The organism is Pseudomonas sp. DD1 (genome assembly GCF_044510355.1).
Taxonomy (GTDB): domain Bacteria; phylum Pseudomonadota; class Gammaproteobacteria; order Pseudomonadales; family Pseudomonadaceae; genus Aquipseudomonas; species Aquipseudomonas shahriarae.
This window is the reverse complement of the sequence record NZ_MSAJ01000003.1, coordinates 112,410-170,080: the sequence shown is the minus strand read 5'-3', so window position 1 is coordinate 170,080 and position 57,671 is coordinate 112,410. Positions and strand designations below refer to the sequence as shown.

The 57,671-nt window shown below is 61.3% G+C and carries 45 protein-coding genes, 1 tRNA gene and 1 pseudogene (2 of these 47 cut by a window edge); 22 read left to right on the top strand and 25 right to left on the bottom strand.

The annotated features are described in order from the left end of the window. The 3 genes from PSFL_RS02935 to PSFL_RS02925 form a co-directional block, all read left to right on the top strand. Positions 1-620, top strand: the 3' end of a protein-coding gene (locus PSFL_RS02935; RefSeq protein WP_170044038.1) for an O-antigen ligase. Its footprint begins 787 nt before the window's first position; 620 of the gene's 1,407 nt are visible here — the last part of the coding sequence; the start codon falls outside the window, past its left edge; the stop codon is at positions 618-620. Positions 621-659: 39 nt separating this feature from the next. Next, positions 660-732, top strand: a tRNA-Thr gene (locus PSFL_RS02930). A 137-nt stretch (positions 733-869) separates the two neighbouring features. Then, a complete protein-coding gene (locus PSFL_RS02925; protein ID WP_057444407.1) occupies positions 870-1,175 on the top strand; it encodes a DUF6388 family protein in 306 nt (101 codons plus the stop codon). Positions 1,176-1,241: 66 nt separating this feature from the next. On the opposite strand, the gene nadC is transcribed toward PSFL_RS02925, so the two are convergent. Next, complete coding sequence (nadC, locus tag PSFL_RS02920; RefSeq protein WP_057958406.1) at positions 1,242-2,090, bottom strand: carboxylating nicotinate-nucleotide diphosphorylase; 849 nt, start codon at positions 2,088-2,090, stop codon at positions 1,242-1,244. Positions 2,091-2,358: 268 nt separating this feature from the next. Between nadC and PSFL_RS02915 the strand changes: the two genes are divergently transcribed. The 6 genes and pseudogenes from PSFL_RS02915 (at position 2,359) to PSFL_RS02890 (ending at position 8,861) form a co-directional block, all read left to right on the top strand. Then, positions 2,359-4,518 carry a DUF1631 domain-containing protein gene (locus PSFL_RS02915; RefSeq protein WP_169989531.1) on the top strand — a complete coding sequence of 720 codons (2,160 nt, stop codon included), beginning with the start codon at positions 2,359-2,361 and terminating at the stop codon, positions 4,516-4,518. Positions 4,519-4,580: 62 nt separating this feature from the next. After that, complete coding sequence (ampD, locus tag PSFL_RS02910) at positions 4,581-5,144, top strand: 1,6-anhydro-N-acetylmuramyl-L-alanine amidase AmpD (RefSeq protein WP_128592790.1); 564 nt, start codon at positions 4,581-4,583, stop codon at positions 5,142-5,144. After that, positions 5,141-5,977, top strand: coding sequence for a regulatory signaling modulator protein AmpE (gene ampE, locus PSFL_RS02905; RefSeq protein WP_057441051.1), 837 nt, complete (start codon positions 5,141-5,143; stop codon positions 5,975-5,977). The genes ampD and ampE overlap by 4 nt, the downstream gene beginning before the upstream one ends. 318 nt (positions 5,978-6,295) lie before the next feature. After that, positions 6,296-7,387 (top strand): annotated as a pseudogene (locus PSFL_RS02900) (methyl-accepting chemotaxis protein); the annotation flags it as partial. Then, a complete protein-coding gene (locus tag PSFL_RS02895) occupies positions 7,364-8,293 on the top strand; it encodes a methyl-accepting chemotaxis protein (protein ID WP_370693753.1) in 930 nt (309 codons plus the stop codon). The pseudogene PSFL_RS02900 and the gene PSFL_RS02895, both read left to right, overlap by 24 nt. Positions 8,294-8,420: 127 nt before the next feature. Further along, complete coding sequence (locus tag PSFL_RS02890) at positions 8,421-8,861, top strand: hypothetical protein (RefSeq protein ID WP_057958408.1); 441 nt, start codon at positions 8,421-8,423, stop codon at positions 8,859-8,861. Here PSFL_RS02890 and PSFL_RS02885 read toward each other — a convergent pair. Both PSFL_RS02885 and cra read right to left on the bottom strand, forming a co-directional pair. Further along, positions 8,781-9,584 (bottom strand): TatD family hydrolase, encoded by an 804-nt coding sequence (locus PSFL_RS02885; RefSeq protein WP_057441044.1) that lies wholly within the window; start codon positions 9,582-9,584, stop codon positions 8,781-8,783. The genes PSFL_RS02890 and PSFL_RS02885 overlap by 81 nt on opposite strands. Before the next feature lie 2 nt (positions 9,585-9,586). After that, positions 9,587-10,582: a catabolite repressor/activator gene (cra, locus tag PSFL_RS02880; RefSeq protein WP_397469675.1), complete on the bottom strand. Its 996-nt coding sequence runs from the start codon at positions 10,580-10,582 to the stop codon at positions 9,587-9,589. Between the two features lie 283 nt (positions 10,583-10,865). Here cra and ptsP point away from each other — a divergent pair, with 283 nt between their 5' ends. The 4 genes from ptsP (at position 10,866) to PSFL_RS02860 (ending at position 17,992) form a co-directional block, all read left to right on the top strand. Further along, positions 10,866-13,724: a phosphoenolpyruvate--protein phosphotransferase gene (gene ptsP, locus PSFL_RS02875; RefSeq protein ID WP_315492094.1), complete on the top strand. Its 2,859-nt coding sequence runs from the start codon at positions 10,866-10,868 to the stop codon at positions 13,722-13,724. Beyond that, positions 13,725-14,666, top strand: a complete 942-nt coding sequence (gene pfkB, locus PSFL_RS02870) for a 1-phosphofructokinase (protein WP_057958412.1) — start codon at positions 13,725-13,727, stop codon at positions 14,664-14,666. It begins immediately after the preceding gene. 11 nt (positions 14,667-14,677) lie between these two features. Continuing rightward, positions 14,678-16,378 carry a PTS fructose-like transporter subunit IIB gene (locus tag PSFL_RS02865; RefSeq protein WP_170044042.1) on the top strand — a complete coding sequence of 567 codons (1,701 nt, stop codon included), beginning with the start codon at positions 14,678-14,680 and terminating at the stop codon, positions 16,376-16,378. 72 nt (positions 16,379-16,450) lie between these two features. Continuing rightward, a complete protein-coding gene (locus tag PSFL_RS02860; RefSeq protein WP_170044043.1) occupies positions 16,451-17,992 on the top strand; it encodes an alkaline phosphatase in 1,542 nt (513 codons plus the stop codon). Between the two features lie 124 nt (positions 17,993-18,116). Here the strand turns inward: PSFL_RS02860 and PSFL_RS02855 are convergent, their stop codons facing one another. Continuing rightward, positions 18,117-20,639, bottom strand: a complete 2,523-nt coding sequence (locus tag PSFL_RS02855; RefSeq protein WP_170044044.1) for a sulfite reductase flavoprotein subunit alpha — start codon at positions 20,637-20,639, stop codon at positions 18,117-18,119. A 136-nt stretch (positions 20,640-20,775) separates the two neighbouring features. Beyond that, entirely contained in the window at positions 20,776-23,061 is a 2,286-nt protein-coding gene (locus tag PSFL_RS02850) for a TonB-dependent siderophore receptor (RefSeq protein WP_057441035.1), read from the bottom strand. Positions 23,062-23,277: 216 nt separating this feature from the next. Between PSFL_RS02850 and PSFL_RS02845 the strand changes: the two genes are divergently transcribed. Then, on the top strand, positions 23,278-23,958 hold the full coding sequence (locus PSFL_RS02845; protein ID WP_057441033.1) for a Fe2+-dependent dioxygenase: 681 nt from the start codon (positions 23,278-23,280) through the stop codon (positions 23,956-23,958). A 2-nt stretch (positions 23,959-23,960) separates the two neighbouring features. After that, on the top strand, positions 23,961-24,743 hold the full coding sequence (locus tag PSFL_RS02840; RefSeq protein WP_170044045.1) for a tetratricopeptide repeat protein: 783 nt from the start codon (positions 23,961-23,963) through the stop codon (positions 24,741-24,743). On the opposite strand, the gene PSFL_RS02835 is transcribed toward PSFL_RS02840, so the two are convergent. The 5 genes from PSFL_RS02835 to PSFL_RS02815 form a co-directional block, all read right to left on the bottom strand. Further along, positions 24,734-25,897, bottom strand: coding sequence for a type III PLP-dependent enzyme (locus PSFL_RS02835; RefSeq protein ID WP_032861941.1), 1,164 nt, complete (start codon positions 25,895-25,897; stop codon positions 24,734-24,736). The two genes, PSFL_RS02840 and PSFL_RS02835, sit on opposite strands and share 10 nt — an antisense overlap. 467 nt (positions 25,898-26,364) lie before the next feature. After that, positions 26,365-27,522, bottom strand: coding sequence for a betaine/proline/choline family ABC transporter ATP-binding protein (locus PSFL_RS02830; RefSeq protein ID WP_029291958.1), 1,158 nt, complete (start codon positions 27,520-27,522; stop codon positions 26,365-26,367). Beyond that, positions 27,519-28,172: an ABC transporter permease gene (locus PSFL_RS02825; protein ID WP_027604864.1), complete on the bottom strand. Its 654-nt coding sequence runs from the start codon at positions 28,170-28,172 to the stop codon at positions 27,519-27,521. Before PSFL_RS02825 ends, PSFL_RS02830 begins: the two co-directional genes overlap by 4 nt. 13 nt (positions 28,173-28,185) lie before the next feature. After that, entirely contained in the window at positions 28,186-29,079 is an 894-nt protein-coding gene (locus PSFL_RS02820; RefSeq protein WP_057438044.1) for a glycine betaine ABC transporter substrate-binding protein, read from the bottom strand. 20 nt (positions 29,080-29,099) lie between these two features. Then, entirely contained in the window at positions 29,100-29,852 is a 753-nt protein-coding gene (locus PSFL_RS02815) for an ABC transporter permease (protein ID WP_233092015.1), read from the bottom strand. Between the two features lie 295 nt (positions 29,853-30,147). On the opposite strand from PSFL_RS02815, the gene PSFL_RS02810 reads away from it, so the two are divergent. Next, the gene (locus PSFL_RS02810) at positions 30,148-31,731 is read left to right on the top strand and encodes a peptide chain release factor 3 (protein ID WP_057438046.1); all 1,584 of its coding nucleotides are present in this window, start codon (positions 30,148-30,150) and stop codon (positions 31,729-31,731) included. A gap of 57 nt (positions 31,732-31,788) precedes the next feature. Here PSFL_RS02810 and PSFL_RS02805 read toward each other — a convergent pair whose 3' ends face one another. From PSFL_RS02805 to PSFL_RS02750, 12 genes are all read right to left on the bottom strand, one after another. Beyond that, positions 31,789-32,130: a hypothetical protein gene (locus PSFL_RS02805; protein WP_143110350.1), complete on the bottom strand. Its 342-nt coding sequence runs from the start codon at positions 32,128-32,130 to the stop codon at positions 31,789-31,791. A 288-nt stretch (positions 32,131-32,418) separates the two neighbouring features. Next, positions 32,419-34,677, bottom strand: a complete 2,259-nt coding sequence (locus PSFL_RS02800; RefSeq protein WP_057438048.1) for a TonB-dependent siderophore receptor — start codon at positions 34,675-34,677, stop codon at positions 32,419-32,421. Positions 34,678-34,939: 262 nt separating this feature from the next. Then, complete coding sequence (locus PSFL_RS02795) at positions 34,940-35,911, bottom strand: peptide ABC transporter ATP-binding protein (protein WP_057958423.1); 972 nt, start codon at positions 35,909-35,911, stop codon at positions 34,940-34,942. After that, positions 35,911-36,879: an ABC transporter ATP-binding protein gene (locus tag PSFL_RS02790; protein WP_057438051.1), complete on the bottom strand. Its 969-nt coding sequence runs from the start codon at positions 36,877-36,879 to the stop codon at positions 35,911-35,913. Before PSFL_RS02790 ends, PSFL_RS02795 begins: the two co-directional genes overlap by 1 nt. 10 nt (positions 36,880-36,889) lie before the next feature. Next, complete coding sequence (locus PSFL_RS02785) at positions 36,890-37,801, bottom strand: ABC transporter permease subunit (protein ID WP_029291943.1); 912 nt, start codon at positions 37,799-37,801, stop codon at positions 36,890-36,892. A 10-nt stretch (positions 37,802-37,811) separates the two neighbouring features. Then, on the bottom strand, positions 37,812-38,822 hold the full coding sequence (locus PSFL_RS02780) for an ABC transporter permease subunit (RefSeq protein WP_397469674.1): 1,011 nt from the start codon (positions 38,820-38,822) through the stop codon (positions 37,812-37,814). Positions 38,823-38,895: 73 nt separating this feature from the next. Next, positions 38,896-40,491: an ABC transporter substrate-binding protein gene (locus tag PSFL_RS02775; protein ID WP_115129010.1), complete on the bottom strand. Its 1,596-nt coding sequence runs from the start codon at positions 40,489-40,491 to the stop codon at positions 38,896-38,898. Positions 40,492-40,572: 81 nt separating this feature from the next. Continuing rightward, positions 40,573-41,976 (bottom strand): OprD family porin, encoded by a 1,404-nt coding sequence (locus PSFL_RS02770; RefSeq protein WP_057438053.1) that lies wholly within the window; start codon positions 41,974-41,976, stop codon positions 40,573-40,575. Between the two features lie 170 nt (positions 41,977-42,146). Continuing rightward, the gene (locus tag PSFL_RS02765) at positions 42,147-43,691 is read right to left on the bottom strand and encodes an ABC transporter substrate-binding protein (RefSeq protein WP_390897829.1); all 1,545 of its coding nucleotides are present in this window, start codon (positions 43,689-43,691) and stop codon (positions 42,147-42,149) included. 365 nt (positions 43,692-44,056) lie between these two features. After that, positions 44,057-45,682, bottom strand: coding sequence for an ABC transporter substrate-binding protein (locus tag PSFL_RS02760; protein WP_057438055.1), 1,626 nt, complete (start codon positions 45,680-45,682; stop codon positions 44,057-44,059). A 258-nt stretch (positions 45,683-45,940) separates the two neighbouring features. After that, the gene (locus tag PSFL_RS02755; RefSeq protein ID WP_397469673.1) at positions 45,941-47,542 is read right to left on the bottom strand and encodes an ABC transporter substrate-binding protein; all 1,602 of its coding nucleotides are present in this window, start codon (positions 47,540-47,542) and stop codon (positions 45,941-45,943) included. Between the two features lie 86 nt (positions 47,543-47,628). Next, complete coding sequence (locus PSFL_RS02750) at positions 47,629-48,345, bottom strand: SIMPL domain-containing protein (RefSeq protein ID WP_169959770.1); 717 nt, start codon at positions 48,343-48,345, stop codon at positions 47,629-47,631. 207 nt (positions 48,346-48,552) lie between these two features. Between PSFL_RS02750 and PSFL_RS02745 the strand changes: the two genes are divergently transcribed. Both PSFL_RS02745 and PSFL_RS02740 read left to right on the top strand, forming a co-directional pair. Further along, positions 48,553-49,815, top strand: a complete 1,263-nt coding sequence (locus tag PSFL_RS02745; RefSeq protein ID WP_057958430.1) for an ATP-binding protein — start codon at positions 48,553-48,555, stop codon at positions 49,813-49,815. Then, positions 49,808-50,368, top strand: a complete 561-nt coding sequence (locus PSFL_RS02740) for a response regulator transcription factor (RefSeq protein ID WP_057958431.1) — start codon at positions 49,808-49,810, stop codon at positions 50,366-50,368. The genes PSFL_RS02745 and PSFL_RS02740 overlap by 8 nt, the downstream gene beginning before the upstream one ends. A 198-nt stretch (positions 50,369-50,566) precedes the next feature. Here PSFL_RS02740 and PSFL_RS02735 read toward each other — a convergent pair whose 3' ends face one another. Further along, positions 50,567-51,004 carry a YhcB family protein gene (locus PSFL_RS02735; RefSeq protein ID WP_029291922.1) on the bottom strand — a complete coding sequence of 146 codons (438 nt, stop codon included), beginning with the start codon at positions 51,002-51,004 and terminating at the stop codon, positions 50,567-50,569. Between the two features lie 147 nt (positions 51,005-51,151). On the opposite strand from PSFL_RS02735, the gene PSFL_RS02730 reads away from it, so the two are divergent. From PSFL_RS02730 to zapE, 3 genes are all read left to right on the top strand, one after another. Next, positions 51,152-51,781: an alpha/beta hydrolase gene (locus PSFL_RS02730; RefSeq protein WP_057438061.1), complete on the top strand. Its 630-nt coding sequence runs from the start codon at positions 51,152-51,154 to the stop codon at positions 51,779-51,781. Positions 51,782-51,805: 24 nt separating this feature from the next. Beyond that, the gene (locus PSFL_RS02725; protein WP_170044048.1) at positions 51,806-53,161 is read left to right on the top strand and encodes a tryptophan--tRNA ligase; all 1,356 of its coding nucleotides are present in this window, start codon (positions 51,806-51,808) and stop codon (positions 53,159-53,161) included. A gap of 79 nt (positions 53,162-53,240) precedes the next feature. Further along, positions 53,241-54,335, top strand: coding sequence for a cell division protein ZapE (zapE, locus tag PSFL_RS02720; protein ID WP_057438065.1), 1,095 nt, complete (start codon positions 53,241-53,243; stop codon positions 54,333-54,335). 129 nt (positions 54,336-54,464) lie between these two features. Here zapE and PSFL_RS02715 read toward each other — a convergent pair whose 3' ends face one another. Beyond that, positions 54,465-55,385 (bottom strand): GlxA family transcriptional regulator, encoded by a 921-nt coding sequence (locus PSFL_RS02715; RefSeq protein ID WP_169866093.1) that lies wholly within the window; start codon positions 55,383-55,385, stop codon positions 54,465-54,467. A 220-nt stretch (positions 55,386-55,605) separates the two neighbouring features. Between PSFL_RS02715 and PSFL_RS02710 the strand changes: the two genes are divergently transcribed. Then, positions 55,606-56,742 carry an acyl-CoA dehydrogenase family protein gene (locus PSFL_RS02710; protein WP_057958436.1) on the top strand — a complete coding sequence of 379 codons (1,137 nt, stop codon included), beginning with the start codon at positions 55,606-55,608 and terminating at the stop codon, positions 56,740-56,742. 101 nt (positions 56,743-56,843) lie between these two features. Here PSFL_RS02710 and PSFL_RS02705 read toward each other — a convergent pair whose 3' ends face one another. Further along, a protein-coding gene (locus PSFL_RS02705) for an NADP(H)-dependent aldo-keto reductase (protein ID WP_115129002.1) crosses the window boundary here: on the bottom strand, positions 56,844-57,671 show its 3' portion. 213 nt of this gene lie beyond the right edge of the window; only the last 828 of its 1,041 coding nucleotides appear in the window; the start codon falls outside the window, past its right edge — the gene reads right to left on this strand; it ends in the stop codon at positions 56,844-56,846.

Sequence of the window (57,671 nt, the reverse complement as noted above, 5' to 3'; positions counted from 1 at the left end):
GTCTTTCCAAGGACCGCCTTACCACCAGCCTTTCGGGTCGTGAAGTGATCTGGTGGCAAGCCTGGGACATGATCCGCGAACGGCCGTGGCTCGGTTTCGGGCCGATGCACTTTGCCGATATCCCCAACCCGATTGCTGCCCATCCGCACCAGGCAATCCTGCAGTGGGCCAGTGAATGGGGTGTGCCCTCGGCCCTGTGCGTCGCGTTGCTGGCGCTGCGCGGCGGCTGGGCCACACTGAGGGTCATTCATCGGCAAGGGCCGTCAGGGGCACCGCAAGACCTGCTGCGCCTGTGTCTATTCGCCGCGCTGCTGGGCGCGACGGTGCAGGCGATGGTCGACGGGATTATCGTGATGCCCTATTCGCAACTGTGGTTGGCGCTGGTGGTGGGTTGGTTGATGGCATTGCATCCGTGGCGCACGCCGGTTGTCGAGCCGATGCCGCTGTTGCGCGGGGCGTGGCAGGTGTCGGCTGTGCTGTCGGTGGCGTTGCTGGTATTTGTCGTGTACCGCGACCTGCCAGGCGCCACCGAGCGTAGCCAGCACTATATCGACATTGCCAAAAGCCATCTGCAGCCGCGCTTCTGGGTCCAGGGAGTCATTGCGCCGCACATTCGGTAAGTTGCCGGGCGCCCATTGCAGTGCTAGCTTTAGCCCACAGCCCGTGTAGCTCAGTTGGTAGAGCAGCGCACTCGTAACGCGAAGGTCGCAGGTTCGATTCCTGTCTCGGGCAAAAAGGCACCACAGTTTTCAGATGATCCCAGAATGGTTCTGAAGGCCAGACGAACCGGTATTCGTGCCCGTTCTTTTGTATCTGCGCAACCTTGATGACCCAGATGCATCCCCATTCCTTCGATCTAAGAGAACGACATGACCACGACAGAAATGACCCAGGAAGTGCGGCACGCAGAAGCCCTCAAGAAATACCTCGAGGAGTCGGCGCAGCTTAAGGAAGAGATCAAGGACCTGAGCGCTGATGATCAGCGCGACCAGATCCAGTGGGCATTCGAGGACGAGGCCGAGAGCCAGGGCTTCCAGCCTTGGGAACTGACCCTCAAGTACACCTGCACAGCGGAAGAATTCGAAGCTGCGCGCCTGGCCCTGCACAAAGAGGCGGCCGAGGTGCTGGGTGTCGAGTGGGAAGAGTATTGCGAGATGAACAATCTGGTGGTTTAGAAGCTACGGCAGGTTTCAAGCTGCAAGTGTCGCCAGGCGCCCTTGCAGCTTGAAGTTTGCAGCGACTCAGATACTGAGCCGCATCGACAGATCCACCGCCTTCACATCCTTGGTCATCGCGCCGATAGAGATGTAGTCCACGCCGGTCTCGGCAATGGGCAGCAAAGTGCTTTCGTTGATCCCGCCACTGGCTTCCAGCTTGGCCTTGCCGCCGTTCAAGCGCACGGCTTCGCGCATGTCGTCCAGGCTCAACTCATCCAGCATGATGATGTCGGCACCTGCCGCCAGGGCCTCGCGTAACTCCTCCAGGCTTTCCACTTCGACTTCCACCGGCTTGCCCGGGGCGATCTTGTGGGCGGCAGTAATGGCCTGTGCAATCCCCCCGCAGGCGGCGATATGGTTTTCCTTGATCAGGAACGCGTCATACAGACCGATGCGGTGATTGTGGCAACCGCCGCAGGTCACCGCGTACTTTTGCGCCAGGCGCAGCCCCGGCAGAGTCTTGCGGGTGTCCAGCAGCTTGACCTGGGTGGTGGCGACAAAGTCCGCCAGGTACTGCGCGCGGGTGGCCACGCCTGACAACAGTTGCAGGAAATTCAGCGCGCTGCGTTCGCCGGTCAGCAATGAGCGGGCAGGGCCTTCGAGGTGGAACAGCGCCTGGTTGGGGCTGACGCGTTCACCGTCGCGTACCTGCCAATGCACGGCAACCCGTGGGTCCAACTGGCGGAACACGGCATCGACCCAGGCGGTGCCACTGATAACCGCAGCATCACGGGTGATGATCGTGGCCTTGGCCAGGCGTTCGGCCGGGATCAGTTGCGCGGTGATATCGCCGCTGCCGATATCTTCCAGCAGTGCGCGGCGCACGTTGGCTTCGATTTCGGCGGTGAGGTCGGCGAGGCGTAGATTCGGCATAGCGGGCTCCACATACAAAGTGCCTCGATTATAGGGGCATGGCAGCGCCGAACCCAAGGTATGCCGGCATAACCTGGCTGATTACAAAGCCCGTACAGAGTTTGCTGGCGCTACAGGGTCTATTTGCAAGATAATCTCGCGCCTTGCAATTGGCGTCATAGCTTTGACGTCTCGGTGATCTACAAATAATCGTGGTAGCCGCCGGTATTCCATCGGTGGTTGTGGCGATCGTTCACAAAACCGAACCCCGTCGCTCCAGGAGGCCAGCATGCACAATGACGCAAAGGTGGTGCCGATCAACAGGATCGCCGCACAAGCGATGCCGTCGCCGCTCGCCCGCCTGCCTGTGATTGTGCTGCAGGTGCGTGACAAGGCCACGCAGCAACTCGACCGGGGGCTGCAGGAGTTGTTCGATAACGCCGACGACACTCTGTTCGAGATGGCCGACAAAGCCCGCAGCAGCGCCGACCACAATATTTTTTTTGAAGCCATGCGCGACCTGCGCCTCAAGCGCAAGAACTTCGAGCGCATGTTCATGGAACAGCTCTTCGACGCATTTGCCAACCTGGGGCAGGCCGGGCAAGGCGAGTTGCTGCTGCCGACGGTCTCCTACGAAGCAGCGCCCGGCGCGTGCGCCGATGACCTGGAAAAAGCCGTGGCCCTGGAGGCCATGCTCGACAAGGTCATGCACCGTGACGGCCTGGCCCTGGGGCAACTGACCGCCCGCCTCGGTGCGCTGCTGGGCAAGCACCTCGACGATCGGGAAAACCCCCTGGGCCCGGCGATGCTCTGCGAGTACTTCCTGCGGGCCGGGCGCAGCCTGGGGGTGGAGATCCGGGTCAAGCTGATCATTTTGAAACTGTTTGAAAAATACGTGCTCAGCGATGCCGACCTGCTGTACGGCGAGGCCAATCAGTTACTGGTGGCCACGGGTGTGCTGCCCGAGCTCAAGGCCGTACCCTCACGACGTCCCGGCGAACGTGCCAGCCGGGTCCGCCCGCCGGCGGAGGTAGCTCCGGCTGCCGACGCCCAGGCCGACGAGGGTGAGCAGCAAGTGTTCGCGGCCCTGCAGGAACTGTTGCTGACAGTGCGCGGCAGCGTCGCCCCGACCCTGGAGGCCAGCGCCCAGGCCCAGCCTATTTCCACCCGCGACCTGCTGCGTCTGCTCTCCCACTTACAGCAATATGTGCCAGACCCTGCGGTCGAGGACGATTTTGACCTGCGCCGCCAGTTGGAAGAACTGCTGACCCGGGTCAGCGTCAAGAGTGGCAAGTCGCGGGTGGTGGAGGATGCCGACGAGGACGTGATCAACCTGATCGCCATGTTGTTCGAGTTCATTCTCGACGACCGTACCTTGCCCGACTCCCTCAAGGCGTTGATTGCGCGCCTGCAGATTCCCATGTTGAAAGTGGCCGTGCTGGACAAAAGTTTTTTCAGCCGTGGCAGCCACCCGGCGCGGCGCCTGCTCAATGAAATCGGCACGGCCGCCTTGGGCTGGGGCAAGCGTGATGACTATCAGCGTGACAGTCTTTATGTGCGCATCGAGCAGGTGGTGCAGCGCCTGTTGAACGACTTTGTCGATGACCCGGCGATTTTCGCCGTACTTCTGCAGGAGTTCACCGCGTTTACCCAGGACGAGCGCCGCCGCAGTGAGCTGCTCGAACAGCGTACCCGCGACGCCGAAGAAGGGCGCGCCCGCACCGAACAGGCGCGGCAGCGGGTCGCCGATGCGGTGAATCAACGGTTGCGGGGCAAGGTCTTGCCGCACTTCGTGGTGCAGTTCCTGCAGCAGGCCTGGAGCCAGGTGTTGTTGCTCGAATGCCTCAAGCACGAGCAACCCTCGCCGCAGTGGCAGGCGCGGCTGCGGGTCATGGACGAATTGATCTGGAGTGTCGGCCTGAGTGAAGACACCGAAGCCGGCCGCCGCCTGCTGGAACAATTGCCCGCGTTGCTCAAGGCCCTGCGTGAGGGGCTGAGCGAGGCGGCGTTTGATTCCTTTGTGACCCGTGAGTTTTTTATCCAGTTGCAGGCCCTGCATACCCAGGCGTTCCAGGGGGCGGCGCTTCCCAATGTGACGCTGATCGAAGTGCGCGAAAACTCAGGCGCTGCGCCGCCGGTGGAGGCGGTCAGGCTGGCAGAGGACGATCCCGATCTGCTCAAGGTCCGGCAATTGCGCATCGGCAGTTGGGTCGAGTTCCGTGAAGATGAGGAAAACACCCTGCGCTGCAAGCTGACGGCGATCATTGCCCCGGCCAACAGCTATATATTTGTCAATCGCACTGGCCTCAAGGTCCTGGAAAAAACCTGCACGGAGCTGGCCCTGGAGTTCAAGCGTGGCGGGGTCCGCACCCTGGATGATGCACTGCTGTTCGACCGCGCGCTGGCGTCGGTGATTGGCAGCTTGCGCCAACTCAATCGCGCCAAGTGATCGCAACCACCCTGCGGATCACGGCATACTGAGCGCTCCCAAGTCGTGCGCAAGGAACCTGTATGCAGTTGGACCCCGCCAGCGGTTGGTGCCAGGGCATTGCCCATTGCCCGTCGCCCAACTTCAATGAACGCCCAGGCGGCGAGATTTCCCTGTTGGTGGTGCACAACATCAGCTTGCCACCGGCCCAGTTCGCCACGGGCAAAGTGCAGGCGTTTTTCCAGAATCGTCTGGATGTCACGGAACATCCCTACTTTGCAGGCATCGCTGACCTACGGGTATCCGCGCATTTTCTGATTGAGCGTGATGGTACGGTGACGCAATTTGTCTCCTGCCGGGACCGTGCCTGGCATGCTGGCGTCTCCTGTTTCGAGGGGCGCGAGACCTGCAATGACTTTTCCCTGGGGATCGAGCTTGAAGGGACCGACGACCAACCCTTTACCGACGCCCAGTACCATTCCCTGATCGAACTGAGTCGCCAATTGCTGGCCGCCTACCCGGGCATCACGCACCAGCGCATTTGCGGTCATAGTGACATCGCCCCAGGACGCAAGACCGATCCTGGACCGGCTTTTGATTGGGCGCGTTTTCGCGGCGCCTTGCAGGATGGAGGACATGCACAATGAGTTTCCTGGTGTTGGTGCTGGCAGTGTGGATCGAGAAATTCTCGGCCTTGCGTCAGCGGGTACAGCGTGATGGCCGTTGGCTGCGCCAACTGGCCCGGCTTGAGTCGAGCGCGCGGCTGGGCAAACAACCCTGGCTGATCCTGGCGCTGCTGGTGTTGCTGCCGGTGGCATTGCTGGGGCTGTTACTGCTGGTCCTGGAGCCGCTGGCCTATGGTTTGCTGGCGCTGCCGGTGCACCTGTTGGTGGTGATCTACAGCCTGGGCCGCGGCGATTTGCTGGGCCAGTTGGGGCCGTTTCGCGATGCCTGGCGCCGGGGTGACTTGCAAGCCGCTGAACACGTTGCCGAACGTGACCTGGGCATTGGCGCCGACAGCGGCGAGCAACTGCTGGAGCGGGTCCAGGGCCATTTGCTGTGGCAGGCCTATCAGAGTTTTTTTGCGGTGATTTTCTGGTACTTCCTCCTCGGCCCGGTGGTGGCCCTGGCCTACCGCCTGTTGGCCCTGGCCAGTGAACACGGGCAGAACCCGCTGGTGGTCGAGCGCGCCGGGCAATTGCGCCATGCGTTCGACTGGTTGCCGGTGCGGTTGCTGGCGGCGAGCTTTGCCTTGGTCGGCAATTTTGTCGCGGTCAGCCGGGTAATGCTGCATGAACTGTTGAACTGGGATATCAGTGCGGCGCAGTTGGTGGAAAAGGTTGGCCTGGTGGCCGGCGAAATTCCTGCACCGGTGGTCGGTGCCGAAGGGATCAACAGCCTGGATCGGTTGTGGGAACTGCTGCTGCGCGCGGCCGTGTTGTGGTACGCCGGGTTTGCGATCTGGACCGTCCTGCCCTGAAAAACACCTCTTGTGGGAGCGGGCTTGTGTGGGAGCGGGCTTGCCCGCGATGCGGTGTAGCAGTCAAAAAATCCGGTACTGACACACCGCTCCCACACAAGCCCGCTCCCACAAAGAGCCCGTAGTGGCTTCAAAAATCGGTCGGCCGCCAGGCCCCGCCGATCGCGTTAACCTTAAGTTACAAAACTTCCCGCCGATTTAAGCTATACAGACAGCGCGCCCAATAGTGGCTTTCTGCCGCTGCCCTGCGCCTTCAATAAAAATAAAAGAAAAGGGAGTTCATCTGTGAAGAGCTTGCTCTATCCCGCCATCGCGCTGATGAATCGCCTGAGCTTCGGCATGAAGTTCAGCCTGATCAGTGTGTTGTTTTTCCTGCCCATGCTGGTGACCAACTATTACCTGGTCCGCGATTCCTGGCGTGAGTTCCAGGGCACGCAGGTTGAGTTGCAGAGCCTGGACCTGTTGGGCAGCAGCCTGATCCTGCGGCGCGACCTGGAAACCCTGAACAATCAGGTGCAGATCAACGCCACCCTTGGGCAGGCGGGCAAGGCGGGGGATATCGAAAGTCAAATCAGCGCTTTGGAGCAGCGCGTACTGGAGCGTCTGCAAGGTTTCCAGGCGATGACGACCGATCCCGAGCAGGTCGCGGTGTTCGAGGGCAAGCGCGATGAGATGATTGCGGCCTTCAAGGCCCAGCAAAGCGAGTCTTCACTGCTGAGCAAAAGTGCCTTGATCGGCAAGTTACTGAACAAGGCGCAGATGTTCAGCCAGATCATTGCCAGCCAGTCGGGGTTGAGTCGTGATGTCCAGGGCGACGTGCGCCAACTCAGCGAACTGATTACCAGCGTCACTCCGCAAGTCACCCAGACCCTGGGCGAAGGCCGGGCCATGGGCGCATATTCCCTGGGCCAGGGCTTTCTCAACTCATCGTCCAGCACGCGTTTTGACGAACTGCTGCAGCAACTGGAAAAACTCCAGGCGGAATACGGTTTGAAAGTGCAGGACGCCCTGGGCTCCAGCAAGGCCGCCCATGGTTCACTGGATGCCTTGGCCCAAGCCAGCCAGGCCAGCCTCAAGCAGGGCAGCGAGCTGTTTGAAGAGCAGGTGGTGATGGCCGAAACCCTGGAGGCGCCGTGGCAGACCTTCTATGACGAAGTGACGGCCTTGATGGCCAAGACCTATCAACTGGACGACGCGACCCTGTCCTTCCTCGACCAGCAACTGCAGCAGCGCCTGGCCCAGAACCGTACGCACATGGTGCTGCTGGTCACAGCGCTGGCGGCGGTGTTCTTGTTGATTTTCTATCTGTACGGCGGCTTCTACGCCTCGACCCGCACCACCCTGCGCCACCTGGGGGCGATGATGGATAAGGTCGCTGCCGGGGACATGACTGTCAGCTTCAAGTCCCAGAGTCGCGATGAGCTGGGTGAATTGGGCGAAGTGTTCAATGGCACCGTGGCGAAAATCCACGACCTGATCGAGCGGGTAGGGCAGACCGTCCAGGAGGTCGAGCATCAGGCCGGGCAGGTGGAGTCGGTGTCGGCGCGCAGCAATCAGGCGGTGTCGGGCCAGCGCAGCCAGATCGAGCAGGTGGCGACGGCCATGAACCAAATGTCGGCGACTGCACATGAAGTGGCGCGCAGTGCCGCGGCGGCTGTCAGCAGTGCCCATAGCGTCAACGATGAAACCCTTAACGGGCGTGGCCTGGTGCAATCCCAGCAGGGCAGCATCGCGCTACTGGCATCGGAGATCGACCAGTCAGTGCTGGTGATCAACCAACTGGCCATCGACAGTCAATCCATCAGCAGCGTGCTGGAAGTGATCAAGAGCATCGCCGAACAAACCAACCTGCTGGCCCTGAACGCGGCCATCGAGGCGGCGCGGGCGGGGGAGCAGGGGCGTGGGTTTGCCGTGGTGGCCGATGAGGTGCGCACCCTGGCCCGGCGCACCCAGCACTCCACCGAAGAAATCGAGCAGATGATCGCCAAGTTGCACCAAGGCGTCGGCGCGGCCGTGAAGGCCATGGGCAGCAGTCATAAAATGGCCAGCGGCACGGTCGGGCAGTCGGAACAGGTCCAGTTGGCCCTGGAAAATATCCTCGGTGCGGTGGGCATGATCGTCGATCAGAACCAGCAAATCGCGGCGGCGGTGGAGCAGCAGACGGCGGTGGCCCACGACATCGACCAGAACATCGTCGAGATCAATCGGGCTGGCGAGCACGCGGCCCAGGGCGCGCACCAGACCGAAGAGGCCAGCCGGCAATTGTCCTTGCAGGTGATTGAGTTGAAAAAGCTGATCGGTGCCTTCCGCGTGTAAGACTTGGTTGTAGGCTTTATCCCTTTGCTATGTGGTGCATGTCCTGTTTTCCCGCGTGAGCTTTTTTTGCGCTGGGATTGGGTGAGAATTTGTTTCACCCCATCCAGCGCTTCCGGGAGGCAGGGCCATGACCGCGACAACTCCAGGCGTGAAAGGGCATTGCGCCCATTGCGATATCACCTTTGTGCTCAAGCCCTGGCAGCTCAATGCCATTGCACTCAACGAGCCCTTTGATTGCCCGTATTGCCACAAAGTCCTGCTGCTCAATTGCCCCAGGCAACTGCGTCAGTTGAAGTCCCTGGACAACCTGGCCCTGCTGCGCCCGAGCATGCTGGTGCTGACCTGCGTGGCCTTGTTGGTGGCCCTGGTGGTCGAGTGGGTCGGCTTGATCAGCAAGATCGGGCAATTGAATGTGTCGCTGGTGGCGATCCTGATTCACTTCCTGACCCTGCGCCACGCCCGCCACCGGCACCGCATGACCCTGACGCTAGAGGCGGTCAACCCCGTCATCGACGGGCCAGTGGAACACTTCGCAGGCGTTGCGGGTGCTCGCTTCGGCCAGCGCTGAAGGGCTGATGCCCATCAGTTCGGCCAGGGCGCTGCAGATGGCCGGCAGGTGTTGCGGGCTATTGCGTTGGCCGGGGTACATGGCGGGCGCCATGTCCGGCGAGTCGGTTTCCAGCACCACTGATTCCAGCGGCAGTTGGGCGATGACCTTGTGCATGCGCAGGGCCTGAGGCCAGGTTGGCGCGCCGCCCAGGCCCAGCTTGAACCCCAGCTTGATGTATTCGCGGGCTTCTTCGCGGCTGCCGGCGAAGGCATGGATGATCCCGCCCCGGGGCAGGCGAATGCGCTTGAGGGTGGCGATAACGGCCGCATGGCTGCGCCGCACATGCAGCAGCGCCGGCAACTGGAAGTCCACGGCCAACTGCAACTGGGCTTCAAACAGGGATTGCTGGCGTTCGCGGTCCAGGTGCGCCAGGAAGTAGTCCAGGCCGATTTCACCCACGGCGCAGAGCTGGCGATGGCCCTTGAGGCGGGTCAGCCAGTCGCCCAACTCGATCAGGTCTGCGGGGCGATGCTCATCCAGGTACACCGGGTGCAGGCCGAAGGCCCCGTGCAGGTCCGGGTCCTGTTGTGCCAGGTCCCATAGCCGCTGCCAATTGCGCTGGTACACCCCCAGCACCACCATGCGTCGTACGCCGAGCTGGCGACTGTGCCTGAGCACCTCGTCGCGATCAGCGTCGAAGTCCTCGAAGTCGAGGTGGGTGTGGCTGTCGATCAGCTCCACGCCTACGCCTCGTGAATCCGCTGCTTGAAGGTCCGGCCAATGGCATGCACACCCGGTTGGTAGTGTTGCTCTTCAATCGCCGCGAGTGCCAGGCGCAGGGCCGTCTCGGCGATCAGCGCGTGCTGCTGGGCCATGGCGTTGACCGGCAGCGGCAGAAAGTCCAGCAACTGGGTATCACCAAAAGTGCCCAGGCGCAGCGGCCGGGATTTGAGCGGGAAGTCATGCAGCGCGTCAAACACCCCTTGCAGCAGGACGTAGGAAGTCGTCACCAATGCATCGGGTAAATGCCCCAGGCGTTGCAGGAGTTCTTCCATCAACTGGCGACCGCAGTCGCGGCTGAAGGCTTCGCCTTGCTCGACCAGCACATCACCTTTGAAGTCTTCAAGTGCTTGCTGGAAACCTGCCGCGCGCTCCTGGCTGATGCTCAGCTCGGGGCGGGCACCGATCAGTACGATCTGCCGGGGCAGGGGTTGCAGCAGGCTGCTGGTCAATTGCTGGCAGGCCTGGCGGTCATCGCTGACCACCGAGCAGAACTGCTCGGCGTCCATTACCCGGTCGATGGCAATCACCGGCAGGCCCTTGGCTTGCAGTTCGCGATAGCTGTCATCGCTGGCGGGCAGGCAACTGGCGACGAACAGTGCATCGCAACGCCGCGCGCGAAACAGTTGCAGCAACTGACGCTCGCTGTTGGCATCGTCGTCGGAACTGGCGATCAGCAACTGATAGCCACGGGCCCGTGCGCCTTGTTCCAACAGCTTGGCGATCCGTGCATAACTGGGGTTTTCCAGGTCCGGCAGGATAAAGCCCAAGGTACGCGTGTGCCGGCTGCGCAATCCGGCGGCCTGGGGGTTGGGGGTAAAGCCGTGCTCCTCGACCACCGCCCGCACCCGTTCCACGGTGGCGCTGCTGATCCGTTGCTGTGCGGCCTTGCCATTGATGACGTAGCTGGCGGTGGTCACGGACACACCGGCTAAGCGTGCAATATCACTGAGTTTCAAACCGGGATTTCCTTGTTTTTTAGAGCTTGCCCCGACATTTTGTCCAATCGTAACCGATTCCTGCACGCGACCATTGTCGCAACTCAAGCGCCGAGCGGTGCTTCAAGGATGCAGAATTACCCAGTAATCTGCCATAAATTCTAGATTAAACGTTTCAGCAGGCGTATTTTTACGATGATCGCTGCTGAGTGCCTACTGCCAATTGACCACTCAGTCAGTTATTTTTGCACGGTTTAATCAAAACAATACCTAGTGCGCACCCCGCACTAACTAGGAGAAAGGCATGCTTGAGCTCACCGTAGAGCAGATATCCATGGGCCAGGTGGCTGTGGATAAGTCTGCTGCCTTGCAACTGCTCGCCGAAAAACTGGTGGCCGATGGCCTGGTCGCCGAGGGTTACCTGAGCGGCCTGCAAGCCCGTGAAGCGCAAGGCTCGACCTTCCTTGGCCAAGGTATTGCGATCCCCCACGGCACTCCCGAAACCCGCGACCAGGTATTCGCCACCGGCGTGCGCCTGCTGCAATTTCCCCAAGGCGTGGATTGGGGCGATGGCCAGATCGTCTACCTGGCGATTGGCATCGCGGCCAAATCCGATGAACACCTGCGCCTGCTGCAACTGCTGACCCGCGCCCTCGGTGAAACCGACCTGGGCCAGGCGCTGTGCCGCGCCACCTCGGCCGACGCCTTGCTCAAACTGCTGCAGGGTGCGCCCCAGGAGCTGGCGCTGGATGCACAGATGATCGGCCTGGGCGTGTCCGCCGACGATTTTGAAGAACTGGTGTGGCGCGGCGCGCGCCTGTTGCGCCAGGCCGATTGCGTGAGCAATGGTTTTGCTGCCGTGTTGCAGCAAGTCGATGCATTACCCCTGGGTGATGGCCTGTGGTGGCTGCACAGTGAACAAACGGTCAAGCGCCCGGGCCTGGCCTTTGTCACCCCGGACAAACCCATGCGCTACCTCGGCCAGCCATTGAGCGGCCTGTTCTGCCTGGCCAGCCTCGGTGAGGCCCACCAGGCCCTGCTTGAGCGCCTGTGCGCCTTGCTGATTGAAGGGCGCGGCCAGGAACTGGGGCGCGCCACCAGCAGCCGGGCGGTCCTCGAAGTACTGGGTGGCGAACTGCCCGCCGACTGGCCCAGCGCACGCATTGCCCTGGCCAATGCCCACGGCCTGCATGCGCGGCCGGCCAAGGCCCTGGCGCAACTGGCGAAGGGCTTCGACGGCGAGATCCGCGTGCGGATCGTCGACGGGCAGGGCGGCGCGGTGTCGGTCAAGAGCTTGAGCAAGCTGCTCAGCCTCGGCGCCCGCCGTGGCCAGGTGCTGGAGTTTGTCGCCGAGCCGGCGATTGCCGACGATGCGCTGCCGGCGTTGCTGGCGGCTGTGCAAGCGGGGCTCGGTGAAGACGTCGAGCCGCTGCCGGCCGTCAGCGCACGGGTTGAAGTCATCGAGGCCGAACCACCGCTCAGTGCGCCGCTCTCCGGCAGCCTGATTCAGGCAATCCCTGCGGCACCGGGGATCGCCATCGGTCCGGCCCATATCCAAGTGTTGCAGCCTTTCGATTATCCACTGCGGGGCGAGTCGGCCAGCGCCGAGCGCGAGCGCCTATCCGCTGCGCTGCGTGATGTGCGCCACGATATCCAGGGCTTGATCGAGCGCAGCACGTCCAAGGCGATCCGCGAGATTTTCATCACCCACCAGGAAATGCTCGACGACCCGGAACTGACCGACGAAGTCGACACCCGCCTCAAGCAAGGCGAAAGCGCCGAAGCGGCGTGGATGAGCGTGATCGAAGCGGCCGCCAAACAGCAGGAGTCCTTGCAGGACGCGCTGCTCGCCGAACGCGCCGCCGACCTTCGGGATATCGGCCGGCGGGTGCTGGCGCAACTGTGTGGCATCGACACCCCGCAGGAGCCCGACGAACCTTACATTCTGGTGATGGATGAGGTCGGCCCGTCGGATGTGGCGCGCCTCGACCCGACGCGCGTGGCGGGGATCCTCACCGCACGCGGGGGGGCCACCGCCCACAGTGCCATCGTCGCCCGCGCCCTGGGGATTCCCGCATTGGTTGGCGCGGGGCCGGCGGTCTTGCTGCTGGCCTCGGGCACGCCACTGTTGCTCGACGGCCAGCGTGGGCGCCTGCATGTGGATGCCGATGCCGGAACCTTGCAGCGCGCCACGCAGGAGCGCGACACCCGCGAACAACGCCTGCAGGCCGCCGCCGCCCAGCGCCATGAACCGGCCATGACCCGTGATGGGCATGCCGTGGAAGTGTTCGCCAATATCGGCGAAAGCGCAGGAGTGGCGGCGGCGGTCGAGCAGGGCGCCGAAGGCATTGGCCTGCTGCGTACCGAACTGATTTTCATGGCCCATTCCCAGGCCCCGGACGAAGCCACCCAGGAAGCTGAATACCGCCGGGTGCTCGACGGCCTGGCTGGGCGACCGCTGGTGGTGCGCACCCTGGATGTGGGCGGTGATAAACCCCTGCCTTACTGGCCGATTGCCAAAGAAGAAAACCCGTTCCTGGGTGTGCGCGGCATCCGCCTGACCCTGCAACGCCCGCAGATCATGGAAACCCAACTGCGTGCGCTGTTGCGTTCGGCGGACGGTCGCCCGCTGCGCATCATGTTTCCCATGGTCGGCAGCGTCGATGAGTGGCGCCAGGCCCGGGACATGACCGAGCGCCTGCGCGAGCAGATCCCGGTAGCGGACCTGCAACTGGGGATCATGATCGAAGTGCCTTCGGCGGCCTTGCTGGCGCCAGTACTGGCCCAGGAAGTGGACTTCTTCAGCATTGGCACCAATGACCTGACCCAGTACACCCTGGCCATCGACCGTGGGCATCCCACCCTGTCGGCCCAGGCTGACGGGCTGCACCCGGCAGTGCTGCAACTGATCGACATCACCGTGCGCGCCGCCCATGCCCATGGCAAATGGGTCGGGGTGTGCGGTGAGCTGGCGGCCGACCCGCTGGCCGTGCCGGTGCTGGTCGGCCTTGGCGTCGACGAGTTGAGCGTGTCGGCCCGCAGCATTCCCGAGGTCAAGGCCCGGGTCCGTGAATTCACCCTGAGCGAGGCCCAGACCCTCGCACAAAACGCCTTGGCCGTGGGCTCTCCCGCGCAAGTGCGCGCCCTTGTGGAGGCTGTGTAAATGGCAAGGATTCTAAGCCTGACGCTGAACCCGGCGTTGGACCTGACCGTACAACTGGCGCGCCTGGAGCCCGGGGCGGTCAATCGTAGCCAGGCCATGCTGACCCATGCGGCGGGCAAGGGCGTGAATGTCGCCCAGGTGTTGGCGGACCTTGGCCATCAAGTGACGGTTGGCGGATTCCTGGGGGCAGACAATCCCCAGGCGTTCGACGCGTTGATTGCCCGTCGGGGTTTTGTCGATGCGTTTATTCGTGTGCCGGGGGAAACCCGCAGCAATATCAAAATCGCTGAGCACGACGGCCGGGTGACCGATATCAACGCCCCGGGGCCACAGGTCAGCGCGCAGGCGCAAGAGGCGATGCTTGAGCAGTTGACGCGGATTGCCCCCGGCCATGATGTGGTGGTGGTCGCTGGCAGTCTGCCCCGTGGGGTCAGCCCGCAGTGGCTGTACGCCTTGTTGCAGCACCTGAAAACCCTGGGTCTCAAAGTCGCCCTGGACACCAGCGGCGAGGCTTTGCGTGCCGGGTTGCAGGCCGCTCCCTGGTTGATCAAGCCCAACACCGAAGAACTGGCCGATGCGCTGGATTGCCCAGCCGACACGCCTGCGCAACAGGCCCAGGCGGCCAAGCGCCTGCATGCGCAAGGTGTGGAGCATGTGGTGGTGTCCCAGGGTGCCGAGGGGGTCAATTGGTTCACTGCAAACGGCGCGTTCCATGCCACGCCGCCCCGCGTCACCGTCGCCAGTACGGTGGGCGCGGGTGACTCGTTGCTGGCCGGCATGCTCCACGGTCTGCTGGTACAGGACAGCGCACATACGACCCTGGCGCGGGCCACGGCCATCGCCGCCATGGCCGTCACACAGATCGGTTTCGGCATCAGCGATGACGCGCACCTGGCGCGCCTCGAAAGCGGCGTGCAAGTACGCCCGCTGACAGAACAATAAGAGGGGTTGTCATGAAGTTAGCCATTGTTACCGCCTGCCCCAACGGCATGGTCACCAGTGTGCTGTGCGCCCGCTTGCTGGACGCCGCCGCACAACGCCAGGGCTGGAGCACCAGCGTGGAAGTGGTGGACGTGAACCACCCCGAGCGCGCCCTTTCCCAGGCCACCCTCGACGCGGCCGAATGGGTGTTGCTGGTCGCCAGCACGCCCGTGGACATGCAGCGCTTTGTCGGCAAGCGCGTGTACCAGAGCACTCCGGCCCAGGCGTTACAGGACGTTGAAGCGGTGCTGCAACGGGGCGCGCAAGAGGCCCAGTTGTACGTTGCCAGCACCACAGTGCCGACGGTAAAAAACGTGCCGCGCATTGTCGCCATCACCGCCTGCCCCACCGGCGTGGCCCACACTTTTATGGCCGCCGAAGCGTTGCAGCAGGCCGCCAAGGCCAAGGGTTACGACCTGCAGGTGGAAACCCAGGGCTCGGTAGGCGCACGTACGCCCCTGACCGAGCAAGCCATTCGCGATGCCGACGTGGTGCTGCTGGCCGCCGATATCGAAGTGGCCACCGAGCGCTTTGCCGGCAAGAAAATCTACCGCTGTGGCACTGGCATTGCGCTCAAGCAGTCCGCCGCGATCCTCGATAAAGCCCTGGCCGAAGGCCAGCAGGAAAGCGCCGCCAGCGGTACGGCGGCCAAACCAGAGAAAACCGGGGTCTACAAACACCTGCTGACCGGCGTGTCATTCATGTTGCCGATGGTCGTGGCCGGGGGCTTGTTGATTGCCCTGTCCTTCGTCTTCGGTATTCACGCCTACGAAGAGCCCGGCACCCTGGCGGCGGCCCTCAAAGCGGTCGGCGACCATGCCTTCACCCTGATGGTGCCGCTGCTCGCCGGCTACATCGCCTATTCGATTGCCGACCGTCCGGGCCTCGCGCCGGGGATGATCGGCGGCCTGTTGGCCAGCACCCTGGGCGCAGGTTTTATCGGCGGGATCTTTGCCGGTTTCCTCGCCGGCTACAGCGTCAAGCTGATTACCCGCGCGGTGCCATTGCCGCAGAGCCTGGAGTCGCTCAAGCCGATCCTGATCATCCCGTTGCTGGCGAGCCTGATCACCGGCCTGGCGATGATCTACCTGATCGGCCCGCCGGTGGCGCAGATGCTAGTGGGCCTGACGGACTTCCTCAGCACCATGGGCACCACCAATGCGGTGCTGCTGGGCATCCTGCTGGGCGGGATGATGTGCGCCGACCTTGGCGGGCCGATCAACAAGGCGGCCTACGCGTTCTCCGTCGGCCTGCTGGCCTCCCAGAGCGGCGCACCGATGGCCGCCACCATGGCCGCGGGCATGGTGCCGCCGATTGGCATGGCAATCGCCACGTTCCTGGCCCGGCGCAAGTTCGCCCAGACCGAGCGCGAGGCCGGCAAGGCTGCGTTGATCCTGGGCATGTGCTTTATCTCCGAAGGCGCCATCCCGTTTGCCGCCAAGGACCCGCTACGGGTGATCCCGGCTAGCATCGCCGGCGGCGCATTGACCGGTGCCTTGTCGATGTACTTCGGCTGCAAGCTGATGGCCCCCCACGGCGGGCTGTTTGTGATGCTGATCCCGAACACCATCAACCATGCGCTGTTGTACCTGTTGGCGATCGTCGCTGGCAGCGTGCTCACCGGCTTGGTGTATGCCGTGATCAAGCGCCCCGAGGCCGTCGCCTCAATGTAGGTGTCGGCGCCTGTCATCTGTGCTTCATCCGCCCATGCTTTAGTTTTCCTTTTGCTGTGCAGAGGGAAAGCCATGAGCCACTTCAACCCCGGCCGTCGCCGGGTGATTCAGGGTGTCGGCGCCGGCCTGCTGTTGCCGGGGCTGGCACCGGCGGTGATCGCGTCGGTCAAGGACCGGCCGCAGTTGACCGATGGCGTGCAGTCCGGCGACTTGCTGGGCGACCGCGCCATGATCTGGAGTCGCTGCGACCGCCCGGCACGGATGGTGGTCGAGTGGGATACCCGCAGCCTGTTCAGCAACCCGCGCCGATTCATCTCGTCTTTGGCCGACAGCCGCAGCGACTTCACCGCCCGCGTCGAGTTGACCGGGCTGCCCGCCGACCAGGCGATTTTCTACCGTGTGCAATTTGAGGACGCGCAGACCGGCGTGGCCAGCGAGCCCTGGTTCGGCCACTTGCGCAGCGTGCCGCAACAGCGCCGCGATATCCGCTTTGTGTGGAGCGGCGACACCGTCGGCCAGGGCTTCGGCATCAACCCGGACATCGGCGGCATGCGCATCTACGAAGCCATGCGTCTGCGCCTGCCGGATTTTTTTATCCACAGCGGCGACACCATCTACGCCGACGGCCCGGTGCCGGCGCAACTGACCACCGAAAGCGGGCGTATCTGGCGCAACCTCACCACCGAGGCCAAGAGCAAAGTCGCCGAAACCCTGGATGAATACCGTGGTAACTATCGCTACAACCTGATGGACGAGAACGTGCGCCGCTTCAATGCCCAGGTGCCGCAGATCTGGCAATGGGACGATCACGAAGTGGTCAACAACTGGTCGCCTGGCAAGCAACTGGACGAGCGTTACCAGACCAAGGACATCACCACCCTGGTGGGCCGCGCACGCCAGGCCTGGCTGGAATATGCGCCGATGCGCTTGCAGAGCGCCGATCAGGGCGGGCGCATCTACCGCAAGCTCAGCTACGGGCCGTTGCTCGATGTGTTTGTCCTGGACATGCGCAGCTATCGTGAGGCCAACGATGGCAACCTGGGCGCTGCCAAACCGTTTCTGGGGCGGGCGCAATTGGACTGGCTCAAGGGCGGACTCAAGGCATCGAAGGCGCAGTGGAAGGTGATTGCCGCCGACATGCCTATCGGCCTCGGCGTGCCCGACGGCGAAGTCAGCCCCGGTGTGCCGCGCTGGGAAGCGGTGGCCAACGGCGACCCTGGCGCGGCCCAGGGCCGTGAGCTGGAAATTGCCGAGTTACTCGGTTTTCTGCGCGCGCAACAGGTGCGCAACCATGTGTGGCTGACCGCCGATGTGCACTACTGCGCGGCGCACCACTACCACCCGGACCGGGCGGCGTTCCAGGATTTCGAGCCGTTCTGGGAGTTTGTCGCGGGGCCCTTGAATGCAGGGAGCTTCGGGCCCAATCCGCTGGATAAAACCTTTGGCCCGCAGGTGGTGTTTGAAAAAGCCCCACCGGCGCAAAACACGTCGCCGTTTGCCGGGTTCCAGTTTTTTGGCGAGGTGCAGATTGATGGGCAAACGGCGGAGCTGACGGTCACGTTGCGCGACCTGGATGGCGTGTCGGTATTCGAACAAAAACTCCAACCCACCTGACCTGAAATGCGCCCAAACCTGTGGGAGCAGGCTTGCCCGCGATTGCGATAGATCAGCCAGCCAATCGGTTACTGACAGACCGCCATCGCGGGCAAGCCCGCTCCCACATTTTGATAGGTGTAGGTCAGTAGACATCCCGGCGGTAGCGGCCCTGTTCGATAAGGCGTTGCACCGCCTCGCTTCCCAGAACATCCACCAACACCTGATCCACCCCGGCCGCCATGCCCTGCAAACTCCCGCAGACATAAATCGCTGCGCCCTCGGCGAGCCATTTACGCAGTACATCGGCGGATTCGCGCAGGCGGTCCTGGACGTAGATTTTCTCGTCTTGATCCCGCGAAAACGCCAGGTCCAGCAACGCCAGGTCGCCACTGGCCAACCAGCCTTGCAGCTCCTCCTGGCAGTGGTAGTCATGGGCGATGTTGCGTTCGCCGAACAGCAACCAGTTGCGCTGCTGGCCATCGGCGATGCGCGCCTTGAGCAGGCTGCGCAAGCCGGCCAGGCCAGTGCCGTTGCCCAGCAGAATCATTGGCACAGGCTCCGTTGGCAGATGGAAGCCGCTGTTGCGCCGCAACCGCAGGCTGATCGCGGCACCCAGCGGCGCGTGCTCGGTCAGCCAGCCCGACCCCAGGCCCAGGCTGCCGTCAGGGTGGCGTTCCTGGCGCACGATCAGCTCCAGCACGCCGTCGCTGGCAATCGAGGCGATGGAGTATTCGCGCACGCCCACTGGCACCAGTGCCTCCACCAGCGCCTGGGCGTGCAGGCCGACCAGATGGGAGCGGTTGTCCGGCAATTGGCGGCTGGCCAGCACCTGTTCCAGGGGCCGCGCCAGGCCATCGACAAGCACTTCGTCCGTGCCGGCGATGCCCAGGCCATCGAGGAAATGCTCGACGGCCCACGGGCAATGGCGTGGCAGAATTTCCACCAGGTCGCCGGCCAGCCAGTCGCGCGGGGCGGGCGGGTTGAGGCCCAGCAGGTAGACACCCGTGCCGCTGCTGTCTGGGTTGAGCAAGGTACGCCGGCTCAGGGTCCAGCTTTCATAGTGGGCGCTGGCCCAGGCGGCCGGTGCATGGCCGGTGATCTGCCCCAGTTGGTGTTGCCAGTGCAGCAGGGCCTCCTGGTCGCCGCTGTCGACTTCGACCGGGGCGAACAATGCGTTGCCGCCCTGGTGGGTCAGCCAGAAGTGCAGGCGCCGGGCAAAGCCGCAGAAGTGCTGGTATTGGCGATCGCCCAGGGCCAGCACCGAGTAGTTCAGGCCCTGGAGGGAAAGGTCGCGCCCCAGCACGCTGCGTTCGAAGCCGCGCGCGCTGTCCGGTGCTTCGCCATCGCCGAAGGTACTGACCACAAACAGTGCGTGTTCCGACTGGCGCAAGTCCTCTTCGCTGACGCTGCCCAGGGGCTTGACCTTCACCGGCAACCCGTCGGCCTGCAACTGGCCGGCGGTCTGCCAGGCCAGTTGCTCGGCAAACCCGCTCTGGCTGGCGAAACCGATCAGCCAGGCCGGTGCATCGCTGTGGTTCTCGCCCAGGCCTTTACGGGCATCGCGCACCTGGCGTTTTTTGCGGCGGCGGTCCAGGTACAGCAACCAGCCGGTAATAAAGAACAGCGGCATGCACAGCGCGGTGACGGTAAGAATGATCCGCCCCACCAGGCCGAAATAACTGCCCACATGCAGGGCATAGATGCTGGTCAGCAACTGCGCCTTGAGGCTTTTGTCGCCATAGCGCTCGACGCTTTTGACGACGCCTGTGGCCGGGTCGAGGTTGATCTGGTTCAGCGCGCGGTCATGGGGCGAGCTCTGCAACAGGTAGTAGACCGTGGCCGGTTGCCCGGCGACAGGTGGCATACGGATGTTGTAGGCGCTCAAGCCCGGGCCGGCAGAGCTGTAGATGCTGCTCCAGATCGCCTCGTAATTGGCGATGGGCGCCGGGCCCGCAGGCGCCGGGCCGCGATTGCGCACCCGCTCGTTCTGCGGTGCATCGGACAGCAGCCGGGTCAGGCCTTTGTTGTACCACTCGTAGGACCAGGACAGCCCGGTAAGCGCGGCCAACAGATAGAACAGCAGGCACCAGGTGCCGAACACCGAGTGCAGGTCCCAGTTGAAGCTGCGGCCTTTCTTGCGCCAGTCCAGGGTCAGCCAGGCACGCCAGCTCGCCACCTGGCGCGGCCAGCGCAGGTACAGGCCGGAAAGGCAGAAGAAAATCAGAATCAGCGTACAGGCGCCGGTGATTTGCCGGCCGGTGTCACCCATGGCGAGGAAGCGGTGCAGTTGCAGCATCAGGCCGAAAAAGTCCTGGCCGACGGCGTCGCCCAGGTAGTCGCCGGTGTACGGGTCGAAGTAGCGCATCTGCCCCCGGCGCTCGCCCGGTGGCGGGGTGAAGAACACGCGGGCAGCGTTGCCGCTTTCGCTTTCTACCCACAGCATGGACACGGCCTTGCCTTCGGTGGCTTCGAGCTTGCGTACCAGTTCAGCGGGCGGCAGCACCCCGGCGGGTTGTTTTTGCACGGTCAGTACCGTGGGGTTGAGCGCCCGCAGGATTTCATCCTGGAACGAGTACGCGGCCCCGGTAATCCCCATCAATGCCAACACCAGCCCGGCGGTAATGCCGAAAAACCAGTGCAACTGGAACAGGGTTTTCTTCAACACGTCGGACGGCCTCGCTGAGCTGGATATGATTTTTACGGCGCGCATTATGCCGTGGGTGGTCGAGAAACTTTCTTTTTTACAGACGAAAGCCCCGGGCAGCCAATGCGCGGGGCTTTTGCATGAAACGTCTAGCGCCTTAGAAGTGGAAGCTGGTGGTCAACAGCGCGGTACGACCGGCTGCCTGGTTGGCGAAGTGCGCGCCATAGGCCTTGTCGTAGTAGGTCTTGTCGGTCAGGTTTTGCACGTTCAATTGCAGGTCGACGTTTTTGGTCAGCTTGTAACTGGCCATGGCGTCGTAGCGGGTGTAGGACGGCACGTAGACGGTGTTGGCCGGGTCGCCGTAGACGTCGTCCACATAGAACGCGCCGCCACCGACGGTCAGTTTCGAGGTGATGTCATAGGTGGTCCACAGGCTGAAGGAGTGCTTCGGCGTGTTGGGCATTTCGTTGCCTTTGTTGGAGCCCGCAGTCACCACGCCTTGGCGGTTGCCGTTTTTGCCTGGGTCCACCAGCTCGCTTTTCAGGTAGCTGTAGCCGGCGAATACCTGCCACTGCTCGGTGAGTTTGCCGCTGGCGGAAAGCTCCAGGCCATCGACCCGGGATTCGCCGGCATTTTCATAGGTGTTGGAGTTCACCAGGATGCGCGCGTTTTTCTTCTCGGTGCGGAACACGGCAGCGGTCAGGGACAGGCGGTCGTGGAACAGATCCCACTTGGTGCCCAGCTCGTAGTTGACGGTTTCTTCCGGCTTCATGTCGCTGGTGTTGATGCCGGTTGGGATGGCGTTGGAGTCGACACCTTCACCCACCAGGCCGCCAGCGGGCGAGGCCGAAGTGGCATAGGAGGTGTAGATGCTGCCGTTTTCCATCGGCTTCCAGACCAGGCCGGCCTGCCAGTTGAAGAACTGGCTGTCGTCTTTGAGCTTGGTACGGCCGGTGGCTGCGTTGGTGTTGGCGACGGTGTCGAAGGTGTCATAACGCAGGCCAACGTTCAGCAGCCACTGTGGATCGAGCTCGATGGTGTCGAACACGTACGCGGCGCGGCTGGTGGCCTTGGTGTTGGTGCCCATGTAGTTGCGGGCGACGCTGCCGGTCCAGGCATCGTTTGGGTTCGGGTCGCTCAATGACGTGCACTGACCACCCTTGCCACCCCCGGCCACAGTGCAGACAGGGTTAGTGTTTGGGCTGACGGTGTAACCGCTGACACGGGTTTCTTCCCCGGTAAATTCCAGGCCGGTGGAGTAGCTGTGCTTGAAGCCCAGGGCCTGGAAGCTGCCAAACAGATCGGTCTGGTTGGTGGTGGTCGTGGTGGTCGACACACGGCTATTGGCCCGGCGCCAGACGGTGCCGAACTGGTTGACGTTGAGTTTGCTGTCGTCCGGCTGAGTGAGGACGTAATCCTGACCCGTACTGCCATGACGCAGGGTGTTCTTGATCGTCATGTTGTCGTTCAGATCGTGCTCGATGGAGAACGTACTGATATCGGCGCGGGTCTTGCGGAAGTCGCGATCCTTGAGGCCGTAGAAGTTGCTGCTGTCGCCGCCGTCGGTAGGCTTGTCGTGACCATGGTTGGTGGCTGCGGCGGAGCTATAGCCATAAGGAATGCCCGAATCCGGCAGGTCGTTGCTTTCCATATGGTAGTAGCTGAGGTTGACGCGGGTCGGGGTGCCCAGGCCAAAGGTCAGCGACGGTGCCACGCCCCAACGGTCGTAGTTGACTGCGTCGCGGCCGGCCACGTTCTGTTCGTGGCTCATCAGGTTCAGGCGAAACGCGGCACTGTCGAGGAACTGGCGGTTGACGTCGAGGGCATAGCGACGGGTCTGGTCGGAGCCGTAGGTAAAACCGCCGTTGAGGAAGTCCCGTGCTTGTGGGGTTTTGCTCACCAGGTTAAGGCTGCCACCGGCCGAGCCACGGCCCCCAAACGAGGAGTTGGGGCCCTTGCTGACTTCGATGGACTCGATATCGAAAATTTCCCGGCTCTGGCCGCCGGTGTCACGCACGCCGTCCAGGTAGGTGTCGCCCTGGGCATCGAAGCCGCGGATGAACGGGCGGTCGCCCTGGGGGTTGCCGCCTTCGCCAGCACCAAAGGTAATGCCCGGCACGGTACGCAGAGCGTCCTGCAGCGAGGTGGCGGCAGTGTCCTTGAGTACCTGCGCCGGTACCACGGTGACGGAGCGCGGGGTGTCGACCAGCGGCGCGGTGTATTTCTGCGAAGAGGCGTTTTCGGTCTGGTAGGAGGTCGCGTCCTGTTCCTGGCCGGTGATGCTGGTGGCTCCCAGGGAAATGCTGTTGCGCTCGCCTTTTTGTTCGGTCTCTTCGGCCGCTTGCGCCATGTGGGCCACGGAGCTGGCGCTGATGGCCACGCCAATGGCCGAGGCCAGCAAGCGCGGTGAACTGTTTGGTGTTTTTGTAATGTGGCGCGACATGAAATTCCCTACCCCAAGGATGTTAGGGCGCGAAATATATTGTAAACAATTATGCATAGCAATTGAGAGGCATTGCTATTTGCATCCTATTTACAAAATTTACACTTCGGGAGTTACGGTTTTTGCGGGCTCATACGTCTGCCCGTCGGATCAGGGTTTTACAGCGCCAATAGTAATCAATACCATTGGCGCCCCTCTGCTCTCAGGTAACGCCCCATGCTGCTGCATATTCCCGGCCTGTTCTCCCGCGACGAGGTATTGCGCATCCGCGAAGCCCTGGAGCAGGCGGACTGGGCTGACGGCAAGATCACCGCCGGTCATCAGTCGGCCAAGGCCAAGCACAATCTGCAATTGCCGGAGGGCCATCCACTGGCCAAGGAAATCGGCGCGGCCATGCTCGAGCGCCTGTGGCAAAACCCGCAGTTCATGTCGGCGGCGCTGCCGCATAAAGTCTTCCCGCCCCTGCTCAATTGCTACACCGCCGGCGGCAGCTTCGACTTCCATATTGATAACGCCGTACGCCAGCCCAAGGGCAGCCACGAGCGGGTACGCACTGACCTGTCCTCTACGCTGTTTTTCAGCGACCCGGATGAATACGACGGCGGCGAACTGGAGATCCAGGACACCTTCGGCCTGCAGCGGGTCAAGTTGCCGGCCGGTGACATGGTGTTGTACCCAGGCTCCAGCCTGCACAAGGTCAATGCCGTGACCCGGGGTGCGCGCTATGCCGCGTTTTTCTGGACCCAAAGCCTGGTGCGCGAAGACAGCCAGCGTACGTTGCTGTTCGAAATGGACGGTGCGATCCAGCAACTGAGCCGTGACGTACCGGACCACCCGGCGCTGATCCAGCTCACCGGCACCTATCACAACCTGTTGCGTCGCTGGGTCGAGGTCTGAGCATGGCTTTTCACTTGCGCCGCGAAGAACGCCTCGACGGCGAACAACTGCGGGCCATGCTCGACGAATCACCGGCCCGCGCGGCCCAGGCGATCCTGATGGCGGCGAAGGAGGGCGTGCTCGATGCCCAGGCGCTGCTGGGGCAAATCCTCCTGGAAGGGCGCGGGATCGAGCGCGATGAAGCGCTGGCCCTGCGCTGGTTCCGGATTGCCGCCCAGGGCGGCCACTTGATGGCCCGCAATATGGTGGGGCGCTGCCTGGAGCATGGTTGGGGTTGCGCCGCCAATGAGCGGGCGGCTGCCGGGGAGTACCGCCAGGCGGCAGAAGCCGGGTTGGATTGGGGGCTGTACAACTACGCCAACCTGCTGGCCACCGGGCGCGGGGTGACGCAAGACCAGCAGCAGGCACTGGCCTGTTATCGCCAGGCTGCCGAACGGGGGCATGCCAAGTCGATGAACCTGTTGGGGCGTTACCTGGAAGAAGGGCAGTTCTGTGCGCAAGACGTGCCCGCAGCGCTTGAGTGGTATCGCCGCTCGGCGCAAGGTGGGGATTTTCGCGGGCAGTTCAGTTATGCGGCCATGCTGGCTGAGCACGAGCAGATCGAAGCGGCGCTTGAGTGGTTGCACAAGGCGCTGGAGGGCGGGAATCTGAAGTTCTTGCGGGTGGCCCATAAAGCGCTGGCAGCGGCCAATGATCCGCAGATTCGCGCCATGGCCGATGCCTACCAACAACGCGCAGAGGAATTGCAGGAGCCGGCAAGCCGGCTCCTACGGGATCAGACGTAGAAGGATTTCAGCGGCGGGAAACCGTTGAATTCAACTGCGCTATAGCTGGTGGTGTACGCACCCGTGGACAGCCAGTACAGGCGGTCACCAATGGCCAGGTTCAGCGGCAGGCCGTACTTGTAGTTTTCGTACATGATATCGGCGCTGTCGCAGGTAGGACCGGCGATCACCACTTCTTCCATCTCGCCCTTTTTCTCGGTCCAGATCGGGAACTTGATGGCTTCGTCCATGGTTTCGATCAGGCCGGAGAACTTGCCCACATCCGTGTACACCCAACGCTCGACGGCGGTGCGGGATTTACGGGCGACCAACACCACTTCACTGACCAGGATCCCGGCGTTGGCGATCAACGAACGGCCTGGTTCCAGGATGATTTCCGGCAGCTCGTCACCGAAGTCTTCCTTGAGGAAGCGGATGATTTCCTCGGCGTAGGTTTCCAGGCTGTTGGTGCGGGTGATGTAGTTGGCCGGGAAGCCACCGCCCATGTTTATCAGCTTGAGGTGGATGCCGTCTTCTTCTTTCAAACGCTCGAAGATCACCTTGACCTTGGCAATGGCGGCGTCCCACACGCTGATATCACGCTGCTGCGAACCCACGTGGAACGAGATGCCGTAAGGCACCAGGCCCAAATCGCGGGCGAGGATCAGCAGGTCCATGGCCATGTCGGTCTGGCAGCCGAATTTGCGCGACAGAGGCCAGTCAGCCGTGGTCGAGCCTTCGGTGAGGATGCGCACATAGACTTTCGAGCCCGGCGCGGCCTTGGCGATGTTGCGCAGGTCGGCTTCGGAGTCGGTGGAGAACAGGCGCACGCCCTTCTCGTAGAAGTAGCGGATGTCCTTGGATTTCTTGATGGTGTTGCCGTAGCTGATACGGTCGGCGCTGACGCCGCGGTCCATGACCTTGTCCAGCTCGTAGATCGAGGCGATGTCGAAGCTCGAACCCTTGTCTTTCAACAGGTCGATGATCTCGACAGCCGGGTTGGCCTTGACGGCGTAGTACACCTTGGCGAATTCGAAACCGGCGCGCAGGTCATCGTAGGCCTGGCTGATCATCGCGGTGTCGATCACCACGAACGGGGTTTCTTGCTTGTCGGCGAACGCCTTCATTTTGTCAAAAGTGGCGCGCGCGAAATAATCTTCGACGTTGATCGACATGCTGGGAACTCCTAAGGGCAAACTGAAATTAACAATGGGTGCAAATGAACGTCCTCCGTATCCCCACTTTGGTTCGCCTACTTCCCAAGGCATGTCGCCGAAAGCAAAAAGGCCACGGGATAAGCTTCCCTTGGCCTTGCTGTCTCGTCGTCAGTACTTGAGCCGGATGGATCGTTTCCAGCATGGACGTTCGGCGCGAACTTTAGGGCGTGAGGGGCTTGAGATCAACTAAAAATGTCGCGTTTTTGCACGCGTTCGTCGCGTGACCCAGTTCAGCTACTTATGTAACCGACCGGTGTGACGGATTGATGTTCCCCAATGAGGAGGAATCAGGCTATTTCCTGACACCCAGCAGAACTAAATGCGGGAGCGGGCTTGCTCGCGAAGGCGGTGGGTCAGCACCCATTCAGTGACTGACACACCGCTTTCGCGAGCAAGCCCGCTCCCACAATTTTGACCGAGTGGTGTCAGGCCAGTGCAGTCTCGGCAGGCGACACAATACTGGTCTTGCCCCCACGGGACTTACCAGAGCTCAGGTACTCGGCAATCGACTCCTGGGTCACCTCACCCAAAAACACCCGCTCGGCATCCATCACCGGCAGCCACGAGCGGTTGAACTCGTACATGCGCGACAACAGGATGCGCAAGTGCTCGTCAAACGCCGCCGTGGCGTTGAACTCGCGCAGGTATTGGGCGCAGGTACCCGTCTGACGATGCAGGTCGCGACGTCGTACATAACCCAGCGCCTTGTTCTCGGCGCAGGTGACCACCACATAGCGGCGGTCATGCTCGTCCATCAGCTCCAGGGCATCGGCCACCGGGGTTTCCGGGCTGACCGACGGGGCGTTGTCCGCCGCGTCTTCGGCCTTGACCAGCAGCAGGCGCTTGAGGGTGCTGTCCTGGCCGACAAAGTTGCTGACAAACTCGTCGGCAGGATGGGCCAGCAGAGTGTCCGGGTGGTCGATCTGCAACAACTTGCCGGCGCGGAAGATGGCGATTTTGTCGCCCAGTTTGATTGCCTCGTCGATGTCATGGCTGACCATGATCACCGTCTTGTTCAGCGCGCGTTGCATCTCGAAGAACTCGTTCTGGATCATCTCGCGGTTGATCGGGTCGACCGCGCCGAACGGCTCATCCATCAGCAGCAACGGCGCGTCGGCCGCCAGGGCGCGGATCACGCCGATGCGCTGTTGCTGGCCACCGGACAGCTCGCGCGGGTAGCGGTGCAGATACTGCTTGGGTTCGAGCTTGATCATGCTCATCAACTCGCGGGCGCGGTCGTGGCATTTCTGCTTGTCCCAGCCCAGCAGCTTGGGCACGACCACGATGTTTTCCTCGATGGTCATGTTGGGAAACAGGCCGATCTGCTGGATCACGTAGCCGATATTGCGGCGCAGGGTCACTTCATCGAGGTCGGTGGTGTCTTCGCCGTTGATCAGGATCTTGCCCGAGGTGGGCTTGATCAGGCGGTTGATCATCTTCAGCGTGGTGCTCTTGCCGCAGCCCGAGGGACCAAGGAACACGCAAATCTCGCCTTCATTGACAGTCAGGCTCACGTCGTTAACGGCGGTGACAGTCTTGCCGTTGCTTTGGAAGGTCTTGGACAGGTTTTGAAGTTCGATCATTTGAGCAATCCTTTTGGAGTCAGCGAGCGTTGCAGCCATTGCAGAAGCAGGTCGGCGAAGATGGCCAGGAGACTGACCAGCACGGCGCCAACGATCAGCATCGACATGTCGCTGCGGCTGATGGAAGCCAGAATAAGTACACCCAGGCCACCGGCGCCGATGGTGGCGGCAATGGTCATCACACCGATGTTCATCACCACGGCGGTGCGCACCCCGGCGAGGATCACCGGCACGGCAATCGGCAGCTCGACCATGCGCAGGCGCTGGCCGAAGGTCATGCCGATGCCTTTGGCGGCTTCGCGGATGCCCGGCTCGACGCCGGTCAGGGCCAGGTAGGTGTTACGCATGATCGGCAGCAGGGAGTAGAGGAATACGGCGGTGATCGCCGGCATCGGCCCCAGGCCCTGGCCAAATTTGGAGTAGAACGGCAGCAGCAGGCCGAACAGGGCAATCGATGGCACCGTCAGCAGCACCGTGGCACTGGCTTGCAACGGGCCGGCCAGGGTCGGGAAGCGGGTCATCAGCACGCCCAGGGGCACGCCTACGACGATCGCGAGGATCACGGCGATCCCGACCAGGGTGATGTGCTGCCAGGTCAGGTGCAGGACTTGGGCCCAATCAAGATGGGAAAAGGCGTTCAGAAATTCCATGTCTTCTCCTCTTTTAGTTGAGTGGGTGCTGGCGCAGGAAATCAGCGGCTACAGCCGATGGGCTTTCATGGTCGACGTCGACCCGCGCGTTCAGCTGGCGCATGGTTTCATCGTCGAACAGCGCTGCCAGTGGCTTGAGGTCGGCGGCCAATTGCGGGTGGGCATCCAGATAAACCTGACGCACCACGGGGGCTGCGGTGTAGTCCGGGAAGTAGTGCAGGTCATCTTCCAGCAGCTTCAATTTGAAGGCATTGAGGCGACCGTCGGTGGTGTACACCAGGCCGGCAAATACCTGGCCATTGCGCAAGGCGGTATAGACCAGACCGGCGTCCATCTGCCGGGTGTTCTTGCGGGTGAGGTTCATGCCGTACAGCTTGACCATGCCGGCCATGCCGTCGGAACGGTTGGCGAACTCGGTGTCCAGGGCCACCAGGCGGTTTTCACGGGTTGTCTCGTCCAGCGCCTGGGTCAGGTCGCTGATGGTGTTGATCTGCGGATACTCCTTGGCCACGTTTTCCGGCAGGGACAGGGCGTAGGTGTTGCTGAATTTCGACGGCGACAGCCAGACCAGGCCTTTTTTTGCGTCGAGTTCTTTAACCCGTGCGTAGGACTGTTCGCTGTCGAGCTTCTCGTCCACATGGTTGTAGGCCACCAGGGACACGCCGGTGTATTCCCAGATCAGGTCCAGTTGCCCGCTTTCCTGGGCACTGCGCGCCAGGTTGCTGCCCAGGCCGCCGGTCACGCGGGTGTCGTACCCCTTGGTGCGCAGGTACTGGGAGGTGATTTCGGCGAGCAGGGTCTGTTCGGTGAAGACCCGGGCGCCGATGCGGATCACCGGTTTTTCAGCAGCTTGCGCAATGCCTGCAAACAGCAGGACGCAGCTCAGTATCAAAGTCAGTTTTTTCATGTGAATTCCTTTGCCAAGCCTTAAGACGGACGCAACCCGCGTTCCAGCCAGAGGCGGCTGGCCATGGTCACCAGACCGTCAAGCAGCAATGCCAGCAGCGCGGTGCACGCGGCGCCGAGCAGCAATTGCGGCTGGTTGTTCAGGGCGATGCCAGGGAAGATCAGGCTGCCCAGGCTATTGGCGCCAATCAGGAACGCCAGCGGTGCGGTGCCGACGTTGATTGCCAGGGCCACACGTACGCCACCGATAATGATCGGCACGGCGTTGGGCAATTCGACGCGAAACAGCACCTGGCGTGGGGTCATGCCGATGCCGACGGCGGCTTCCTTCAAGGAACCCTGCACGTTTTTCAGGCCTTCGTAGGTATTGCGCACGATGGGCAGCAAGGAGGCGAGGAACAGGGCGAAGATGGCCGGGCCACTGCCGATGCCGAGGACGCCGAGGGCGATGGCCAGTACGGCCAGGGGAGGGACGGTGTTGCCGATGTTGAAGATCTGCATGAAGCGTTCTGCGCGCCCGACCATATTCGGTCGGCTGAGCAGGATACCGGCGGGGATCCCTACGATCAGGGCAGCCAGCATGGAGACAAGTACAAGAATCAGGTGAGCTTGCAGGTAAAACAACAAATCGTCGCGGTACAGTTCGATCGTGTTGATGCCGATCCAGTGGACCAGCAGGGCCAGGAGAGCGACGACAACCGCTCCTCCTATCAGCCCTTTGCCATAGCGAATAGCCACAGGCGGACTCCTTTTTTCTTTTGTCGGCGAACACATTTCCGAGCGGCAATGCCATTCCTGGCTGTCGGCGAATATGTTCGCGAAAAGCAGCTCGCCGATACCGGCAACGCGGTATGCGATCAAGCCATGAGCGCAGCCTCGTCAGGCTAACTTGCTGATTTTTCAGCCCCTGTCACGAGTGCGGTAGCAGGGGAGTGGACGTCTCTACCTTTTAAAAGGTTCCATACTTGGCAGCATTTAGCCACCCCCAATCGGGTGAACGGTGGTCTGGCTCCCCGGGTTTGCGCTATACTCGCCGCCCTTTTTTGACTCACCTGCCAGGCGATTTCCCATGACCCACCAGGCCGCCGAAGTCGCGAAACGCCGCACTTTCGCCATTATTTCCCACCCCGATGCCGGTAAAACCACCATCACCGAAAAGCTCCTGCTGATGGGCAAGGCGATCGCAGTGGCCGGCACGGTGAAATCCCGCAAATCCGATCGCCATGCCACCTCTGACTGGATGGAGATGGAGAAACAACGGGGTATTTCCATTACCACGTCGGTCATGCAGTTCCCCTATCGCGACCACATGGTCAACCTGCTCGACACCCCGGGCCACGAAGACTTCTCCGAAGATACCTACCGCACCCTGACCGCGGTGGACTCGGCCTTGATGGTCCTTGACGGCGGTAAGGGCGTCGAGCCACGCACCATCGCGCTGATGGACGTGTGCCGCCTGCGTGATACGCCGATCGTCAGCTTTATCAACAAACTCGACCGTGACATCCGCGACCCGATCGAACTGCTGGATGAAATCGAAGCCGTCCTGAAGATCAAGGCCGCGCCGATCACCTGGCCGATTGGCTGCTACCGCGACTTCAAGGGCGTGTACCACCTGGCCGACGACTACATCATTGTCTACACCGCCGGCCACGGTCACGAACGCACCGATGTGAAGATCATCGAGAAACTCGACTCCGATGAGGCCCGCGCCCACCTGGGTGACGAGTACGATCGCTTCGTCGATCAACTGGAACTGGTGCAGGGCGCCTGCCATGAGTTCAACCAGCAGGAATTCCTCGACGGGCAACTGACCCCGGTGTTCTTCGGTACCGCCCTGGGCAACTTCGGCGTCGACCACGTACTGGATGCGGTGGTCAATTGGGCACCGAAACCACTGGCGCGGGTTGCCAACGAGCGTACCGTGGAGCCGGTTGAAGAGAAATTCAGCGGCTTCGTGTTCAAGATCCAGGCGAACATGGACCCCAAGCACCGCGACCGTATCGCCTTTATGCGTATCTGCTCCGGCAAGTACGAAAAAGGCATGAAGATGCGCCACGTACGCACCGGCAAGGACGTACGCATCGGCGACGCCCTGACGTTCTTCTCCTCGGAGCGTGAGCAACTGGAAGAAGCGTTTGCCGGCGACATCATCGGTTTGCACAACCACGGCACCATCCAGATCGGCGACACCTTCACCGAAGGCGAAGCCCTGAGCTTCACCGGTATCCCGCACTTCGCCCCGGAACTGTTCCGCCGCGTACGCCTGCGCGACCCGCTGAAATCCAAGCAGCTGCGCCAAGGTCTGCAGCAATTGGCGGAAGAGGGCGCCACCCAGGTGTTCTTCCCCGAGCGCAGCAACGACATCATCCTCGGCGCCGTAGGTGTGCTGCAGTTCGATGTGGTGGCCAGCCGCTTGAAAGAGGAATACAAGGTCGAATGCTCCTACGAGCCGATCACCGTGTACTCGGCACGCTGGATTGATTGCAGTGACAAGAAGAAGTTGGAGGAGTTCTCCAACAAGGCCGTGGAAAACCTCGCCATCGACGGCGGTGGCCACCTGACCTACCTGGCACCTACCCGGGTGAACCTGGCGTTGATGGAAGAGCGCTGGCCGGATGTGAAATTCCGTGCGACCCGCGAACACCACTAAGGGTTAGCGGTATAAAAAAAGGCGAAGCTGTGATGGCTTCGCCTTTTTTGCGGTAGATTACCGGGTGTTGGGGCCAACTTTAAGTTGTTTAAGGGACAGTTCAGCGCCGGCCATTAGCGTTTCAACTTGTGCGGCTATTGCATCTTTGACAATGGCTTCGCCTACATCAGTGATTTCCTGGTCCTTTATGTAATTCAGGCTCAAAAACAATAAGTGTATGGCAACATCCATCGAACTTTGAAATGCCAGCAATGTATTGTTTTTCCCCAGTTCATCGACCACCCTTCCCCAACGCAGGTCGGATTCAACCTGCAAGGCCTTGAACTCCATCAGCGACACGTCGCCGTCCTCGTAGATATCAGACAGCAGCTTTTTCAGAGATTTTGAAATTTCTCTCATGACAGTTCTCGCAAAGAATATAGGAAGTTGTAGCTGGCGGACTTTATTCTTCTGAGATTGCGTTGCGCAATTGCGGAAACATGGTGGTTACAAGTTGCAGAAAGTTTGCCTTGTTGGTGGGCGATAGTACTGTTTTTAATGTCGGACTTGTCGTTGGTTTGCTCGCGAATAAACGGTAATTGCTAACGCTTAATTAAAGGTAACACCCACTGGTGGCGAGGGGATTTGTCCCCTCGCCAAAGTGTCCAGATACAGCTGACTATTCAAAAACCTTCAACGGCATGGCCCTTAGAACGAAGCCGTCACCGACGCAAAGTAAGCCCGACCCGGTTCGTTATACGTCTGGGCACCGGCATCGTCAGCATTGCCTTTGCGATACAGGCGCTTGTCCAGCAGGTTCTCGATGCCCACGCGCACACTCAGGTTCTTGGTGAACTCGTAGCCGCTGCTCAACCCCATCAAACCGTACGGGTCCACATCCTGTTGGGCGCTGCGATCATAGCGGTTGGCGCTGCGGGAGTTGAGGGTCGGCGCCTCCTGCTTGCCGTAGTAGGTGCCGCTGACCTGGAACGACAGCTTGTCGGTGGCCTGCCAGTCCAGGGTGGTGTTGACCGTGTACTTGGGAATGACGCTCAGCGGTTCGCCGGTGTCCTTGTCCTTGGAGTCGATCATGTAGGTCAGGTTGGTGTTCCAGTCCAGGTCGTCGCGCAGGGTCATGAACAGGTTGCCCTCGACCCCCTGCACCAGTGCCGCCCCGCTGTTTTCCCACTCCAGCACACGGCGCCCGCCGTCCAGGCGGTAGGCGGCGGTGTTGCTGGCGTTGATTTTGTTCTTGTAGTCATTACGGAAGTAGGTCGCGCTGGTGCGCCAGGTGCCTTTGTCATAGGCCAGGCCGATTTCCTTGTTGACGCTGATTTCCGGTTTCAGGTCCGGGTTACCCACCAGGTAGCAGCCGCCGGAGTTGGCTTCGCTGGCGTTGCAACCGTTGCCACGGCTGTACAGCAAGTAGTTGGGGTTGGACTGGTACAGGTTGGGCGTCTTGTAGGCGCGGGCAATACCGCCCTTGAGGCTCAGCTCATCGGTCAGTTGGTGCGAGGCGTTGAGGCTCGGGCTCCAGTTGCCGCCGTACTCTTCATGATCGTCGTAGCGCAGGCCGGGGGTGATGATGGTCTTGCTGCCGACTTCGATGTTGTCCTCGGCGAACAGCGCATAGCTGGAGGCTGTGGTCTTGGTGCTGCTGCGGCTCATCCCCGGAATGCTCGGTACGCCACCTGTGCCAGGGTCGTAGCTTTGTGGGCGCAGCGACCCCGGATCGTTCATCGACTCGTAGAGGTATTCGCTGCCCAGGGTCAGCACCTGCTCGGTGCCGAAACTCAGGGGCAGGTTGACCTCGGCCGTGGCCCGGGTGTTGCGCAGCCGCGATTCGAAACGGCCAGCGGTGGCGGAGGGCGCGCCCTCGCCGGAACCCGCCAGGCCTTCGTTGAGGCGTGCGTTGCGGGTCAGGTCGTGGCTCAGCGATGCCATGGTCGAGCCCCAGTCGAACTCGCCACGGTGGGTGGCGGAGAAACTGCTGCGCTGGATCACGCTGGTTTCCTTGCCGACCAGGCTGTTCACGAATACACCGCCGCCGTTGAGCATGGTGTCGCCGGCGAAGATATTGCCCTGACGGCTGTAGCTGGCTTCCAGGTCCAGGGTCTGCTCGGGGGTGAATTGCCAACTGAGCAAACCGTTGACGTCCTTGTTGCGCACACCCTCGCGGCCGGCGACCAGCGAGTCTGCGCTAGCCTGCTCGGCCTGGTTGATGGTGGAGTCATCGGCATCGGTCTTGTTCAGGCCGCCATACACCCGGAACGCCAAGGTGTCGCTCAACGGGCCGCTGAGGTTGAAGTTGGTGCGTTTGCTCATGCCTTCGGCATCGTCTTCGGGCAGCGACACGTAGGTGGTCAGCGAGCCGTGCAACTGGTCGGTGGGGCGCTTGGTGATGATGTTGATCACCCCGCCCATGGCCCCGGAGCCGTAGCGAGCAGCCGCCGGGCCACGCAGGATTTCAATGCGTTCGACTTCTTCGGCCGGCACCCAGTTGGTTTCGCCACGGGTGTCACGGTCGCCGCTCCAGCCGTAGCGCACGGCGTTGCGCGAGGTCGAGGGCTTGCCATCGATCAGGATCAGGGTGTTTTCCGGGCCCATGCCGCGCAGGTCGATCTGGCGGTTGTTGCCTCGGCTGCCGCTGGAGCTGTTGCCACTGAGGTTGACGCCCGGTTCACGACGGATGATGTCCGACAGGTCGTTGGTCGGCGGGCGTTTCTTGATGTCTTCGGCGGTGATGATCGACACGCCGGGGGCTTGTTTGAGTTCTTCGGCAGCGGTGCCCAGGATTCGTGTTTCGCTCAACTCCAGGGCTTGGGAGGTGCCGTCGACGGGCAGGTCGGTAGCGGCTACCGGCACTTTGCCGTGTTCTCTTTCCAAGGTATCCGCCAGCAGTGCGGGAGACGAGAGGGCGGCGATAAACGCCAGGGAGAAATGGCTGAGCCTGAATCGAGGTGACATGTCCGCAGAATCCTTTAGGGAAGGTGGCAACTGAGCGAGATGCACCAGAACTGCCTTCCAGCAGGATTCGGCGCCCTCTGTGCGCCGGAATGCTAGTCATTATCAAATACAAGTAAATGTCATTTACAACTTTTACACTTTGCTAAAAACAAAAAAGCCCCTCCCGCCAGACTGATGCGCAATCTGGCGGGAGAGGCTGTACAACGCTGTATCGCCCTGTGGGAGAGGGCTTGTGTGGGAGCGGGCCCACCCCTACAGGGGGTTAGGCCACGAACTGCTCCGCGTGATGGCAAGCCACTTGGCGGTTGTCCAGTTCACGCAGCAGCGGCTCTTCACTGCTGCAGCGCTCGGTGGCATACGGGCAGCGCTTATGGAACGCGCAGCCGGAGGGCGGGTTAAGTGGGTTGGGCAGCTCGCCGACGATCTTGATCTTCGGCTTGTTCGGGTCCGGGTGAATGGTCGGGGTGGCCGACAGCAGCGCCTGGGTGTAAGGGTGCAGCGGGCGCTCGTAGATGTCGTTCTTCGCGCCCATTTCCACCGGGCGACCGAGGTACATCACCATCACGTGGTCGGCAACGTGTTGCACCACCGCCAGGTTGTGGGAAATGAACACGTAGGCCGTGTTGTACTGCTGCTGCAGGTCCATAAACAGGTTGAGCACCTGGGCCTGGATCGACACGTCGAGGGCCGAGGTCGGTTCATCCGCCACCAGCACCTTGGGTTGCAGCATCATGGCGCGGGCCAGGGCAATGCGCTGGCGCTGGCCACCGGAGAACATGTGCGGGTAACGCTGATAATGCTCAGGGCGCAGGCCCACTTGCTTCATCATCGCCTGCACTTTTTCGCGGCGTTCGGCGGCGGACAGGTTGGTGTTGATCAACAGCGGCTCGCCCAGTTGATCACCGACTTTCTGCCGCGGATTCAACGAGGCATAGGGGCTCTGGAACACCATCTGCACGTCTTTGCGCAGTTGTTTGCGCTGGGCCTTGTCGGCGCCGGCGACTTCCTGGCCGGCGATTTTCAACGAGCCGGACGACGGCTCTTCAATCAGCGTCAGCGCCCGGGCCAGGGTGGATTTGCCACACCCCGACTCACCCACGACGGCGAGGGTCTTGCCGGCTTCCAGCTCGAACGACACGCCATTGAGGGCGCGCACGGTGGCGTGGCCCTTGAACAGGCCACGGGACACTTCGTAGTGACGGGTCAGGTCGCGGGCGGTAAGAACGACGGCCATTACGCCACCTCCTGGTTCAAGGGGTAGAAGCAGCGCACAAGGCTGTGGGCTTGCGGGTCCAGGGTCGGACGGGTCTGGCGGCAGCTGTCCTGCACATACGGGCAGCGTGGCGACAACAGGCAGCCTTGCGGGCGGTCATACCGACCGGGGACGATGCCCGGCAAGGTCGACAGACGGGCGGCGCCCATGCTGTGTTCCGGGATCGCCGCCAGCAACGCTTCGCTGTACGGGTGCGCCGGCACGTCGAACAAACCGGGCACCTGGCCGACTTCCACCGCTTGGCCGGCGTACATCACGCACACGCGCTGAGCGGTTTCCGCGACGACTGCGAGGTCGTGGGTGATCAGCACCAGGCCCATGTTCTGTTCTTTTTGCAGAGCCAGCAGCAGTTCCATGATCTGCGCCTGGATGGTCACGTCCAGGGCGGTGGTGGGTTCGTCGGCGATCAGCAGCTTTGGTTCGCCGGCAATCGCCATGGCAATTGCCACACGCTGGCTCATGCCGCCGGACAGTTGGTGCGGGTAGGCATCCATACGGCTGGAGGCGCCAGGGATCTCGACCTTTTCCAGCAGTTCAATGGCACGCTTGCGCGCTTGCTTGCCGGACATTTTCAGGTGCAGGCGCAGTACTTCTTCAATCTGGAAGCCCACGGTGTAGCTGGGGTTCAGCGCGGTCATCGGGTCCTGGAACACCATCGCCAGGTCTTTGCCGACGATCTGCCGGCGCTGGCGATTGCTCAGCTTGAGCATGTCCTTGCCGTCGAAGGTCAGCGAGTCGGCGGTGACGATGCCGGGATGCTCGATCAGGCCCATCAGCGCCATCATGGTCACGGACTTACCCGAACCCGACTCGCCAACGATGGCCAACACTTCGCCTTTGTCCACGGACAGGTCGAGGCCATCGACCACCGGCACAGCGGTTTTGTCGCCGAAGCGCACATTGAGATTCTTGATTTCTAGCAGTGACATGGGAATCTCCTCACGCGGCATTCTTGAGTTTCGGGTCCAGCGCATCGCGCAGGCCGTCGCCCATCAGGTTGATTGCCAGCACGCTGAGCAAAATGGTCAAACCAGGCAGGCTCACGACCCACCAGGCACGTTCGATGTAGTCACGGGCCGAAGCCAGCATGGTGCCCCACTCAGGTGTCGGCGGTTGCACGCCAAGGCCGAGGAAGCCCAGGGCGGCGGCATCGAGAATCGCCGAGGAAAAGCTCAAGGTGGCCTGCACGATCAACGGCGCCATGCAGTTAGGCAGCACGGTCACGAACATCAGACGCGGCAGGCCGGCACCGGCCAGGCGCGCGGCGGTCACGTAGTCACGGTTGAGCTCGCCCATCACCGCCGCGCGGGTCAGGCGCACATAGGACGGCAGCGACACAATGGCAATCGCGATCACGGTGTTGATCAGGCCAGGGCCGAGGATGGCGACAATCGCCACGGCCAGCAGCAGCGACGGCAGGGCCAGCATGATGTCCATCAAACGCATGATGGTCGGGCCGAGCAGACGCGGGAAGAACCCGGCGAACAGGCCCAGCAGGATCCCCGGGATCAGCGACATCACCACCGACGACAAACCGATCAGCAACGATAGGCGTGAGCCCTGGATCAGGCGCGACAGCAGGTCGCGGCCCAGTTCATCGGTGCCCAGCAAAAACTGGATCTGCCCGCCTTCCAGCCACGACGGCGGAGTCAGCAGGAAGTCGCGGTATTGCTCACTCGGGTTATGGGGCGCCACCCAGGGGGCGAAGATCGCGCAGAACACGATCAGCAACATAAACAGCAGGCCGGCAACCGCGCCCTTGTTCTTGGAGAAGGCTTGCCAGAATTCTTTGTACGGCGACGGGTACAGCAGGCTTTGATCGACTGCTGACACTTGAGTTGGTGTGGTCATGGTCATGATCTCAGCGCTGGTGACGGATGCGTGGGTTGGCGAAGCCGTAGAGGATATCCACCACGAAGTTCACCAGGATCACCAGACAGGCGATCAGCAGGATGCCGTTTTGCACCACCGGGTAGTCCCGCGCGCCAATGGCTTCGATCAGCCATTTGCCGATGCCGGGCCAGGAGAAGATGGTTTCGGTCAAAACCGCACCGGCCAGCAGTGTGCCGACTTGCAGACCCACTACTGTCAGCACCGGGATCAGCGCGTTACGCAGGCCGTGCACGAACACCACGCGCGCCGGCGACAGGCCCTTGGCCTTGGCGGTACGGATGTAGTCTTCGCGCAGCACTTCAAGCATCGAGGAACGGGTCATCCGCGCAATCACTGCCAACGGGATGGTGCCCAGTACGATGGCCGGCAGGACCAGGTGGTGCAGGGCATCCCAGAATGCGTCCGGCTCGTCGGCCAGCAGGGTGTCGATCAGCATGAAACCGGTGCGCGGCTCGATGTCGTAGAGCAGGTCGATACGCCCGGAAACCGGGGTCCAGCCCAGGCTCACCGAGAAGAACATGATCAGGATCAGGCCCCACCAGAAGATCGGCATCGAATATCCCGCCAGGGAGATGCCCATCACCCCATGGTCGAACAGGGATCCTCGCTTGAGTGCCGCGATCACCCCGGCCAATAGCCCGAGGATGCCGGCGAACAACAGGGCGGCCATGGACAGTTCCAGGGTCGCGGGGAACAGGGCGCTGAACTCGGTCCAGACGCTGGTGCGGGTGCGCAGGGATTCGCCGAGGTCGCCCTGGGCGAGCTTGCCGACGTAGTCCAGGTATTGCGCATACAAGGGTTTGTTCAAGCCAAGGCGTTCCATTGCCTGGGCGTGCATCTCGGGGTCAACCCGCCTTTCGCCCATCATGACTTCTACGGGGTCGCCAGGGATCATGCGAATCAACGCAAAAGTCAGCAACGTGATGCCGAAGAACGTGGGGATCAATAACCCCAATCGGCGGGCAATAAAACTAAACATCGTGTTGTCTACCTCAATCAGCCGGTTAGGCAGGTCCGGCTCCGTCAACGTCGACGGAACCGGGCGTCTCTTATTACTTCACCTGGGTGGTGGCGAAGTTATTGTTGGTCAGGGGGCTTTGGGTATAACCCTCGACGTTCTTGCGCATGGCGGTGAACATTTTCGGGTAGGCCATGGGGATCCATGGTTGGTCCTTGTCGAAAACGACCAGCGCTTGTTCATAGAGTGCGGCGCGTTCGGCGGGTTCAGCCACGGCGCGGGCCTTGTCGATCAAACCCTGAAACTCTTGGTTACACCAGCGGGCGTAGTTTTCGCCGTTTTTAGCGGCATCGCAACTCAGGTTGGGCGTGAGGAAGTTGTCTGGGTCGCCGTTGTCTCCGGCCCAGCCGGCGGAAACCATGTCGTGTTCGCCGGCTTTGGCGCGCTTGAGCATTTCGCCCCACTCCATGACCCTGATATTGACCTTCAGGCCAATCTTCGCCAGATCCGCCTGCATGCGCTGGGCGCCGAGCATCGGGTTGGGGTTGGTCGGGCCGCCGCCGTTGCGGGTGAACAGGGTGAATTCGGTGCCTTCCGGCACGCCGGCTTCCTTGAGCAGGGCCCGGGCCTTGTCCAGGTCGCGGGGCGGGTTTTTCAGCTGGTCGTTGAAGCCTAGCAGGGTCGGCGGGTACGGGCCGGTGGCGTCGATGGCATTGCCTTTGCCGTACAGGGATTCGTTATAGCCCTGTTTGTCGAACGCGATGTTGATCGCGTGGCGCACCCGCGCGTCGCTCATGTACTTGTGGGTGGTGTTCATGGCGGTGTAGGCGGTGGTCATCGCCGCCAGTTCCGCGACCTTCAGGTTTGGATCGGCCTTGATACTCGGCAGGTCGTCAGGCTTTGGATACAGCGCGATCTGGCACTCATTGGCCTTGAGCTTTTGCAGGCGCACGTTGTTATCCACCGCGATGGCCAGGATCAGCGGGTCGGCGGGCGGCTTGCCACGGAAGTATTCCGGGTTGGCCTTGAAACGCACCTGGGCATCTTTCTGGTAGCGGGTAAAAATAAACGGGCCGGTGCCGATCGGCTTGCTGTTGAGCTCGCCGGTCTTGTTGGCGGCCAGCAGTTTGTCGGCGTATTCGGCGGAGTGGATGGCGGTAAAGGGCATCGCGACATCGGCCAGGAACGGGGCTTCGGGGCGGGTCAGGGTGAAGACCACGGTGTGGTCATCGGTCTTCTCGACGCTTTTGAGCAGTTCCTTGAAACCCATGCTTTCGAAATAGGGGAAACCGGTGGTGGACTTGTTGTGCCACGGGTGTTTCGGGTCCAGTTGACGCTGGAAGCTCCAGAGCACGTCGTCGGCATTCAGGTTGCGCGTGGGCTTGAAGTAGTCGGTGGTGTGGAACTTGATATCATCACGCAGGTGGAAGGTATAGGTCAGGCCGTCTTCACTGATGTCCCACGATTTGGCGAGTGCAGGCCTGATTTCAGTAGTGCCGGGCTTGAAGTCCACCAGGCGGTTGAACATGGTTTCGGCCGCAGCATCGGCGGTGACGGCCGTGGTGTACAGGACCGGGTCGAAGCCTTCCGGACTGGCTTCGGTGCAGACCACCAGCGGCTTGGCCGAAATGCCCAGGGCCACACTCAGCAGTGCAGCGGTCATGGCGGCTTGTAACGGGAGCATTTTCATTGAAGAGCCCTCTGCAAACGATTCAACCACACAAATGTAGACGGCAGGCTCGTCCTGAGCCTGCCGCTTACCTGGCGCTAATTAAAGGATGTTGAATGGGATGGTGGTGACCAGGCGGAATTCCTTGACGCTGCCGTCAGATTGGAACTCGCTGCCACGGTGTTCGACGTAGGTCGCACGGATAGCAGTGGCCTTGAGCGGGCCGCTCTGGATCGCATAACCGGCGCCTACACCGTATTCCTGGTGTTTCTCGCCGTCTTGAGTCTCGATACCTGTGTAGGCGTAAGCACCATTGCGGTTACCCGTGTAATGGGTACCGTCGATGCCCCAGCCACGTGCCGAGTAGATGTTGAACTTCAGGCCCGGCACGCCGTATTCGGCCATGTTGATACCGTAGGCAATCTGGAAAGACTTCTCGTTCGGACCGTTGAAGTCCGAGGTGAGGGAGTTGGCCAGGTAGATGCCGTTGGTTTCGTGCAGGTAGTCGAAGTACTCGTTACCGTTAACTTCCTGGTAGGAGAAGGTCAGGCTGTGAGCCTGGTGCGCCAGGCCCAACGACAGCGAGTAAGTATCGTTGTCGATTTCGCCCATCAGCTTCTTGCCTTCGTCCACGGTCTTGTAATAGTTCAGGCCGGTGGTCAGGGACAGTACCTGGCTATCGCCCAGCTCGTGGGTCGCGCCGAAGTAGTACTGGTTCCAGAAGTCCTTGACGTTGGCGCCGAAGAAGCTGGTTTTCAGGCTTTTGAACGGCTGGTAGTTGGCACCCAGGGTGTAGACCTTGTCGGTGGTCGCGCTGCGGGCGCCTTGTTGGCTGTACTCGCTACGGAACTTCGACAGGCTCTGTTCGGTACGTGGGGAAACGCGGTCGAACACGCCACCCTGGAACGACAGGTTGCTGAATTCTTCGCTGTTGAAACTCACACCTTGAAAGCTCGACGGCAGTGCGCGGTTGCCGATGGTGTCGACAATCGGCGTGCTGAAGTTCTGACGGCCAGCGGTCAGGGTCGTGTTGGATACACGAAATTGCACGTTGGCCAGGCCCAGCTTGCTCCACTGATCAACAGGGTCACCGTTGGAGTGGCCCAGGGTCCGGTTGGAACTCCCCTTTACATCGCGTCGGCTGCGATCGAGGGCCACGACGTTGTAGAGCGCGACTTCGGCCTTGACGCCCACGGTACCTTCGGTGAAGCCCGAGCTTGCGTTGAGGATAGTGCCCTGTACCCAGTTGGTACGGTTACGGTCGGTCAGGGTTTTGCCATGCTTCTGGTATTTCCATGAGCCGCCCCGGTACAGGCTTTCGTGGGAGTACCAGTTACGCGTCTGACCACCCAGGCTGAAGTCTTCGATAAAGCCCTTGGCTTCGCTTTGGGCGCTGGCGCCGGCCAGTGTGGTCGGCACGAATTCCTGGCTTGCAGGTTCGGCGTAAGCGGTCGCGGTGATGCTGCTGATGGCCATGGCCAGTAGCACTTTGCTGCTTAGTTTCATGGGTGGAGCTCCTTTGGTTCTCTTTTTTTTATGCCGGCCTTATTAGGTGAACCGGCTATTGGGTGTGTAACTCTTCAAGCATCTGCAAACGTTTGCTGTAGGACATTTCGCGAATTAAAGCTGCACGTTTGCGGCAGAGCCAACTTCGCTCTGCGCATCCGGTTATTTTCTTATGGGGTGATACTGACGCCCGAGAACACGTTGCGGCCGAAGGGGCTGACTTTGAAACCTTCGACCTTGGTGCTTAACGGCTGGTTGACCGTCGAGTGGGCGACAGGCGTGATCGGCACCTGTGTTTTAAGCAGTTGCTGCGCCTGTTTGTACAGAACAGTCCGTTGTTCACGGTCGGTGACGACCTTGGCTTGCTTGATCAGCTTGTCGTACGCCGGGTCACACCACATCGAGTAGTTGTTCCCGCCGATGGCGTCGCAGCTGTAGAGGGTGCCCAGCCAGTTGTCCGGGTCACCGTTGTCGCCGGTCCAGCCAATCAGGCTGACATCGTGCTCGCCGTTCTTGGTGCGCTTGATGTACTCGCCCCACTCATAGCTGACGATCTTGACCTTGAGGCCAATCTTGGCCCAGTCGCTTTGCAGCATCTCGGCCATCAGCTTGGCGTTGGGGTTGTACGGGCGCTGGACCGGCATGGCCCACAGGGTGATCTCGGTGCCCTCCTTGACGCCGGCCGCCTTGAGCAACTCCTTGGCTTTTTCCGGGTTGTAGGCGGCGTCCTTGATGCTGTCGTCATAGGACCACTGGGTCGGCGGCATGGCGTTGACCGCCAGTTGCCCCGCGCCCTGGTACACGGCATTGAGGATGCTCTGCTTGTTCACCGCCATGTCCAGGGCCTGGCGCACTTCGAGCTGATCGAAGGGTTTGTGCCGCACGTTATAGGCGATGTAGCCGAGGTTGAAGCCGGGTTTGGTCAGCAGTTGCAGGTTCGGGTCGGCCTTGAGCGCGTCGACATCGGCGGGGCGGGGATGCAGGGTGACCTGGCATTCATTGGCCTTGAGCTTCTGCACGCGTACCGAGGCGTCGGTGTTGATGGCGAAAATCAGTTGGTCGAGCTTGACCTTGCTCGGGTCCCAGTAGTTTTTATTGCCGGCGAAACGGATCTGCGAATCCTTCTGGTAACGCTGGAACACGAACGGCCCGGTGCCGATCGGCTTCTGGTTGATATCGCTGGGTTTGCCGGTCTTGAGCAGTTGCTCGGCGTATTCGGCCGAGAGGATCGCGGCGAAGCTCATGGCGATGTTCTGGATAAACGCGGCATCCACCGTGTTCAGGGTCATCACCACGGTATGCGGGTCGGTTTTCTCGACCTTGGCGATGTTCTTGTTCAGGCTCATCCCGTTGAAGTACGGAAACTCGGTGGGGTAGGCCTTGCGAAACGGGTGGTTGGCGTCAAGCATGCGGTTGAAGGTGAACAGCACGTCATCGGCGTTGAAATCCCGTGTCGGCTTGAATTCCTTGTTGCTGTGGAACTTCACCCCTTCGCGCAAGTGGAAGGTGTAGGTCAGGCCGTCTGGCGAGATATCCCACTTGGTAGCCAGCCCTGGTACGACGCCGGTTTCACCCTTTTCGAACTCAACCAGGCGGTTGTAGATCGGCTCGGCCGCATCGTTGTCGGTGGCGGTGGTGTACTGCGCAGTATCGAACCCGGCCGGGCTGCCTTCGGAGCAGAAGACCAGGCTTTTCTTTTCGGCAGCCTGGCCCATCGAAGCGACGGCCAACAGGCTGGTACCCAATATCGCGGATAGAACGGTGGTATGGCGCATGACGGTCCCCAATCCATGTTTATCGTTTTCGTCAGTGAACAATCACCACGCCTTACCTGGCATGGAGAAAGCACTGCTCCCATCCACAGCAAATGCCGTATCGGAACTGCGCGTTTGCCTACCTCGACGTTAGGGAACGAGGGCAGGGCGGTAAATGCGCAGAACCGGACAGACCTTGTAGGTATCGGACGTAACCTGCGCAGTTAGCTGCTGTAGGACGGCAGCCCATGCGGGGGTAATTCGATTCCTAGGATCTGGGCGGATGCAATAACGGCGACGTTATGAAACGTCGCCGCTAGAGATCACTACTTGCTGACGCTCACCCCGTAGAAGGAATTCAAGCCAAATGGGCTGATCTTGAAGTCCTGCACGTTGTTGCGCATGGGTTGATACACCGTCGAGTGCGCGATAGGTGTCATGGGCACTGCATCTTTGAGGACGTGTTGCGCCTGTTTGTACAGTTCGGTGCGCTTGGCGACGTCCGATGTGGCCTTGGCTTCTTTCACGATGCCGTCGAATTTCTTGTCACACCATTTGGAGAAGTTGTTGCCGGCCAGGGAGTCGCAGCCAAACAGCACGTTCAGCCAGTTGTCCGGGTCACCATTGTCACCGCTCCAGCCGATGATCATGGCCTGGTTCTCGCCGCCCTTGGAGCGCTTGATGTACTCGCCCCACTCGTAGCTGACGATGTTGACCTTCAAGCCGATCTGCTTCCAGTCGTTCTGCAGCATCTCGGCCATCAGCTTGGCGTTGGGGTTGTACGGACGCTGGACCGGCATGGCCCACAAGGTGATCTCGGTGCCTTCCTTGACGCCGGCCTCCTTGAGCAGTTCCTTGGCCTTGGCCACATCGTGCGGGACGTCCTTGATGGTGTCGTCATAGGACCATTGGGTCGGCGGCATGGCGTTGACCGCCAGTTGGCCTGCGCCCTGGTACACCGAGTCGATGATCTGCTGCTTGTTGACCGACATGTCCAGCGCCTGGCGTACGCGCAGGTCGGCCAGGGGGTTGGCGGCCGTCTGGCCCTTGAGCACTGGCATGACGTTGTAGGCGATATAACCCAGGTTGAAACCGGCCTGGTGCGGCAGTTTCAGGGTTTTGTCCTCGCCCAGGGCCTTGAGGTCAGCCGGACGCGGGAAGAGGGTGACCTGGCATTCATTCTTCTTGAGTTTCTGCACACGCACCGACGGGTCGGTGGTGATGGCGAAGATCAGGTTGTCGATCTTCACGTCTTCAGGCTTCCAGTAATCCTTGTTGCCGGTGAAGCGGATGTTGGAGTCTTTCTGGTAGCTCTTGAACACGAACGGACCAGTGCCGACCGGCTTCTGGTTGATGTCCTGGGGCTTGCCGTCCTTCAACAGTTGGGCGGCGTATTCGGCCGACTGTACCGAGGCGAAGCTCATGGCCAGGTTCTGGATAAACGCGGCGTCCACGGTGCCAAGGGTGAACTTGACGGTGTGGTCGTCGATTTTCTCGATGTTCTTGATGTTGGTGTCCATCCCCATGTCCGTGAAGTACGGGAACTCGGTGGGGTAGGCCTTACGGAACGGATCGTCTTTATTGATCATCCGGTTGAAGGTGAAGAGCACGTCGTCGGCGTTGAATTCACGAGTCGGCTTGAAATACGGCGTGGTGTGGAACTTGACCCCTTCGCGCAGGTGGAAGGTGTAGGTCAGGCCATCTTCGGATACATCCCACTTGGTGGCCAGGCCAGGAATCACGGCGGTGCCGCCGCGCTCGAACTGGCTGAGCCGGTTGAACATGGTTTCGGCCGAAGCATCGAAGTCTGTTCCGGTAGTGTACTGGCCTGGGTCGAAACCGGCCGGGCTCCCTTCGGAGCAGAACACCAGATTAGTCGCCGCCTGGGCGAAAGGTGCAGCGGCCATTAAACCGGCGCTGACTAAAAACGGAATGACTGCGTGTTTAAGCATGTTGGCCTCATGATTTGTTGTCATTTTTGGAATTGAGGGCGACCTCGTGAGTCGGCCTGCGGATACTTATGCAGGCCCCATACCCAATGCAAGACGTTGAGAGGCAACAAGCGGCAAAGAGTGGTACGAACGTACAGGAATGTCGCATTCATATAATTTTCGACACGAAACTGTACTTTTGAGGGCTTTTTTCGGTGCGTGGAGTGCACCGAATAAGTCCAACCGAGGTGTCTGGCGCACCCGGTTGGGGCATAGTTGTTACTTATTCAGACTTACGCCGTAGAACGGTGTCAGGCCAAACGGGCTGATCTTGAAGTCCTGGACCTCCTTGCGCAGTGGCTGGAAAACCGTCGAGTTCGCAATAGGCGTTATAGGTACTTGATTCTTAAGTATTTTTTGCGCCTGTTGATACCACTTTATGCGTTCGTCACGGTCACTGCTGAGCTTGGCCTTCTGCACCAGTTGGTCGTACTGCGGGTTACACCATTTTGCATAGTTGCTGCCCTTGACCGCGGCACAACTGTAGAGCACGCCCAGCCAGTTATCCGGGTCGCCGTTGTCGCCGGTCCAGCCGTAGATCATCACATCGTGCTCGCCGTTTTTTGCGCGCTTGATGTATTCGCCCCACTCATAGCTGACGATATTGGCGGTGATCCCGACTTTGGCCCAATCCTGCTGGATCATCTGCGCCGACATTCGCGCGTTGGGATTGGAGGCGCGCTGCACGGTCATCGCCCACAGATTGATGGTGGTACCTGGTGCAACCCCTGCTTCTTTTAGTAGCGCCCGGGCCTTGGCAGGGTCGTGCGGTGCGTCCTTGATGCTGGGGTCATAAGACCACTGGGCAGGCGGCAGTGCGTTCTGCGCCAATTGCCCGGCACTTTGGTACACCGCCTGGATAATCGCCGGCTTATCGATGGCCATGTCCAGGGCCTGGCGCACCTTGAGCTGGTCCAGCGGCGGATGGGTCACGTTATAGGCCAGAAAGCCCAGGTTGAAGCCCGCCTGCTGCTGCACGCGCAGGTTTGGATCCTGCTTCATCACCTCGATATCCGAGGGGCGCGGATAGCCGCTGACCTGGCATTCGCTGGCCTTGAGCTTTTGTAGGCGCGACGCGGCGTCCGGGGTGATCGCAAACACCAGGCTGTCGAGTTTCACATCCTCAGGCTTCCAATAGTTTTTATTGGCGACGTAGCGAATCTGCGAGTCCTTCTGGTAGCGCTTGAACACAAACGGCCCGGTGCCGATCGGTTTCTGGTTGAGATCGGCGGCCTTGCCGTCTTTAAGCAACTGCGCCGCGTACTCGGCCGATTGCACGGACGCAAAACTCATGGCCAGGTTCTGCACGAAAGCGGCATCGACGTTATTGAGGTTGAAGCGCACGCTGTGCTCGTCGAGCTTTTCCACACTTTTGATCGTGGTATTCAGGCCCATATCGGTGAAGTACGGCGACTCGGACGGGTAGGCCTGACGGAATGGATGGTTGGCGTCCAGCAGGCGCTGGAAAGTGAACAGCACGTCGTCGGCATTGAAGTCGCGGGTCGGGGTGAAGTACTCGGTGCTGTGGAACTTGACCCCGTCGCGCAGGTGAAAGGTGTAGGCCAGGCCGTCCTTGGACACCTCCCAACGGGTCGCCAGGCCCGGCTCGACTTCGGTCCCGCCGCGCTTGAACTGGGTCAGGCGGTTGAACACGGTTTCGGCCGAGGCATCAAAATCGGTGCCGCTGGTGTACTGGCTCGGATCGAACCCGGCGGGGCTGGCTTCGGAGCAGTAGACCAGGGTGCTTGCCGCCTGGGCCGTGGGCATGCACGCCAGCAGGCTGGCAACGAGGAGGAGCGACTTGAAGACAGTTCTATCCATGGTGACCCCTGAAATGGCAGGTAAACAACGGCCAAAAAAAACGGCGGTCACCGAGGTTACCGCCGTTGTGGGCCATCAGGTAAGGCTTATGGCATCTGTACTTCAATCACGCCATCAGCGCTCATGCTGACCTGGCTGGTGCCGGCCTCGACCTCAGGTGTCGGCGCCGAATCCATCGCTGCCGCCTTCATCATCATCCCGCCATTTCGCGCGTACGGCATTGGGTAGCCGTTGGTATTGAAGTTCAGGTTGACGATCTTGTAGCCCTTGCCGCCGAGTGCATCGGTGGCCAGTTGGGCGCGGGCCTTGAACGCGGCGACCGCATCCTTGAGCAACGCGTCTTCGCTGGACTTGCGCGTGGCGTCGGCGATGGCGAAGTCCATATTGTCCATTTTCAGGGTGTTGAGCAGCTCGCCGGTGAGCTTGGACAGCGCCGGGAAGTCCGCGCTTTCCAGACGCAGTTCGGCGCGCTCGCGCCAGCCGGTGATCTTCTGGTTCTTGTTGTCGTAGATCGGATAGCTGTTGCGGCTGCCCTGGCGCAGGGTCACGCCTTTTACTTCGCGAGCTTCGCCCAGCGCCTTGTTCATGATGGTTGTGACTTCGGCGGCGAGCTTGGCCGGGTCAGTATTTTGCGACTCGGTGTAGAGGGTGACGATCATCTTGTCACGGGCCACTTCCTGGCTGACTTCGGCCCGCAGGGAAATCTGGTTGTAGTGCAGTTGATCGGCGGCCAGCGCAGGCAGGCTGGCAATGCTGCCAACGCTGAGGGCAATAAGGGCGGCACTGCGAGTGAAACGTGACATGGAAGCTCCTTGAGAGTGATCGTATTCGGTAAGACTGTAGACGGGGGATTCGGGTTCGGCGGGTTACAAAATCTCTACATCTGGCGACGATGCCGACGAACGGTCATAAAGCCATGACCTGCGTCAAAGGGCCACAGACTCGCAGACTGTACCGTCGCTTCGTTTATACTTGCTGCGATCCGCCTGGAGCGCTCATCAGGAGAGCTCATGCTCGCCCCCGTAAAACTGACTTCCGCCACTCGCCAGAACCTCTGGCGCCTGACGTTTATCCGCACCCTGGTGCTGGCCGCCCAGGCCGGTTCCGTTGGGCTCGCCTATTGGTTTGAACTGTTGCCGCTGCCTTGGCTGCAACTGTGGGTGACCCTGGCCTTTTCCACGGTGCTGTGTGTGTTCACGGCCATCCGCCTGCGCACCACCTGGCCGGTGACGGAGCTGGAGTACGCGCTGCAACTGGCCTGCGACCTGTTTATCCACAGCGTGTTGCTGTATTTCTCCGGTGGCTCCACCAACCCCTTCGTTTCCTATTACCTGGTACCGCTGACCATCGCTGCCGTGACCTTGCCGTGGCGCTATTCGGTGATCCTGTCGGGGATTGCCCTGGCGCTTTACACCTTGTTGCTGGCGCAGTTCTATCCCCTGGAAACCTTCCCGATTGCCCGGGAAAACCTGCAGATCTACGGCATGTGGCTGAGCTTCGCGCTGTCGGCGGCGGTGATCACCTTTTTTGCCGCGCGTATGGCCGAAGAGCTGCGGCGCCAGGAAGAACTGCGCGCAATCCGCCGTGAAGAGGGCCTGCGTGACCAGCAACTGCTGGCCGTGGCGACCCAGGCCGCCGGTGCGGCCCATGAACTGGGCACGCCGCTGGCAACCATGAGCGTGCTGATCAAGGAAATGCGCCAGGACCATCACGACCCGGCCTTGCAAGACGACCTCGGCGTGTTGCAGGAACAGGTCAAGCAGTGCAAGCAGACCTTGCAGCAACTGGTGCGCGCCGCTGAAGCCAACCGGCGCCTGGCGGTGGATATGCAAGACGTCACCCAGTGGCTGGACGAAGCCCTGAACCGCTGGCACTTGATGCGTCCCGAAGCCAGTTACCGTTTCCACCTGCTGGGGCAGGGCGCAGTGCCGCGTATGGCGCCACCGCCGGACCTGACCCAGGCGTTGCTGAACCTGTTGAACAATGCAGCCGACGCCTGCCCGGAAGGGTTGGAAGTGCAGTTGGACTGGGATTGGGAAAACCTCACCATCAGTATTCGCGACCACGGCGCTGGCGTGCCGCTGGCGATTGCCGAGCAGATCGGCAAGCCATTCTTTACCACCAAGGGCAAAGGCTTCGGCCTGGGCCTGTTCTTGAGCAAGGCCAGCGTGACCCGCGCTGGCGGCTCGGTGAAACTTTACCCCCATGAGGAAGGCGGCACGCTCACCGAGCTGCGCCTGCCCCGTGCTGCACGAGGAGACATCGATGAGTGACGAGATCCAAGTCGAAGGCGAAGAACTGCCGCACCTGTTGCTGGTAGATGACGATGCCACCTTTACCCGCGTAATGGCGCGAGCCATGAGCCGTCGCGGGTTTCGCGTCAGCACTGCAGGTTCCGCCGAAGAAGGCCTGGCCATCGCCCAGGCCGACCTGCCGGACTACGCGGCACTGGACCTGAAAATGGACGGTGACTCGGGCCTGGTGCTGCTGCCCAAGCTGCTGGAGCTGGACCCGGAAATGCGCGTGCTGATCCTCACCGGGTATTCGAGCATTGCCACCGCTGTCGAGGCGATCAAGCGCGGTGCCTGCAACTACCTGTGCAAGCCGGCGGACGCCGATGATGTGCTGGCCGCCTTGCTCTCCGAGCATGCCGACCTCGACACCCTGGTGCCGGAAAACCCGATGTCGGTGGACCGCCTGCAGTGGGAGCACATCCAGCGCGTGTTGACCGAGCACGAAGGCAATATCTCAGCCACGGCCCGTGCCCTGGGCATGCACCGCCGGACCTTGCAGCGCAAGCTGCAGAAGCGCCCGGTACGGCGCTGAACTACGGTGAGTGGGCTTGTGTGGGAGCGGGCTTGCTCGCGAAGGTGGAGTGTCAGTTAAGTCTTTAACAACTGACACTCCACCTTCGCGAGCGAGCCCGCTCCCACATTGGATCTCCATTGTTCTGCCGATCCAGTTCCAACAAAAAGCCCGGCTGATCATGGATCAGCCGGGCTTTTTGTATGGCTTGAAAACGACTTACTTTTTCAAGCCGTAATGCTCATCCAGCATGCCGGGGGCGTTCGGCGTCTTTGGCGCGTAGTCCCGCGGCGGCTCCTGGTTTTCCCGTGGCGGGGTCAGGCGCTCCCGTGGGGCTTGCGTGGCATCGGAATGCAGCGCGGCCAGCAGACGCTGACGGGTAATATCGTCCAGAGCCAGGCGGTTGGCGCCATCGGCGAGGTGATCCTGTACTTCCTGGTAGCTCTGGGTGAGCTTCTTGACCAGGGTCGCGGTGCTGTTGAAGTGGGTAACAACCTCGTTCTGATAACTGTCAAAACGTTCCTGGATGTCATCCAACTGACGCTGCGTGCGGTTAGGCGCGGCATTCGGCAGGAGGCGAGCAACCAGGAATCCAATGGCGACACCGGCAACCAGGGCAAGAGTCGGCAACAACCAAACTAAGAGCGAGTGTTCCACGAGTCCTTCCTCTATAAACGGCTTTGCTTTACGTTAACGGCTCGGACCTGCGCTGTATACCGCGATTAAGCTCGCAATGATGCCATGCACAGACTTTTAGCTAGACGAGTCGACCCCTTGAGAGGTCACGGAGTTCATTCCTTGCTCATGCGTGAAACCCCTGTTTTGATTGATGGCCCGGTAGGCCAATTGGAAGCCTTGTACCTCGATCACCCCGAGCCACGTGGCCTGGCGCTGATCTGCCACCCCAACCCGGTGCAGGGTGGGACCATGCTCAATAAAGTCGTCTCGACCCTGCAACGTACCGCCCGCGATGCCGGTTTGATTACTTTGCGTTTCAATTACCGTGGCGTCGGTGCCAGCGCGGGTAGCCATGATATGGCCACAGGTGAAGTGGACGATGCCGAAGCCGCCGTAAGCTGGCTGCGTGAAAAACACCCGGACCTGCCCATCACCTTGCTGGGTTTCTCGTTCGGTGGATTTGTTGCCGCCAGTCTCGGCGGGCGCCTGGAAGCCAAGGGCGAAAAACTCGCGCACCTGTTTATGGTGGCTGCGGCCGTCATGCGTTTGCGTGACGAGGACCCGCTTCCACAGGGCTGCCCGCTGACCGTGATCCAGCCGGAAACCGACGAAGTGGTCGACCCGCAGCAGGTCTACGACTGGTCTGCCGCCCTCAAACGCCCCCATGAGCTGCTGAAAGTGGCAGAATGCGGGCACTTTTTTCATGGCAAGCTCACCGATCTCAAGGATCTGGTGCTGCCGCGCCTTTCGAATTGATAGCAGTCTGATAAGCGATTACCCATGACGACTCGTACCCGTATCCTCACCGGCATCACCACCACCGGCACCCCGCACCTGGGCAACTACGCCGGTGCCATCCGCCCGGCGATCCTCGCCAGCCAGGATGCCAATGCCGATTCGTTCTACTTCCTGGCCGACTACCACGCCCTGATCAAGTGCGATGACCCGCAGCGCATCCAGCGCTCGCGTATGGAAATCGCCGCGACCTGGCTGGCCGGTGGCCTGGATGTGAACCGGGTGACCTTCTACCGTCAGTCCGATATCCCGGAAATTCCCGAGCTGACCTGGCTGCTGACTTGCGTCGCGGCCAAGGGCCTGCTCAACCGCGCCCACGCCTACAAGGCCTCGGTGGACAAGAACCTGGAAAACGGCGAAGACCCGGATGCCGGGATCAGCATGGGCCTGTACAGCTATCCGGTGCTGATGGCGGCGGACATCCTGATGTTCAATGCCCATAAGGTGCCGGTCGGCCGCGACCAGATCCAGCACGTGGAAATGGCCCGTGATATCGGCCAGCGTTTCAACCACCTGTTCGGCAAGGGCAAAGAGTTCTTCACCATGCCCGAGGCGGTGATCGAAGAAGGTGTCGCCACCTTGCCGGGCCTGGACGGGCGCAAGATGTCGAAGAGCTACGACAACACCATTCCGTTGTTCACCACCGCCAAGGACATGAAGGACGCGATCTCGCGAATCGTCACCGACTCCCGCGCGCCGGGTGAGGCCAAGGATCCGGATAACTCGCACCTGTTCACCTTGTACCAGGCGTTCGCCACCCCTGAACAGGAACAGCAACTGCGCAGCGAACTGCTCGACGGCCTGGGCTGGGGCGAGGCGAAAAACCGCCTGTTCCAACTGCTGGACGGCCAGTTGGGCGAAGCCCGCGAGCGCTACCATCAATTGATGGCGCGCCCTTCGGACATGGAAGACCTGCTGCTGGTCGGCGCCAAGAAGGCCCGTGCCGTCGCCGGTCCATTCCTGCAGGAGCTGCGGGAAGCCGTGGGCCTGCGCTCGTTCGTCAACCAGGCCACCGAGGCTGCCAGCACCAAGAAGAAGGCAGTCAAGGCCGCGCGGTTTGTCAGCTTCCGTGAAGACGACGGCAGCTTCCGCTTCCGCCTGCTGGCGGCTGACGGCGAGCAGCTGTTGTTGTCGCGCAACTTTGCCGATGGCAAGGCGGCGGGCGCTGTCACCAAGCAGTTGCAGTCCGGCCAGGCGCTGGATGTGCGCAGTGAGGCCCTGGGCTTTACGGTGTGGCTCGACGGCGCGTGTATCGCCGACAGCCCGGCCTTCGCCGACAGCGCTGCGCGGGATGCCGCCATCGAAGCCGTGCGCGTAGCATTGACGCCAATCGAAGACTGACCCGACCAAGGGTTGATTGCCATTATCCGGGGCCGTCGTTACAGTGACGGCCCGTTTTTGTTGCCTTGCTAACGAAATTATGACGCCCCTAGAACGATATCAAGCTGATCTGAAGCGCCCCGACTTCTTCCATGATGCTGCCCAGGAAACGGCGGTGCGTCACTTGCAGCGCCTGTACGAAGACCTGGTCGCCTCTTCCCAGAGCAAGCCGGGGATGCTCAGCAAGCTGTTTGGCAAGAAAGACCAGACGCCGGTCAAAGGCTTGTACTTCTGGGGCGGTGTGGGGCGCGGCAAGACTTACCTGGTCGACACCTTCTTCGAAGCGCTGCCGTTCAAGGAGAAGTCGCGCACTCACTTCCACCGCTTCATGAAGCGCGTGCACGAAGAGATGAAGACCCTGCACGGCGAGAAAAACCCGCTGACCATCATCGCCAAGCGTTTCTCCCAGGAAGCGCGGGTGATCTGTTTCGATGAGTTCTTCGTGTCCGATATCACCGATGCGATGATTCTCGGCACCCTGATGGAAGAGTTGTTCAAGAACGGCGTGACCCTGGTCGCCACCTCGAACATCGTGCCTGACGGCCTGTACAAGGACGGCCTGCAGCGCGCGCGTTTCCTGCCGGCCATCGCTCTGATCAAGCAGCACACCGATATCGTCAACGTCGACAGCGGCGTCGATTACCGCCTGCGGCACCTCGAGCAAGCCGAGTTGTTCCACTTCCCCCTCGACGAAGCGGCCCACGAAAGCCTGCGCAAGAGCTTCCGTGCGTTGACGCCGGAATGCACCCAGGCGGTGGAAAACGATAAGTTGATGATCGAGAATCGCCAGATCATTGCCCTGCGCACCTGTGACGACGTGGCCTGGTTCGACTTCCGCGAGCTGTGCGACGGGCCCCGCAGCCAGAACGACTACATCGAACTGGGCAAGATCTTCCATGCGGTGATCTTGAGCGGTGTCGAGCAAATGAGCGTCACTACCGACGACATCGCCCGGCGCTTTATCAACATGGTCGATGAATTCTACGACCGTAACGTCAAGCTGATCATCTCGGCTGAAGTCGAACTCAAGGACCTCTACACCGGCGGTCGCTTGAACTTCGAATTCCAGCGGACCTTGAGCCGCTTGTTGGAAATGCAGTCCCACGAGTTCCTGGCGCGGGCGCACAAGCCTTAGGCAAACACCGAACCAAAATGTGGGAGCGGGCTTGCTCGCGAATGCGGTGTATCAGTCGACTTATTCGTTAACTGACACACCGCATTCGCGAGCAAGCCCGCTCCCACATTTGATTGTGCCCGCCTTTAGTTAGGCGGCCTGCTGGAACTGCTGGCGATACTGGTTCGGCGACAGTTCCGTGTGCTGCCTGAACAGTCGCGCAAAAAAGCTCGCATCGTCGTAGCCCACCTCATAGCTGATGGTCTTGATGCTCTTGCGGCTGCCCGACAACAACCCCTTGGCTGTCTCGATGCGCAGGCGTTGCAGGTAGTGCAGCGGCTTGTCGCCGGTAGCGGTCTGGAAGCGCCGCATAAAGTTGCGGATGCTCATGCCGTGTTCACGGGCCACGTCTTCAAAGCGGAACTTGTCGGCGAAGTGCTCTTCGAGCCAATGCTGGATCTGCAGGATGATCACATCCTGGTGCAGCTTCTGCCCACCAAAACCGATGCGTCCCGGCGCGTAGCTGCGCTGCACTTCGTAAAGGATGTCGCGGGCCACGGCCTGGGCGATGTTGGCGCCGCAGAAGCGCTCGATCAGATAAATGTAGAGATCGCAGGCTGACGTGGTGCCCCCGGCGCAGTACAGGTTATCGGCGTCGGTCAGGTGCTTGTCCTGATTGAGCTGGACCTTGGGGAAGCGTTCGCTGAAGGCGTTGAAGAAGCGCCAGTAGGTGGTCGCTTCCTTGCCATCGAGCAGGCCGGCTTCGGCGAGCCAGAACACTCCGGTGGCCTCACCGCATAACACCGCCCCGCGCGCATGTTGCTCGCGCAGCCAGGGCAGGATCTGTGGGTAGCGTTTGCTCAGGGCGTCGAAGTCATCCCAGAAGGCCGGCAGCACAATGATATCGGCGTTTTCCAGGCCGCCGTCGACCGGCATGATCACATCGCTGAAGCTGCACACCGATTGCCCATCGGGGCTTACCAGGCGGGTTTCAAAGGCCGGCGTGAGGCCCAGGCCCTGCTGTTTGCCGTAACGCAGGCTGGCGAGGTGGAAGAAATCCTTGGCTTGCATGAGGGTGGAAGCAAACACCCGGTCAATGGCCAAAATGCTGACGCGCCGCAAGGGCGTGGAGACGAGGTTAGACATAATTTCGATTATTCTTATAGGGGAAAGTGGTCAACTAACGGCTGGATCGTCTTATTTTTTGTCGCATGTGTCCAGTGTCCTGTGACGTCCGTGCAGCTTAGGCTCTGTGATCTTGTTTTTGTCCGACAATCGACGCAGGTGACTCATGATTCCCAGAACCTTGTTCAGCTCCGAGCACGAACTCTTCCGCCAGAGCGTGCGCACCTTCCTCGAAAAAGACGCGGTGCCGTACCATGCGCAATGGGAAAAGCAGGGCCATATTGATCGCGCCCTGTGGAGCAAGGCGGGGGAGGCGGGGATGCTGTGCTCGCACCTGCCGGAGGAATATGGCGGCCTGGGCGCCGACTTTCTCTACAGCACCGTGGTGATCGAAGAGATCGGCCGCCTGGGGCTGACCGGGATTGGCTTCTCCCTGCATTCGGACATTGTTGCGCCGTATATCCTGCATTACGGCAGCGAGGCGCTGAAGCACAAGTACCTGCCCAAGCTCGTTTCCGGGGAGATGGTCACGGCCATTGCCATGACCGAGCCGGGCGCCGGGTCTGATCTGCAAGGGGTCAAGACCACCGCCGTGCTGGACGGCGATGAGTATGTAATCAACGGCTCCAAGACTTTTATTACCAATGGCTTCCTGGCGGACCTGGTGATTGTGGTGGCCAAGACCGATCCCAAGGCCGGCGCCAAGGGCACCAGTCTGTTTCTGGTCGAGGCCAATACGCCGGGCTTCGACAAGGGCAAGCGCCTGGAAAAGGTCGGGATGAAGGCTCAGGACACCTCCGAGCTGTTCTTCCAGGACGTGCGGGTGCCCAAGGAGAACCTGCTGGGCCAGGCGGGAATGGGCTTTGCCTACCTGATGCAGGAGCTGCCCCAGGAGCGCCTGACCGTGGCGATCGGCGCCCTGGCGTCGGCCGAGGCGGCGCTGCAATGGACCCTGGACTACACCCGCGAGCGCAAGGCGTTCGGCAAGGCGATTGCCGACTTCCAGAACACCCGCTTCAAGCTGGCGGAGATCGCCACCGAGGTGCAGATTGGTCGGGTGTTTGTCGACAAGTGCCTGGAACAGCACCTGCAAGGCAAGCTGGATGTGCCGACGGCGGCGATGGCCAAATACTGGACCACTGACCTGCAATGCAAGGTGCTCGATGAGTGTGTGCAGTTGCACGGCGGCTACGGTTACATGTGGGAATACCCGATTGCCCGGGCCTGGGCGGATGCGCGGGTACAGCGCATTTATGCGGGGACCAATGAGATCATGAAGGAGATCATTGCGCGGGCGCTTTGAATCTCTGGTGCTGTTGAGGGCCCCATCGCAGGCAAGCCAGCGCCCACATTACCGATCAAATGTGGGCGCTGGCTTGCCTGCGATGGCGGCCTGAAGGTCAATCAAGGCGCAGGATTTGGGTGATCCTTCTGAATCGCCTCGATCCCGTCCAACACCTCTTTCGACAGTTTCAGATCAGCACTGGCGATATTGCTGTCCAACTGCGCAAGCGTCGTCGCGCCAATGATATTGCTGGTCACAAACGGCTGCTGCGTGACAAACGCCAGGGCCATCTGCGCCGGGTCCAGGCCGTGCTCGCGGGCCAGGGCCACATAGCGGCTGCACGCGGCTTCCGATTGCGGGTTGAAGTAGCGGCTGAAGCGGCTGTAGAGACTCAAGCGACCCTTGGCCGGCCGTGCGCCGCCTTCGTACTTGCCGCTGAGCATGCCGAATGCCAGTGGCGAATATGCCAGCAAGCCACATTGCTCACGGATGGCGATTTCTGCCAGGCCCACTTCAAAGCTGCGGTTGAGCAGGTTGTAGGGGTTCTGAATCGACACCGCGCGGGTCCAGCCACGGGCCTCGGCCAGGGCCAGGAACTTCATGGTGCCCCACGGCGTTTCATTGGACAGGCCGATATGGCGGATCTTGCCGGCCTTGACCTGCTCGTCGAGGGCTTCGAGGGTTTCTTCCAGCGGTGTGAGGTCGGGCTCTTCCTGGTGCTTGTAGCTCAGTTGGCCGAAGAAGTTGGTGCTGCGTTCCGGCCAGTGCAGTTGGTACAGGTCGATCCAGTCGGTCTGCAGGCGCTTGAGGCTGGCGTCCAGGGCGTCGACGATGTGCTTGCGGTTGTGCTTGAGCTGGCCGTCGCGGATGTAGTCGATGGTGTTGCCGGGGCCGGCGATCTTGCTGGCGAGGATCCAGTCGGCGCGGTCGCCCCGACTCTTGAAGTA

What these genes read in the sequence shown, in the direction of transcription:
- PSFL_RS02925 (WP_057444407.1), top strand. Translation starts at nt 870, where the DNA reads ATGACCACGACAGAAATGACCCAGGAAGTGCGGCACGCAGAAGCCCTC.
- nadC (WP_057958406.1), bottom strand. Translation starts at nt 2,090, where the DNA reads ATGCCGAATCTACGCCTCGCCGACCTCACCGCCGAAATCGAAGCCAAC.
- PSFL_RS02915 (WP_169989531.1), top strand. Translation starts at nt 2,359, where the DNA reads ATGCACAATGACGCAAAGGTGGTGCCGATCAACAGGATCGCCGCACAA.
- ampD (WP_128592790.1), top strand. Translation starts at nt 4,581, where the DNA reads ATGCAGTTGGACCCCGCCAGCGGTTGGTGCCAGGGCATTGCCCATTGC.
- ampE (WP_057441051.1), top strand. Translation starts at nt 5,141, where the DNA reads ATGAGTTTCCTGGTGTTGGTGCTGGCAGTGTGGATCGAGAAATTCTCG.
- PSFL_RS02895 (WP_370693753.1), top strand. Translation starts at nt 7,364, where the DNA reads ATGACTGTCAGCTTCAAGTCCCAGAGTCGCGATGAGCTGGGTGAATTG.
- PSFL_RS02890 (WP_057958408.1), top strand. Translation starts at nt 8,421, where the DNA reads ATGACCGCGACAACTCCAGGCGTGAAAGGGCATTGCGCCCATTGCGAT.
- ptsP (WP_315492094.1), top strand. Translation starts at nt 10,866, where the DNA reads ATGCTTGAGCTCACCGTAGAGCAGATATCCATGGGCCAGGTGGCTGTG.
- pfkB (WP_057958412.1), top strand. Translation starts at nt 13,725, where the DNA reads ATGGCAAGGATTCTAAGCCTGACGCTGAACCCGGCGTTGGACCTGACC.
- PSFL_RS02865 (WP_170044042.1), top strand. Translation starts at nt 14,678, where the DNA reads ATGAAGTTAGCCATTGTTACCGCCTGCCCCAACGGCATGGTCACCAGT.
- PSFL_RS02860 (WP_170044043.1), top strand. Translation starts at nt 16,451, where the DNA reads ATGAGCCACTTCAACCCCGGCCGTCGCCGGGTGATTCAGGGTGTCGGC.
- PSFL_RS02850 (WP_057441035.1), bottom strand. Translation starts at nt 23,061, where the DNA reads ATGTCGCGCCACATTACAAAAACACCAAACAGTTCACCGCGCTTGCTG.
- PSFL_RS02845 (WP_057441033.1), top strand. Translation starts at nt 23,278, where the DNA reads ATGCTGCTGCATATTCCCGGCCTGTTCTCCCGCGACGAGGTATTGCGC.
- PSFL_RS02840 (WP_170044045.1), top strand. Translation starts at nt 23,961, where the DNA reads ATGGCTTTTCACTTGCGCCGCGAAGAACGCCTCGACGGCGAACAACTG.
- PSFL_RS02835 (WP_032861941.1), bottom strand. Translation starts at nt 25,897, where the DNA reads ATGTCGATCAACGTCGAAGATTATTTCGCGCGCGCCACTTTTGACAAA.
- PSFL_RS02830 (WP_029291958.1), bottom strand. Translation starts at nt 27,522, where the DNA reads ATGATCGAACTTCAAAACCTGTCCAAGACCTTCCAAAGCAACGGCAAG.
- PSFL_RS02825 (WP_027604864.1), bottom strand. Translation starts at nt 28,172, where the DNA reads ATGGAATTTCTGAACGCCTTTTCCCATCTTGATTGGGCCCAAGTCCTG.
- PSFL_RS02820 (WP_057438044.1), bottom strand. Translation starts at nt 29,079, where the DNA reads ATGAAAAAACTGACTTTGATACTGAGCTGCGTCCTGCTGTTTGCAGGC.
- PSFL_RS02815 (WP_233092015.1), bottom strand. Translation starts at nt 29,852, where the DNA reads ATGTGTTCGCCGACAAAAGAAAAAAGGAGTCCGCCTGTGGCTATTCGC.
- PSFL_RS02810 (WP_057438046.1), top strand. Translation starts at nt 30,148, where the DNA reads ATGACCCACCAGGCCGCCGAAGTCGCGAAACGCCGCACTTTCGCCATT.
- PSFL_RS02805 (WP_143110350.1), bottom strand. Translation starts at nt 32,130, where the DNA reads ATGAGAGAAATTTCAAAATCTCTGAAAAAGCTGCTGTCTGATATCTAC.
- PSFL_RS02800 (WP_057438048.1), bottom strand. Translation starts at nt 34,677, where the DNA reads ATGTCACCTCGATTCAGGCTCAGCCATTTCTCCCTGGCGTTTATCGCC.
- PSFL_RS02795 (WP_057958423.1), bottom strand. Translation starts at nt 35,911, where the DNA reads ATGGCCGTCGTTCTTACCGCCCGCGACCTGACCCGTCACTACGAAGTG.
- PSFL_RS02790 (WP_057438051.1), bottom strand. Translation starts at nt 36,879, where the DNA reads ATGTCACTGCTAGAAATCAAGAATCTCAATGTGCGCTTCGGCGACAAA.
- PSFL_RS02785 (WP_029291943.1), bottom strand. Translation starts at nt 37,801, where the DNA reads ATGACCACACCAACTCAAGTGTCAGCAGTCGATCAAAGCCTGCTGTAC.
- PSFL_RS02780 (WP_397469674.1), bottom strand. Translation starts at nt 38,822, where the DNA reads ATGTTTAGTTTTATTGCCCGCCGATTGGGGTTATTGATCCCCACGTTC.
- PSFL_RS02775 (WP_115129010.1), bottom strand. Translation starts at nt 40,491, where the DNA reads ATGAAAATGCTCCCGTTACAAGCCGCCATGACCGCTGCACTGCTGAGT.
- PSFL_RS02770 (WP_057438053.1), bottom strand. Translation starts at nt 41,976, where the DNA reads ATGAAACTAAGCAGCAAAGTGCTACTGGCCATGGCCATCAGCAGCATC.
- PSFL_RS02765 (WP_390897829.1), bottom strand. Translation starts at nt 43,691, where the DNA reads ATGGGCCAGGCTGCCGAAAAGAAAAGCCTGGTCTTCTGCTCCGAAGGC.
- PSFL_RS02760 (WP_057438055.1), bottom strand. Translation starts at nt 45,682, where the DNA reads ATGCTTAAACACGCAGTCATTCCGTTTTTAGTCAGCGCCGGTTTAATG.
- PSFL_RS02755 (WP_397469673.1), bottom strand. Translation starts at nt 47,542, where the DNA reads ATGGATAGAACTGTCTTCAAGTCGCTCCTCCTCGTTGCCAGCCTGCTG.
- PSFL_RS02750 (WP_169959770.1), bottom strand. Translation starts at nt 48,345, where the DNA reads ATGTCACGTTTCACTCGCAGTGCCGCCCTTATTGCCCTCAGCGTTGGC.
- PSFL_RS02745 (WP_057958430.1), top strand. Translation starts at nt 48,553, where the DNA reads ATGCTCGCCCCCGTAAAACTGACTTCCGCCACTCGCCAGAACCTCTGG.
- PSFL_RS02740 (WP_057958431.1), top strand. Translation starts at nt 49,808, where the DNA reads ATGAGTGACGAGATCCAAGTCGAAGGCGAAGAACTGCCGCACCTGTTG.
- PSFL_RS02730 (WP_057438061.1), top strand. Translation starts at nt 51,152, where the DNA reads ATGCGTGAAACCCCTGTTTTGATTGATGGCCCGGTAGGCCAATTGGAA.
- PSFL_RS02725 (WP_170044048.1), top strand. Translation starts at nt 51,806, where the DNA reads ATGACGACTCGTACCCGTATCCTCACCGGCATCACCACCACCGGCACC.
- zapE (WP_057438065.1), top strand. Translation starts at nt 53,241, where the DNA reads ATGACGCCCCTAGAACGATATCAAGCTGATCTGAAGCGCCCCGACTTC.
- PSFL_RS02715 (WP_169866093.1), bottom strand. Translation starts at nt 55,385, where the DNA reads ATGCAAGCCAAGGATTTCTTCCACCTCGCCAGCCTGCGTTACGGCAAA.
- PSFL_RS02710 (WP_057958436.1), top strand. Translation starts at nt 55,606, where the DNA reads ATGATTCCCAGAACCTTGTTCAGCTCCGAGCACGAACTCTTCCGCCAG.